Here is a 46497-nt window from a genome sequence, read left to right on the forward strand (position 1 = left end):
GAAGCGGCATCGAACGTCCTTCTGACTCCCGTCAGCGAGCGGGACCACGCGAAAAAGCCTTTGATGTGGTGGGCCCGCCAGGGATCGAACCTAGATCCGCCGGTTATGAGCCGGATGCTCTGCCGTTGAGCTACGGGCCCGCGACGAAATTATAGCACGGCCGGGCGGCGCGCTATCTCCGCGGTCAGCCCTTGAGCCCCGAGAACATGAAGCTCTCGACGAACCGCCGCTGGAACAGAACGAAGAGGACGAGGAGGGGCAGAATCACGATCACGGTGCCGGCGGCGATCAGATTCCACTGCGCCGCCGCTTCCGCGGATTGCGTGAACGACGCGAGGCCGACCGTGACGGTGCGGGCCCGATCGGTGTCCGTGATGATCAACGGCCACAGAAATTCGTTGTAGTGGTAGACGACGCTCACGATCGAAAACGCCACGAGCGTCGGCCGGGCCAGCGGGATGAACACGTGCCACAGCGTCCGAAACGTCGTGCACCCGTCGATCGCCGCGGCGTCCTCGAGGTCGCGAGGGACGCCGCGGAACGTCTGGCGCAGCAAGAACGTGCCGAACGCCGAGGCGAAGTAGGGGATCATGATCGCGAGCCGCGTGTTAAGGAGCCCGAGCGTCTTGATCGTGACGAAGTTCGGAAGGATCAGCGACGACGGCGCGACCATCAGCTGCAGCAGGAAGAGACGGAAGAGCAGATCCCTGCCGGGAAACTCGATCCGCGCGAACGCGTACGCGGCGAGCGTGATCGTGACCAGCTGCGCGCCGAGCACGCCGAACACCACGACCGCGGTATTGTAGTATAGGCGCACGAACGGCGCCGAGTTCCAGGCCTCGCGGAAGTTGGCGAGCGACGGATGCTGCACCCACAGCGAGGCGATCTGGCTGCCGAGGGAGCCGGGCGGCCGAAACGACGTCGAGACCGCCCACAGCAGCGGAAACACCCAAATGAACGCGAGCGCGCCGACGCCGAGCGCCCAAAGGACCGTCGCGACCTGCCGGGCCGATCGCCTGGTCACGCTACACCTCGTAGTGGATCCGCCGCTCGAGCAGCCCGAAGCTCACCGCGGCGATCCCCATCAGGACCGCGAGCAGAAACATCGTCAGCGCGGCGGCCTTCCCGAAGTCGAAGAACATGAAAGCGGTCTGGTAGATGTAGAACAGCAGCACGTTCGTCGTGTTGTCCGGCCCGCCGGCCGTCATGATCCAGATCTGGTCAACCGACTGGAACGCGTTGATGCTGGCGATCACGAGAACGAACAGCGTCGTCGGGCCGAGCAGCGGAAAGGTGATCCGCCGGAAGACCTGCCACGGAGACGCGCCTTCGATCCGCGCCGCTTCGTACAGCTCGGCGGAGATCGTCTGCAGGCCGGCGAGATAGAACAGCATGTAGTAGCCGGCGTTCTTCCAGATCGTGACGAGCATGACGGCCGGCAGCGCCCAGGTCGGGTCCTGCAGCCAGTGGGCGTTCCCGCCGACGATCCGCTTGAGATAGACGTCCATGAGGCCGTAGCCTGGCGTGTAGACGAACAGCCAGATCGCCGCGGCGCCGATGAGTGGCAGCAGCGCCGGATAGAAGAACGCGGTGCGGAACGGCGTGACGAGCAGGTGCGCCCGGTTCAGGAGGAGCGCGAGCGTCAGCGCGAGGGCGACGGTGACCGGGACGGTGCCGGCGAGGAACTCCGCGCTGTTGCGCACGACCTGGTGGAAGATGGGGTCCGCGGCGATCGCAAGGTAGTTGCCGGCGCCGACGAACGCGTGGCTGCGGACGGTGGCGGTGGCGCGGTAGAGGCTCAGTTCCGCCGACGTCAGGATCGGGTAGTAAGTGAAGATGGCAAGAAACGCGAGCGACGGCAGCAGAAAGAGATAGCCCTGCGTCGCGGCACGGCGGCGGCGGCGGCGCGCGGACGCGGACGTCGTGGTGGCCGGGCCCGCCGTTGGAAGCGTCGAGGCGTGGGTTTGCGCCACGGAGACGAGAACGAAACCGGTGGGCCGCCGCCTGTCGGCCCACCGGTAGCCCGCCTAGGGCCTCACGGCCGCCGGCCCGCGCGGGTCACGCTGCATCCGCTAATACTTGGACAGCAGCTGCGTCGCATCGCGCTGCGCGCGGTCGAGCGCCGCCTGCGTGGTCAGCCGGCCCGACTGCGCCGCCTGGATCGCCGTCACCAGCATCGCGCCGATCTGATCCACGTCGTGGATCGTCATCTGCTCGCCGGCGAAGCGCAGCTGGGAGGTGGCGGTGAGCGCCTGCGGCACCTGCCTCAGGTACGCGGCGAACGCCGGCGTAGAGAGCTCCGTCTTGCGGATCGGCACATAGCCCGTCCCGATACTCCAGCGGGCGGCGTTGGCCGGCTGGGTCATCCAGGCGATGAACGTCCACGCCGCCTGCACGTGGTCCGCCGGCGTGTGGTTGAAGATGTAGAAGCTGCCGCCGCCCGTGGGCGCGCGCGTCACGGCCTTGCCGGCCGGCAGGTACCCCGCGCTCCAGTCGAACTTCGCGTTCGTCCGAATGAACGTCATGTTGCCGGTGGTCGAGTAGATCATCGCCGCCTTCTGCTGGATGAAGTCCTGGGGCACTTGGTTCCAGAACGCGACGCTGGTAGGCCCGGTCGGATGGACCTTGTACTTGTTCTGCAGGTCGATGACGAACTGCAGCGCGCCGACCGCCTCCGGCGAGTTGAACTTCACCCATTTTCCGGCCTTCGTATCGAAGAAATTGGCGCCGGCCTCCATCAGCCATCCTTGAAACACCCACGGGGACGTGTCGCCGAGCGGAATCTCGACGCCCCACTGAGTCGTCTGCCCGCTCGAGTCGCGGACCGTCAGCTTCTGCGCGTAGGTCAGCAGTTCGGCCCAGTCCTTCGGCGCGCGGCTCGGGTCGAGCCCCGCCTTCCGGAATAGGTCGCGGTTATAGTAGAAGATCGGCGTGCTGCGCTGCCACGGGATGCTGTAAGTGTGACCGCCCGTCTGCGCGTTGAGGAGCAGCGCGCCGTAGAAGTCGTCGAGCCAGGCTTTGCCGCCGCTCTTGGCGATGAGGTCGTCGAGCGGAATGATCGCGTCCCGGTCGAGCAGCGAGAAGAGCTCGGGGGTGTCGAGCACGGCGACGTCGGGCGGGGTGCCGCCGAGCACCGCGGTCATCGCCTTGGCCATCGTCTCCACGTAGTTGCCGGCGAAGACCGGCTCGACGTGGATGCCGGGATGGGACCCGTTGAAGTCGTTCACCATCGCGGTCATCAGCGCGTTCAACGGTCCGGAGGCCCCGACCGGATAATAGTAGCGAAGCGAGACGGCGCCTTGCGCGCCGGCGCCCTGAACGCCGCCGATCGCCGCCAGCAGCAGTACCGCGAGTAACAGTGCGTAGCGTGTGTAGCGTTTCATCGTGTCTCCCTCCCCTCGCACGATACCCGGGATGGTTCTCCCCGATCGCGGCGGTCCCTTTGGTGCCGGCCGAGCGAAGTGGTTGAAAACGACGACGATCGGCCGGCGGTGGGGGTGGTGCCGCGATCACAGGAAAGGTTCGTATCCCCACGAACAGTAGGGGCGTGCGGCCCCAGCGCGTCGATTCGGTCGAGCCGTCCGGCATTCGCGTGGGGCGCGGCGGCGCGTCCCCCGAGGAGAAGGTCCGGTACGTCCGCCGGATGTTCGGCGCCATTGCCCCGCGGTATGACCGAGCCAACCTATTCATCAGCGCCGGCCTGCATCGGCTGTGGAAGCGGATCACCGTTGGCCTCGCGAACGTGCGGCCGGGAGCCCGCGCCCTCGACGTCTGCTGCGGCACGGGCGATATTGCCCTGATGCTGGCGCAGCGAGTCGGGCCGGACGGCCGCGTGGTCGGCCTCGACTTCACCCCGGAAATGATCGACATCGCCCGCCGGCGGGCGGCGGCTGCGGGGTTCGCGTCCGTCTGCCGCTTCGTTCCCGGCGACACCCAAGCACTGCCGTTTGCCGATGGGACGTTCGATGTGGTGACCGTAGGATTCGGGATCCGGAACGTAGGAGATCCGCCGCGGGCGCTGCGGGAGTGGTGCCGCGTCCTGCGGCCCGGCGGCCTCGTCGCGGTGCTCGAATTCAGCCGGCCGCGCAATCCGGTGATCCGGCGCCTCTACAACGGCTATTCATTCACCCTCATGCCGTGGCTCGGCCGGACGGCGACCCGGCATCCCGACGCCTACCTGTACCTGCCGGCGTCGGTGCGCGCGTGGCCCGATCAAGAGGCGTTCGGCGCGATGCTGCGACGCGCCGGGTTCGAGGGAGTCCGCTACCGCAACTTCGGCTCGGGGATCACGGCGGTTCATCTGGCCATTCGGCCGTCCGCGTCCGCGACGGTCTGAGGGGTGACGTATGGGGGAACATGAGAAGACTGGGGTCTTCCAGGTCGGCGTCCACCAGATGCGGGATGTCGGCGAGGTGCTGCGGTACGTGTTTGACGCGCTCCGGGAGCGTGGATATAACCCGACCGATCAGGTTGTCGGGTACCTCGTCTCCGGCGACCCGACCTACATCACGAGTCACCGGGATGCGCGGACCCTGATCCGGCAGCTGGACCGGGGGCGGCTGCTCGAGGAACTGGTTCGGAGCTATGTGGACACGAAGATGGGGGGAAAGGCCGCTGGCCAGCATTGAGGTTGCGCAAGACACCCGGGTCGAACGGCTCCTGATCGAAGGCGGCCGGGCGCTCCGCGGCCGCCTCCGTGTTGCCGGCGCGAAGAACAGCTCGCTCGCGGTGATCGCGGCCGCCGCGCTGGCCGCGGACGTCTCGACGATCGAAAATGTCCCGCGGTGCCGGGACGTCTTCACGCTGCTCGCCATCTTGAGGGCCCTCGGCATGCGGGCCGAGTTCACCCGCTCCGGACGGCTCGAGGTCGATGCCCGGCGCATCGACACGCACGTCGCGCCCTACGATCTGTGCCGCCAGATGCGCGCGTCGTACTACGCGGCGGGGGTGCTGCTGGCACGGCTGGGACGGGCGGAAGTTCCGCTGCCGGGCGGGGACGACTTCGGGACGCGGCCGGTCGACTTCCACATGCGGGGCTTCGAAGCCCTCGGCGCGCGCATCACGACCCAGCACGGCTACCTCAAGGCCGAGGCGCGCGAGATCGCGCCGGCGACGTTCTACGTGCCCCGGAGCAGTGTAGGGACGACGATCAACGTCATGCTGGCGGCCGCCCGGACGCGCGGCCTCACGACCCTGCAGAACGCGGCCCGCGAGCCGGAGGTCGTCGACACCGCGGTGTTTCTCTCACTGCTCGGCGCGCGTGTGCGCGGCGCGGGGACTCCGACCGTCACCGTCGAGGGGACGCCGGACCTGCGCGGGGCGACCCACGCGATCATCCCCGACCGCATCGAAGCCGGCACCTACGTGATCGCCGCGGCCGCGACGCACGGGGACATCCTCGTGGAGGGCCTGATCTCCGAGCACGTCACCGCGCTGCTGACGAAGCTGTCGGACGCGGGCGCCACGATTGACTCCGACCCCCTCGGCGCGCGGGTCCGCGTGGAGCGGGATCTGCGGCCGATCGAGATCGATACGGCGCCGTATCCGGGGTTTGCGACGGACTACCATCCGCAGTGCGCGGCGATGCTCGCCGGCGTCCTCGGGCAGAGCGCGATCCGGGAGACGGTGTTCGAGAACCGCTTCCAGTACACCCCCGAACTGCGCCGCATGGGCGCGGAACTACGGGTGGACGGTGATACCGTGATCATCAACGGCGTGCCCCGTCTCAGCGGCGCGTCGGTCGAGGCGCTGGACATCCGCGCCGGCGCGGCGGTCGTGATCGCCGGGCTCACCGCGCAGGGGACGACCGAGATCTCGAACATCGAGCACCTCGACCGCGGTTACGAGGGAATGGAAGACAAGCTCCGCAGCCTCGGGGCGGAGGTCCAGCGCGTCAAGATCTAGCGGACTCCGATGCGGGTATACTGTGCGGGGGCGAGTAGCTCAGCGGTAGAGCACCTCGCTTACACCGAGGGGGTCGCGGGTTCGACTCCTGCCTCGCCCACCAGTGACTATGACGTTCTGAATATGAGCGCACCGCCAGGTCTCCGCCGAACGTTGCCGTGATGCCCGTCCGGGGACGCGCTTACTTGGCTTCGGAGGGCGGTCGAATCCTGTTGCCCACCCAAACAAGCAGTGACGCCCAGCCCACGCTGCCCGCGGCCAACAACGCACTCGCCAGGAGCAGCCACGTCACGTTATCGGCGCGGGCACCTCTGGCCAGATAGATTTCAGGAAGGCCCGTCAGTTGGAGCAGATACCCGATACCCTGTGGCCACCCCGCGTCGCGGTACGCCGCATTGCCCACCCAAAGCGCGCCGATGCGTGCCACGCTGAGGAGACACGCGAGCCGCCATACCGTAGACCGTCCGAACCGGGACCGGGGAGCCCGCACGGCGAGACGGGCGAGCGAGGCAGCCGACGCGACAATGATTACGACGAGGAGGAGGCTGATCATACGAGATGCGACCGACGAGAATCTATGGTCCCCCGTCCGGCGGTGGGTTCCGGAACTCCGGGAAGCGGGCGCGTCGTGTGCCGAAACTCGTGACCACGGCGTCGGCGTCCGCGACCCCGGTAAGGAATTTCAAGAGACCGTCTTTTTCCCGTCGCGCGCTCGCAACCCGGTAGCCCGCGTCCGATAGCGCCTGTAGGATGTCGCGGTAAACGGGGCTTAGATACGATTCGAGCCAGGTGTGCGCGCCGAGCGCCGTGCGGGCATCCTCGGACAGGAGCACGACCCACTGCAGCGTCCCCTTCGCGTTGTCGTAGATGTCGACGAGGCTCTTGAGATGGTCGAGGTCGAGGGACACCGATGCCACATCCGCCACGACGCCGTACGCCATCCCGCGCCACCACGCCGGTTTGAAGTATCGGAAGACCACGCCGCGGATTTCCGACTCCAAGTCGTGCCCATCGGCGACCTGCCGGTGTTCGGTCACGACGCCGACGACGCGTTGCATGTTGAGGTTGCGTAACTCCCAGAAGGTCCAGCCGGGCTCGTGGAGATCGATCCGCGGCCGCAGCGCGCGTCGCCCTGTCGCCGCAGCGACGGCAGCGGACAAATCCAGGGTCGATGACATTTCCGCCTCCTTGGCGACTCCGGCCGGGGGTTCGGGGAAACCGGACCCGTGCGCTCTACCGGCGATACAGCCGTTCGCCGACGGCGACGATCAGATTGTCGGCCATCTCGGCTTCCGCGTCCGTGAGTTCGTCCTGGTCCGATGCGCGAACCTGTCGAAGCGCCTCGTAGAGGGCCCCCCAGCCGTCCGTGAACGGCGAGGGCAACGGATAACCGGACAGGATGTGCCGCAGCGCCCGAAGGCATCGCCGGTCGCACCACGCCTCGACGAGACACCGAAGCGCGGCGAAGAGTTCGTCGTTCGTGGAAATCGCCGTCGTCGCGGGCTGCGGTTCCGGCGCGAGCCACGGAAACCGGCTTCTGGCTTCGTGCTCCGCCAGATCGGCTGTCTCAAAGACCGATGACGCGCTATGGAGCCGCCGCCATCCCTCCGCCACCAGCCGCCCCTCGTACACGTTCTGGAACCGCTTCTCGACCCTGAGGTCGTAATGGCCGTCCGCCCGCTCGGCGATGAGCACGCGCCGGGCGCGGTCCGGACTGTAGAGACTCTTCACAATGCGAGACGTGTTGTCGGCTCCACGGGTCGGCTACAGGCCGGCGTTGCCCTCAGTGAACAGCTGCCCGCCTCCGATTCGGCGGACTTGCCACCTCCCCTCCGTGCCGGCGAGACCGTCCGGGGTCCGTATCTTCGCCCGGCCGGCCCCATGCCGAGGCGAGAGGGACGATCGCGGTGACAGTGAAAAAGTAAGGTCATGGCCGCGAAGTCCACGACCGGCCCGGCGCAGCCCCGGCATCCTCTGATTGAGAAAGCCTTTGCGTCCGAGGTTCCGGTTGCGGCGCTCATCGGGTTTCACGTCGAAGAGGCGGGCGACGGGCGCTCGGTTCTCTCGTTCCGGGCCGGTCCGCAGCACGCGAACCCGATGGGGACGCTTCACGGCGGCGTGCTGTGCGACGTAGCGGACGCGGCGATGGGCCTCGCGTTCGCGACGACGCTGGCACCCGACGAGTCGTTCACGACGGTGTCGCTCGACATCAACTTCTTTCGCCCGGTCTGGCAGGCGACGCTGCGGGTCGAGGGCCGAGTGGTCAACCGCGGCAAGAGCTCGGGCTACGTCGAGTGTGACGTCACGGACCGGGACGGCCGGTGGATCGCCAGGGCGCACTCGACCTGCTTCGTCCTGCGGGGGGAGCAAGCGAAAGGGCGATGACGCGGTCCCGGATCCGCGCGTTCATCTTCGACCTCGACGGGACCCTCGCCGAGACCGAGCGCCTGAAGGCGCTTTCGTACGCCGCCGCGGCGCGTGAGCTGCGGCCGGACCTCACCGAAAACCGTGTCGTGGACGCGTTCAGCGAGTTCGTCGGCCAAACGCGGGACGATATGGCGCGTAACCTGACCGTCCGGCTCGGGCTGGAGGAGACGGCGGGTGCGCGGATGACGGAGTTCGGCGTGCGCGAGCCGTGGCAGGTGCTGTCGGCCATGCGCACGCGCCGCTATCGGGAGGTGCTCGCCGACCGCGGGCTGCTGCGCGCGCAGCGATATCCCCACAACATCGCGCTTCTTCACTGGGCGCGCGGGGAAGGGTACCGGACGGCGCTGTGCAGCATGTCGCACCGCGACGAAATCCGGAAGGTCCTCGATGCGCTCGACCTCGCCGGCTGTTTCGATGTGATCGCGAGCGTCGACGACGTCTCGCGCCCGAAGCCGGACCCGGAGATCGACCTGCTCGTCGCGCGCCGGCTCGACCTCGCGCCGGCGGAGTGTCTCGTGATCGAGGACTCGCCGCCGGGCGTGCGGGCCGCGATCGCCGCGAACATGGCCGTGATCGCGGTCACCACGCCGCTGACACGGGAGAAGTTTCGGGACGGCGCGCTGCTGGACCGCCACTGGGTCGTCGGTGATCCCGCGACGCTGATGACGGTGGTGCGGGAGCGCCTCGAGGCGGTCGCGTGATGGCCGGCGATGCCGAACGCCGCCGGCTCGTCGAGGCGCACGCGGGACGCGCGCCGTGGTACAAATGGGGCCCGTATCTGTCGCAGCGGCAGTGGGGCACGGTGCGCGAGGACTACTCCGCCGGCGGCACAGCCTGGGACTATTTCCCGCACGACCACGCCCGTTCGCGCGCCTACCGGTGGGGAGAGGACGGCCTGCTCGGCATCTCCGACGACCGCGGGCGGCTGTGCTTCGCCCCGGTGCTCTGGAACGGCGCCGATCCGATTTTGAAGGAGCGGCTCTTCGGCCTCAACACGTTCGAAGGCAATCACGGCGAGGACGTCAAGGAATACTACTTCTTCCTCGACAACACGCCGACGCACTCGTACATGCGCGCGCTGTACAAGTATCCCCAGCGCGCGTTTCCATACGCGCAGCTGGTCGCCGAAAATCACCGGCGGGGCCGGGACGCGCCGGAGTTCGAGTTGATCGACACCGGCATCTTCGACGAGGGCCGGTATTTCGATGTCACGGTCGAGTATGCGAAGGCGGCGCCGGAGGACATCCTTATCCGAATTACCGCCGCGAACCGCGGGCCGGAGTCGGCGCCCATCCATCTTTTGCCGACGTTGTGGTATCGCAACACCTGGGCGTGGGGATCGGGCGAGGCCGCGCCGGAGATGCGGGCGATCGCGGGGCCGCGCCCGGGGGGGGCCTGGCAAACCGTGCGCGTCCTTCACTCCGTGATCGGCGACTACCGGTTGGCCTGCGCCGGTGATCCCGCGCTCCTGTTCACGGAGAACGAGAGCAACGCGGAACGGCTGTGGGGCGTGCCGAGCCGGACGCGCTACGTCAAAGACGGCATCAACGCCGCCGTCGTCGAGGGGCGAGCGGATGCCGTCAACCCGGAGGCCGCCGGCACCAAGGTCGCGGCCCACTACGTCTTCACGCTCGCGCCCGCCGAGTCGCGGGCCGTGCTGCTGCGCTTGTCGAGAACCGGCTCCGATTTCGACGCGGCCGGCCGGTCCGCCGTCAGACCGTCCGCCGGCGGGGCGCCGCCGTTCGTGGGCGCGGCGGACGTTTTCCTGGCCCGGCAGGCAGAGGCCGACGCGTTTCATCGGGCGCTCGGGCCCGAGGGGGCCTCGGACGACGCCCGCCTGGTGCAGCGTCAGGCGCTCGCCGGCCTGCTCTGGAGCAGGCAGCATTACCGCTACGATGTGCGGCGGTGGCTGGAGGGCGATCCCGCGGGTCCCGTGCCGCCGGCGCAGCGCAGGCGGGGCCGCAACGCCGGCTGGGACCACGTCGATGCCGCCGACGTGATCTCGATGCCCGACACGTGGGAGTATCCGTGGTTCGCGGCGTGGGACTTGGCGTTCCAGTGCGTCCCGCTCGCCCTCGTGGATCCCGAGTTCGCCAAGCGACAGCTGATCCTGATCATGCGCGAATGGTACATGCACCCCAACGGGGAGCTGCCGGCGTACGAATGGGCTTTCGGCGACGTCAACCCGCCGGTGCACGCGTGGGCCGCGTGGCGCGTCTACGCCATCGACCGCGTGGTCCGCGGGAAACCGGACCGGGGTTTCTTGGAGCGCGTCTTCCACAAGCTGCTGCTCAACTTCACCTGGTGGGTGAATCGGAAGGACGCGGAAGGCCGGAACATCTTCCAGGGCGGATTTCTCGGGCTCGACAACATCGGGATCTTCGACCGCAGCCAGCCGTTGCCCACCGGCGGCCACCTCGACCAAGCCGACGGGACCGCGTGGATGGGCATGTTCTGCCTCAACATGCTGATGATCGCGATGGAGCTGGCGCGCGAAGACAACGCCTATGAGGACGTCGCGACGAAGTTCTTCGAACACTTTCTGTTCATCGGCGCCGCCCTCAACAACATCGGCGGCACCGGCATCCCGCTGTGGAACGACCGCGACGAGTTCTACTACGACGTGCTGCACTTGCCCGATGAGACCTACCGGTCGCTCGAGATCCGATCCGCGGTCGGTCTGCTGCCGCTCTTTGCGGTGGAGACGATCGAACCGGCGTTGCTCGCGCGCCTGCCGGAATTCCGGTCGCGCGTCGAATGGGTGCTTGCGAACCGCGCGGATCTCGCCGGCCTGATTTCACGCTGGCACGTGCCCGGAGCGGGGGAACAGCGGCTGCTCGCGCTGGCGCGCGGACACCGGATGAAGCGCGTGCTGCGCCGGGTGCTCGATCCGCAGGAGTTTCTGAGCGACCACGGCGTGCGCATGATGAGCAGGTATCACTTGGAGCATCCGTACATGCTCGACGTCGGCGGCCGGTCGTATCGCGTTGCGTACGAGCCGGCCGAGTCGCGCACGGGCCTGTTCGGCGGAAACTCGAACTGGCGCGGTCCGATCTGGTTCCCGATCAACTTCCTGCTGATCGAGGCGCTGTGCCGGTTTCACACTTACTACGGCGACGATTTTTTGGTGGAGCACCCCACCGGCTCGGGGAGGCTGCGGACGCTGCGGGCGATCGCGGTCGATCTGGGCGGCCGCCTCACGCGGATCTTCCTCCGGGACGAGCGCGGCCGCCGCGCCGTCTTCGGCGGAAACGAGCGCTTTCAGACCGACCCGAACTGGCGCGACTACCTGCCGTTCCACGAGTATTTTCACGGCGACCACGGGGCCGGCCTCGGCGCGAGCCACCAGACCGGGTGGACCGCGCTCGTGGCCACGTTGCTGGCGGACCCGCCCTGGGGCCGTTGATCTCCTTCGGGCGGGCGATCTGCGGCGATCTGCCGTCGGCGCTGCGGCGCGAGTGGCTCGTCACGAACGGGATCGGCGGGTATGCGTCGGGCACGCTCGCGGGGGTCAACACCCGACGGTATCACGGGCTGCTCGTCGCGGCCCTCGCCCCGCCGGTCGGGCGGACGGTGCTGGTGGCGGGGCTCGTGGAGTTCGCCGTCGTGGACGGGCGGCGGCATCCGCTGTCGGCGCACGAGTTCGCCGGCGGGACCGTCGAGCCGGCCGGCCACCTCCACCTCGAGCGGTTCGATCTCGACGGTATGCTGCCGGTCTGGACGTACGCGGTCGACGACGCGTTGATCGAGCGCCGTGTGTGGATGGCCGAGGGCCGCAACACGACGTACGTCCGCTACCGGCTCGCGCGCGGCGGCGGCCCCATCGCGCTCCACATTACGCCGCTCGTCACGCGGCGCGACTTCCACGCGCTGCGGTCGGGCGCGGGCTGGCGCCCCGACGTCGGCGTCGCCGCCTCGGGCATCGCGATCCGCGCCGACGGCGCGCCGCCGTACCGCCTGCTCGCGCCGCGCGGCCGGTTTACGCTCGACGGAATGTGGTGGTGGAACTTTCTGCACCGCGAGGAGACCGCGCGCGGCCTGGACGACCGCGAGGATCTCTACGCGCCGGGGGCGTTCGAACTATCGCTGTCGGAGGGCGAGCCCGCGGTGCTGGTCGCGACCGCGGAAGAAGCGCCCGATCTCGACGCCACGGCGTCGCTCGGCGAGGCCCGCGCGCGGCAGGAGGCGCTCCTGCGCCTGGCGGGCGCCGAGCGCGCGGATCCGGTCGTCCGGCAGTTGACGCTGGCGGCGGACCAGTTCGTCGTCCGGCGCGGGGCCGGCCGCTCGGTGCTCGCGGGCTACCATTGGTTCAACGACTGGGGCCGCGACGCGATGATCGCGCTGCCGGGCCTGACGCTTGCCACCGGACGCCCGGACGACGCCGCGGCGATTCTCCGGACGTTCGTGGCGGCCGTCCGTGACGGCCTCCTTCCGAACCACTTCTCCCACTACGCATCCGGCGAGCCGGCGTACAACACCGCGGACGCGTCGCTCTGGTTCGTGCTGGCGGCGGCCGCGTACCTGGCGGCCGTCCGCGAGCGGGGATCGCCGGAGGACCGGGAGCTGTCCGCCGGCGTGCGACGGGCCGTGGGTGAGGTCGTCGACCGGTACGCGGCCGGCACCCGCTATGGGATCGGGATGGATCCGCGGGACGGTCTGATGCGCATCGGCGAGCCCGGCGTCCAGCTCACGTGGATGGACGCGATGGTGGGCGACACGATCGTCACGCCGCGCACCGGCAAACCGGTCGAGATCAACGCGCTCTGGTACAACGCGCTTCGGGCCGCGGCGCAGTTGTCGGACGGCGGCCGCGACGCCGACCGGTACGAGGCGCTGTCGGCACGCGTGCGGGCCTCGTTTGGCGCCCGGTTCGTGCGGCCGGGCCGCGACTCGCTCGCCGACGTCGTCGACGGGGTGGACGGCGACGACCTGAGCGTGCGGCCGAACCAGATCTTTGCGGTGTCGCTGCCGTTCCCGCTGCTGGAGGGGGAGGCGGCGGCGGCCGTCGTCCGCGCGGTCGGGCGCGCGCTGCTGACCTCGTACGGACTGCGCTCGCTGGCGCCGGACGCGCCGGGGTATCGCGGGACCTACGAAGGCGATGTGCTGCACCGCGATTACGCCTACCACGAGGGCACCGTGTGGGCCTGGCTGCTCGGACCGTACGCCGAAGCCTACCATCGGGTCACGGGGGACGCGGCCGGCGCGCTCGATGTGCTGCGGCCGTTCGAACACCACCTGAGGGACGGGGGACTTGGTACGATATCAGAGATCTTCGACGGCGACCCGCCGCACCGTCCCCGCGGCTGCATCGCGCAGGCCTGGAGCGTGGCCGAGGTGCTGAGGGTATGGCGGAAACTTCGGGAGGCTGCGGGGTGGCGTTCTCGCACGGCGCGGTGACCGAGGTACCGGCGCTGCTTCTCACGCGGCGCACGGTGCGGTTCTACAAACCCGATCCCGTACCGGATGCGATCGTGCGCACGCTGCTCGAAGCGGCGGCCTGCGCGCCGACGGCGCACAACGCGCAGCCGGTGCGGTACGTCGTGATCCGGTCGCCGGAGGCGAAGCGGCGGCTCGCGGACCGGATGGCCCGCCGGTGGCGGCGGGACCTCGAGAAGGGCGGCACGCCGGAAGCATCGATCAAGGTGGAGCTGCGGTTCTCGACCCGGCGCTTCAGCGACGCGCCGCTGCTCATTCTGGCGGGCTACACGATGGCGGAGATGGACGTCTATCCCGACCGTGCGCGGCGGGCGGCCGAAGACACGATGGCGGTGCAGAGCGCGGCGGCGGGCATTCAGAACCTACTGCTCGCGGCGTCCGTGAACGGCCTCGGGGCCTGCTGGTGCTGTGCGCCGCTCTTTTGCGCCGGCATCGTGCGGCGGGCGCTCGATCTCCCGGACGATTTCGTGCCGCAGGCGCTGCTCACGATCGGCTACCCGGCGCATACGCCGCCCGTGCCCCCACGCAAGCCCCTCGACGCGATCGTCGCCTACCGCTGAGTTCCGTGATCACCGTGCTCTGCGGCGGCGTGGGCGGCGTCAAGCTCGTGGACGGCCTCGCGTCCGTGCTGCGCGATCCGGCGGACCTGACTGTGATCGTCAACACCGCGGACGATTTCGAGCATCTCGGCCTGTCCATCTCGCCGGACGTGGACACCGTCTTGTACACGCTCGCCGGTCTCGTCAGCGATGAGCGCGGGTGGGGGATCGAGGGCGAGACGTGGGCGGCGATGGAGATGCTCGGCCGGTACGGCCTGCCGGTGTGGTTCCGGCTCGGCGACCGTGATCTCGCGACCCACATCGCGCGCACGCTGTGGCGGCGCGCCGGGCGCCGTCCGACCGACGTCACGGCCGCGCTGGCGGCGGCGCTCGGGGTGAAGCCGCGGGTGTTGCCGATGACGGACGGCCGGGTCGCGACCTTCGTCCACACGCCCGACGGGCGGCTGCCGTTTCAGGAGTACTTCGTGAAGCGGGGCGCGCGCGACCCCGTGCGCCGCATCGAACTGGAAGGCATCGAGACCGCGGACCCGTCGCCGGAGGTCTTCCGGGCGATTCGCGACTCCGCGCTGATCATCGTCGCGCCGAGCAATCCGCTCGTCAGCGTCGGCCCGATTTTGGCGCTGCGCGGCGCGGCCGGGGCCCTCGCCGCAACCCGCGCGCTCCGTATCGCGGTCACGCCGCTCATCGGCGGCACCGCCGTGAAGGGGCCGACGGTCGAGATGATGCGCGGCGCCGGCATGCGGGCCGACGCGGCCGCGGTCGCCGAACTCTATGCCGCGTTTCTCGACGTCTTCGTCCTCGACGCGCGCGACGAGGGCGCGGCGGACGCGGTCCGGGCGGCGGCGACGCCGGGCCGGCCGTTCGACGTCGAATGCGCCGATACGCTGATGGCCGACCGGGCGGGCAGGCGGCGCCTCGCGCGCGACGTGCTTCGCATCGCCGCTGCGCGCGGGGTGGCAGCGGACACCGTGCCCGCCGACCGCGGCTCGGAGCGATGAGAGCGCGCGCGATTGTCCCTCAGAAGCGTCTGCTCGAGGCGAAGAGCCGGCTCGAAGGCGCGCTCTCGGCGGCGGACCGCGCGGCGCTGAGCCTCGCGGTGTTGTCGCACGTCTGCGCGGCGCTCAAGGCCGCGCCGAGCGTCGAGAGCATCGTCGTTATGACGCCGGATCCCGCGGCGCGGCGGCAGGCCGCGGCCTGGGGCATTCCGGCGATCCCCGACCGGCGGCCGGGCCTCAACGACGCGCTGGAGCAGGCGATGCGCAACGGCGGCGCGCCGCACGCTGTGCTCATCGTAGCTGCGGACCTGCCGCTCCTCGCGCCCGAGGACGTGGAGGCGCTGCTGCGCTCCGCCGGGCCCGGACGCCTTGTGCTCGCGCCCTCGAAGGAAGGGACCGGGACGAACGCCGTGGCGGTGCCGCCCGGAATGGTGTTTCATCCCGCCTATGGCGGGGGCAGCCTTTGGGCGCATCGGCGCGCCGCCCGCGCGGGCGGACACGAGGTCGTTGAGGTCCGGCGGCCCGGCCTCGCGTTCGACCTCGATACCCAGGAGGATCTTCGCGCGCTGCGCTACTGCGATGTTTTCGTGCCGGCGGCCGCCGTGCCGGACGCCGCCCGGTTTGGGTGGCGGTAGCGGTAGCGATCCAACTTGATCAGCTGATGGTAGCTGCCGAACCGCAGGCGGTCCGAGGCGGCCACGTCGAGCGGCTCCGGCGTCTCGGCGTCCCTCCCGTCGAAGACCCGCCGGATTCCGTAGGTCGTCGTGCGCTCGGCCGGGACGCGGCCCGTGTCGCGGATGAGGCGACGGAGCTCGGCCGGGGGAATCAGCTGGCCGAAGCCGGCCCCCGCAGCCGTGGAGATGCTCTCGTTGATGAGCGTGCCGCCGACGTCGTTGGCGCCGGCGGTCAGCAGCAGCTGCGTCACGCGCGGGCCTTCCTTCACCCACGACACCTGCAGGTTGGGAATCGCCCACCCGAGCACGACGCGCGAGACCGCGTGTACCCTGAGGACTTCCATGCCGGTGGGGCCGGGCCGCAGTCCCGGGACGAGGCCCTTCTGCCACATCGGCGCCTCGGTGTGCACGAAGCTCAGCGGCACGAACTCGGTGAAGCCGCCGGACCGCCGCTGCAGGTCGCGCAGCAGCACGAGGTGCCGCGCCTGGTGGCCCGGCGTCTCCGCGTGCCCGAACATGATCGTGGACGTCGTTGGGATGCCGAGCTCGTGGGCCGTCGTGATGACCTCGATCCACTGCGCCGTCCGGATGCGGCCTGGGGCGATCCGGTCGCGCAGTTCGTCGTCGAGAATCTCCGCCGCGGTCCCCGGCAGGCTGCCCACGCCCGCCGCCTTGAGCTCGCGCAGGTACTCGCGGATTGTGCGGCCCGACCGGACCGAGCCGTACAGCACCTCTTCCGGCGAGAACCCGTGGATGTGGATCTCCGGCAGCGCGGCCTTGACCGCGCGGGTGAGGTTGATGTACATGTCGCCGTCCATCTTGGGGGGCAGCCCGGCCTGGATGCAGACCTCGGTCGCCCCGAGGTCCCACGCCTCGCGCGCGCGGCGGACGATCTCTTCCTCGGGGAGGAAGTAGCCTTCTTCCTCCCGGAAGTCGCGGCTGAACGCGCAGAAACCGCAGCCTTTGATGCAGACGTTCGTGAAGTTGATGTTGCGGTTGACGACGTAGGTCACCAGGTTGCCGGTCTGCTCGCGCCGCAGCTGATCGGCGGCCGCGGTGAGCGCGAGCAGGTCGCGCCCGGCGGCGCCGAGCAGCGTCTCCGCTTCCTCCGCGGTGACGTCGCCGCCGGACAGCGCGCGGTCGAGCGGCCGCGCGACGGCGGGCGTGAGGTCGGCGAGCAGGCGCTCGACCGGGCGGCCGGGGTCAGGCCGAAGCGCGTCCAAGCCGGTATCCATGGTGTAGCGGTCCTCCTTCAAGGTATCCGTCGGCGTCCGCGGCGGCGCGCAGCCGGCCGGCAAGAGACGGCGGGATGTAGTCGGGACGGTGCAGGACGTACTCGGGGTACACCGGCAGCCGCGGGCGCAGGGTCAGACCGGCGGCTTCGGTGCGTTCCCGCAGGATCCGAATCTCGGGCCAGGGTGCTTCGGGATTGACGTAGTCGATCGTCAGCGGCGAGATCCCGCCCCAGTCGTTGATGCCTGCCTCGAGGTAGGTCTCGTAGCCGCGCGCCGTGAGGTTGGGCGGCACCTGGATGTTCATCTCGGGGCCCAGCACGAGGCGCGCCGCGGCGGCGGTCCGCGCGACGTCCGCCGTGTTCGGCTCGTCCGCCCCGGCCATCGGCGTCGCCGGCTTCGCCCGGAAGTTCTGCACGATCACTTCCTGAATATGTCCCCAGCGCGCGTGCGACTCGCGGATCGCGAGGAGCGTGTCGGCGCGCTCCGCCGCGGTTTCGCCGATGCCGATCAGCAGGCCGGTCGTGAACGGGATGCGCAGCGCCCCGGCCGCTTCCATCGTTCGCAGGCGCACGCGAGGCCGCTTGCTCGGCGCCCGCTCGTGCGGGCCGCCCGGGCCGCAGAGCCGCTCGCTCGTGTTTTCCAGCATGAGGCCCATCGAGACGCTCACGTCCCGCAGCGGCGTCATCTCGCCCCGGCTCATCGTGCCGGGGTTGAGGTGGGGCCACAGCGCTGTTTCGCGGAGGACCAGCTGCGCCGCCTCGCGCAGGTACGACAGGGTGCTGCGGTGGCCGCGCCGCCGCAGCCACTCGCGCGCCTCGGGAAACCGCTGCTCCGGCCGCTCCCCCAGCGTGAACAGCGCCTCGGCGCAGCCGAGCCGCTCGCCGGCGCGCGCGACGTCGAGCACTTCCTCCGGGGTCATGTACAGATGCGGGTCGGAGGCGGGGTCGGTGCGGAACGTGCAGTAGCCGCACGTGTCGCGGCACAGGCGCGTGAGCGGGATGAAGACTTTGGGCGAGTACGAAACGACCCGGCCTTTGCTCCGCTCGCGCAGCGAGCGGGCCGCGGCGTACAGCGCTTCGAGTTCGTCACCGGCGCAGGTCAACAGGCGCACCGCGTCGTCGCGCGTCGCCGGCCCGCCGGCGAGGATTCGGTCGAGCGTGGGGGCGAGCGGTGGTCTGGCGCCGAGACCGGTCGAGGGTGCCACGAGCCAGAGTTCGCGTCCGGAAAGGCGGAAGTCCTACCGTGCGAAGGCCCGCGGAGTTGCCGCGGGGTGGTGGAGCGCCCGCCGGCGCCACACCGTACCCAGCGCCGCGACGAGCCGGTCCATCTCGGCGTCGTCGTGCAGCGGGGTGGGGGTGATCCGCAGGCGCTCCGTCCCGACCGGGACCGTCGGGTAGTTGATCGGCTGCAGATAGATGCGGTGGCGGATCAACAGTTCGTCGGAGAGGGCCCGGCACAGGGTCGCGTCGCCCACCATGAACGGCACGATGTGGCTCGGCGTGTCTTTGACCGGGAGCCCCGCTGCGGCGAGCAGGCGCTTGAGCCGCGAGGCCCGCTCCTGGTGCCGCGCGCGCTCTTCCGAATGCGTCTTGAGATAGCGCACGCTCGCCAGCGCGCCGGCCGCGATCGCCGGCGGCAACGCGGTCGTGAAGATAAAGCCCGGGGCGAAGCTGCGCACGCAGTCGACGAGCGCCGCCGGGCCGGCGATGTACCCGCCCGTGACGCCGAAACCCTTCGCCAGCGTACCCTGGATCACGGTGAGACGGTGTAGGACGCCGTCCCGCTCCGCGATGCCGCCGCCGCGCGGCCCGTACAGCCCCACCGCGTGGACCTCGTCGAGATAAGTGAGCGCCCCGTGACGGTCGGCGGCGTCGCACAGCGCGTCCAGGGGCGCGATGTCGCCGTCCATCGAATACACCGACTCGAGGCACACGAGTTTCGGCCGGTCCGCCTCGACCGATCCCAGCAGCCGCTCGAGATCCGCCGGGTCGCTGTGCCGGAAGATGTGCTTCTCCGCGCCGCTCCGCTTGATGCCCTCGATCATCGATGCGTGGTTCGAGGCGTCGGAGAAGATGACGCAGCCGGGCAGCAGCCGCGCGATCATGCTGATCGCGCCCTCGTTCGCCGTATAGCCCGAGGTGAACAGGAGCGCCGCGTCCTTGCGGTGCAAATCGGCGAGCTCCCGCTCGAGCAGCACGTGATGGTGGCCGGTGCCCGAGATATTGCGGGTGCCGCCGGCCCCGGCCCCGCACCGGCGGAGCGCGTCGGCCATGGCTTCGAGCACGACCGGGTGCTGGCCCATGCCGAGGTAGTCGTTCGAGCACCACACGGTTACCTCGATCGGCCCGTCCGGCGCGTGCCAGGTGGCGCGCGGGAAGCCGCCGCACCGCCGCTCGAGATCGGCGAAGGCGCGGTACCGGCCGTCCGTTTTGAGCCCGGCGATCGCGCCGGCGAAGAGTGCGTCGTAATTCATCGATCCGATCCCCCTCGATCCGTTTACAGAGAGCATCATACGCCCCGGTGCCGGCCCGGTATACTGGTCGCGTGGACTCCTTTCTCCGCTCCAACCAGGCGATGTGGGACGTCTGGGCCCGCCACCACGTAGTCTCGCCGTTCTACGACGTCGCAGGCTTCAAAGCGGGTGCGCGCCGGAGCCGGGTGGGGCTCGACGCGCTCGAGACCCGGCTCGTCGGCGACGTCACCGGGAAGTCGCTGCTCCACCTGCAGTGCCACTTCGGGCTCGACACCCTGTCGTGGGCCCGGCGCGGCGCCGTCGTAACCGGCGTCGATTTCTCCGGCGAGGCGATCGGCGCGGCGCGAGCGCTGGCGGCGGAAACCGGCATCCCCGCGACGTTCGTCCAGAGCGACGTCTACCAGTCGCCGTCCGCGCTGGACGGGGAGTTCGACATCGTGTTCGCGTCGCACGGGGTGCTGTGCTGGCTGCCGGACCTCGACCGGTGGGCCGGGGTCGCGGCCCACTTTCTGCGGCCTGGAGGCCGACTTTATTTGATCGAGGTGCACCCGTTTCCGCTTATCTTCGATGACCGACAGGCGGACCGGGAGCTGCGCGTCGGTTATCCTTACTTTCATCCTGAAGGGCCGCTGCGGATGGAGCGGCGTGGCTCGTACGCGGTGCCGGACGCTCCCGTCGACAGCGTCATGTACGAGTGGGTGCATCCGCTCAGTGATGTCCTGGGGGCGATCACGCGCGCCGGACTGCGGCTCGACGGGTTCGAGGAGTATCCGTACCTCGGGTGGGCGATGTTCCCGTGGATGGTCGAGCGCCCGGACGGCATGTGGGAGCTGCCGGAAGGAATGTTGCCCCTGCCGCTCATGTTCTCGCTCGCCGCGGTCAAGGCCGGCCCGCCGTGAACGGCGCGGCGCCCGCCGAACATGACGTGATCGTCGTCGGGGCGGGGCCCGCCGGGTCCGCCGCCGCGTACGCGCTCGCGTCCGGCGGCGTCCGGGTACTGCTGCTCGACAAAGCGCTGTTTCCGCGGGAAAAGGTCTGCGGCGACGGCCTCACACCTCGCGCCGTCGCGGCGCTCGACGGCATGAACCTGCTGGACCGTCTGCGTCCGCTCGGCCACGCGGTCGGCGACATCGTGGTCACCGCGCCAGGCGGGGGACGCGTGGCGGCCGCCGTGCCGGGCGGCACGGGCGCGGGCCGTCCGCCGATGCTGGTCGTACCGCGGATTCACCTCGACGACGCGGTTCGAACGCGCGCGGTGGAGGCGGGGGCCTCGTTCGAGGGTGGCGCCGAGGTCGAGGACATCCGTCGTGAGAACGGTCTCGTCGCGGTCCGCGCGTTGCGCGCCGGCCGGCGCGCAACGTACAGCGCGCGTCTTGCGATCGTTGCGACCGGCGCGTCGCTCGTGTTGCCGCAGCGGCTGCGGGCGCTGCGGCGTCCGCCGGTGATGATGCTGGCCGCGCGCTCGTACGTGCCGGCGCCGTCCGCGGACGCCTCCTCGCGGATCGAAATCCGGTTCGCGGGGGTGCCGCTGCCCGGGTACGGATGGATCTTCCCGATTTCCAGTTCGGCCGTGAACGCCGGCGTGGGATTTTACCCGCGCGGCCGGGGCCCGGCGCCTTCGGCGCGCGAGGTCTGCCGGCGGTTCGTGGGGGCGATCGACGCGCGCGCCGGCCGGGACCGCGGCGGACCGTACCCGATCCGCAGCTACCCGCTTCGCGTGGACTTCCCGGCGTCGCGGGTCCACGCGGACGGCGTGCTCTTCGCCGGCGAGGCCGCCGGTCTCGTGAACCCGCTCACCGGCGAGGGGATCGACTACGCGCTCGAGTCGGGGCGCATCGCCGCGGATCACGCCGCGGCGTTTCTTGCGGACCGCGACCGGTCATCCCGCGGATTCGCCGCCGCCGCCTCCGCCTACGAGCGCGCGCTCCGCGACCGGTTCGAGCGTCTCTTTGCCGTCTGCCGGATCCTCCGCGACACGGCCGCGCGGCCCGCGCTGCTCAACCGGCTGGTGGGGATCGCGGGCCGCCGCGACGATCTCACGATGGGGCTCGTGAACCTTGTGCTGGGCAATCGCGAACCGCTCGCCGCGGGATCGATCCGCGCGAGGCTGGGACGCCTGCTGCTGGCGCGGTAGGCTAGGGCAGGTGCAGTATCCGGCGCGCGTTGCCCTCGAAGATCGCGTGTGTGTCCTCGTCGGAAATTTCGAGGTCCCTGAAGATCTGCTGCTGCTCGCGCAGGATCTTTTCGCGGTACTCGCCGGGCGCGGTGGAGTCCGTGCCGAAGAGGATACGCCGCGGCCCGAACGCTCGGAGGAGATCCCGGAAGACCTGATCGAGCCCGGGCGCGCCCGGCGTGTACTCCCGCCAGTTGTTCGTCCCCGACGTGTCCGTCCAGATGTTCTCCGTGTGATACGCGAGGAACAGCGCCTCGCGCAGGAAGCCGGCGCCGCAGTGCGCGATGCCGAAGGTGATCTCCGGGAAGTCGCGCGCGACGCTCGAGAGCGGCAGCGGATTCGCGTAGGTCAGGTCGTAGATCGGCGCGACCGTGATTCCGAAGTGATAGAGGACGGGCAGACCCTGCGCCGCCGCGGCTTCGTAGACCGGATAGACGGCCCGGTCGCTGGCCTGAAAGCGCTGGACCGGCGGATAGAGCTTGAGTCCGCGCAGGCCCCACGCGCCGAAGCGCGCCACGGTCGCGGCCGCATCCGGCGCCGTGGGATCGACGACGCTGCCCCAGGCTTGGAAGCGGTCCGGGGCGAGCCGCACGAACTCGGCGAGCTCTTCGTTGCCCTCGCCGATCGCGATGAACACGCCGGTGCCGATGCCGGCTTTGTCGAACACCGCCTTCCACCTCGCGGCGTGCTCGGCGATGCTCACGCCCTCGAGGCCATCGAACCGGCGCGCGACGCGCCCGGATTGCCCCGCGAAGAACTCGCGCGCCTGCGGCCGCAGCGGCCACGGGCGCGCGCGCAGACGCTGAAACATCGAGGCGGTCGCAAGGTGCAGGTGCGCGTCGGTGATGGGCGTGGCGGACTCCTCCTGTGCTCAGCGCGCCGGGAGCCGCGGATCCGGCGGGGGCTCGCCCGGGTTCGTGCTCGAGAACGTTCGGCGGCGCGCCGTCGCTTTCTTAGTCGCTTCCATCAATATACGTCTACGTCACGGAGCGCGTGCCCGCGCGACTTCTTGGATCGATCTTCACGCTCTCTTCACAGTCCGGGGGCATAATCGACGGTGGCAGCGGGGGCGAATCGCATGAATCATTCGAACGCCCGTCGGCTACTATCGTTGGACGCGTTTCGCGGCGCCGTGATTGCCGGGATGCTCGTCGTCAACAACGTGCCCTGGACGAGCGCGACGCCGCGCCAGTTGATGCACGCCCCGTGGGGCCAGGGTGTCACGTTCACCGACATGATTCTGCCGTGGTTCGTGCTCGCCATGGGCGTCGCGGTACCGCAGAGCCACGCCGCGCGCGGCGCGGCCTGGCTGCGGATCTGGCGGGTCGTCCGGCGCGCGGTGCTGCTGGCCGGCCTCGGCGTCCTGCTCAATTCGCTCGAAGTCCACCGGTTCGTCCTGAACATCGACGTCCTGCAGTTGATCGGACTCGCGTATCTCGTCGCGGCGGCGTTCGGCGGACTGCCGATGCTCGCGCGCCTCGCGGCGGCCGCGGTCCTGCTCGGCGCGCACGCGGCGCTGCTGGCGTTCGTGCCGGCGCCCGGCGCGGCGGCGGGCAGTCTCCTCCAGGGCCACAACATCGTGCAGTACCTCAACGACGCGTATCTCGCCCATTACCACCTTGCGGGCCTGCTGTCCGTCGCGCCCGCGGCCGCGCTCGCGTTGATCGGTGGGGCGGCCGGCGAGATGCTGCGGCGCGGCGTGCTGTCGGGGCGGGAGGACGAGTCGCGGGCGATCCATCCGGCGGCGGCCGCGGCCGCGGTCGGTCTCGGCGGGCTCGCGCTCGCCGGCGCCGGCTGGGCGTGGGGCGGCGTGTTGCCGCTCAGCAAGCCGCTGTGGACGGCGTCGTACGCGCTGCTGGCCGGCGGCTTCGGGCTCGCGCTGCTGGCGGCGTTCTACGCGCTTGCGGACCTCGCGGGCTGGCGCGCCGTCGCCGCGCCGCTCGCGGTCCTCGGCGTGAACGCGATCGTCGCGTACGTGGCGCCGATTCTCTTCAAGGTGCTGGTGCTCGACGCGCTGCACGCGCACACGGCCGCGGGCGCCTTCGTCTCGCTGGAGTCCGCGATCATCGCCTCGCTCGTGGACCGGCTCGGAACCGTGCCGGCGCTCTGGCTCTACACCGGCGCGTACGTGGTCGTGTGGTGGCTTGGGCTGGTGCCCCTGTACCGCGCCCGAATCTTCGTTCGCGTCTAGCGCGTCCGCGCTCCCGTTAGGATAAAATAGAACAAGCATGCGACCGCGAGCGCTCCGGCTCCGCGCGGCCGTTCCGGCCGCGCTTCTCGTCGTCCTGTTCGCGACGTTCCCGCCCCCGCTGCGCGGGGCCACGCCCGCAGTAGACGTTCCGGGCGCGACCGCGGCCGCCCCGCCGCCGTCTGCCGCTCGGAGTCCCGTCGCGTCGCTGCGGCTGATCGTGCGCACGGGCGACCGCGCCCCGGACGGCGGCACCTACACCAAGCTCGCCGACCCGGCGCTCAACGACGCGGGCGACCTTGCCTTCGGCGCCGAGACCACCGCGCAGGAGAGCGCGCAGGCGCTGTTTCTCCGGCACGCCGGGCGCACGACGACGCTCGTGGCAGCCGGACGGCTCGCCGCAACGGGCGGTACCTTCGCCACGTTCAGCGACGTCGTCCTCAACAACAAGGGCACCGCCATCTTCCTCGGCCGGACGACGGCCCGCGATGCCCGTCTGGGAATCTACGCGGTGCGGAACGGCGTGCTCGCGCCGGTCGTGATCACGGGGCAGCCGGCGCCGAGCGGCGGCGTCTTCACAGACTTTGCGAACGCGACGATCAACGACGACGGGGTGATCGCCTTCGTCGGGCGGACCAACGGGACCGGCACGGAAGGCATCTACACGAGCAGCGGCGGGAAAACAACGGCGCGCGTGATGGGCGGCTGGCCTGCGCCGACGGGTGGGCTGTTCCTGTTCTTCCTCGACGGCAGTCCGGCGCTCAACGACCGCGGCCAGATCGCCTTCGTGGCGGCGACCACCGAACACGCGACCCAGGGCGTGTACGTGCTGACCGGCGACCGCGTGGTGCCGGTCGTCACCACCGACGACCTGGCGCCGGTCGGCGCACGCTTTACCGAGTTCGGCTTCGTCAACCTGACCCGCGACGGGACGGTCGGCTTCGTCGGGCGGTCGGCGCGGGGCGCGGTGCACGAGGCGCTCTACGCGACGGGACGCGAGGCGCTCGTGACGCTCGCGCGCGTGGGCGACACGGCCGACGACGGGGTGCCGTTCCCGACCTTCACGAACGTCCTGATGAACAGCGCGGAGGACACCGTGTTTGAACCCGGCATCGTGCGCTTCCCCGACGTATACCCGCACACGATCTATCTCGCCCGCCGCTCCGGGGTTGCCGTGATCGCCCGGGAAGGCGAAGCCGCGCCCGGCGGGGCCAAGTTCACCGCGTTCAGCCAGGCGATCATCAATGACCACCGGCAGGTGGCGTTCGTCGCGGAGACCGACGACGGCCGGCACGGCATCTACCTCATGACGCTTCGATGAGCGCCGAGCCTTCCCCGGGCGCGAGTCCCGTCACCGCTTCGGAGGGCCTCGCCGCGCTGGCGGCGCTCTGGGCCGTGCAGCAGGCCGATCGGCAGCTCGCGGCGCTGCGGGCCGAGCGCGCCGAACTGGACGACGGGACGGCGCTGCGGGAGGAAACCGAGACCGCCCGGGCCGCGGCGCAGGACGCGGCGGACCGGTTGCACGCCGCGCTGGCCACGCAGCGCGATCAGGAGCTGCGGCTGGCGACGACCGAATCGAAGCAGAAGAAGGCCGAAGGCGATCTGTACGGCGGCCGCGTCTCCAATCCGAAAGAGCTGGCCGGCCTGGAAGAAGAGATCGGCGTGCTCGCCAAGGCCCGCGACCATCTGCAGGACAGTATTCTCGGCCTCTTCGACGAGGTCGAGCGGCTCAGAGGCGAGGAGGCGGAACGCGGGGCCGCGGCCCGCGCGCTCGACGAGCGGCTCGCCGCGCACCTGGCGGCCTTCGAGCGGGAGCGCGCTCGGACCGACGCGGGGATCGCCGCGAAGGAAGCGGAGCGGGCCGGCCTCGCGGCGGCGGTCGACGCGCGGCTCCTCAAGAAGTACGAAAGCATCGCAGCCCAGGAGGGCGGCATCGGAATGGTCGCGATCGCGGGGGGATTCTGCGGAGGCTGCCACAACGACGTGCCGGCGCGATTCGTCTCGCGGGTGCGCGCCGGCGACGTGGTCACCTGCGAGCGCTGCCACCGGATTCTGTATCTCGACGGTCCGCAGTGACGGCCGGCCGCCGGCGGTCGGGCGCCCGGGGCGCCGTGGGCTCCCGCCGGGGGGCGGCGGGTCCGCTGTCTACCGTGACGATCTGCATTGACGGCGCGTCGCGCGGCAACCCGGGCGACGCGGCGATCGGCGTGCTGGTGCTGGCGGATCACTCGATGGTGCGGGAGATCGCCGAGCGTATCGGCGTCGCGACCAACAACGTCGCGGAGTACAAGGCGCTGCTCCGGGGACTCGACGAGGCCGCCGCGCTCGGCGCTACCACCGTGCACATCCAGAGCGACAGCGAGCTGCTCGTCCGCCAGGTTCAGGGCAAATACAAGGTCCGTAACGAAGCCCTCATCCCGCTGTACCGCGAAGCGCTGGCCCGCCTGCGCCGCTTCGGCCACGTGCACATCTTCCACGTGCCGCGCACCCGCAACGCGGGCGCGGACGGCCTCGCGAACCGGGCGCTGGATACCCTGGTGCGTCCGTCCTGACCCGCGGTGACTGGCGGTCACCAACGGGCCGGGCGGCTTACCGCGCGACGGCGTGGCAACACGCACGCCCGGGCGCGGGACGCTTTCACCGGTTGAAGGCCCCCTCGCACCCGTGTTACCATTGCCATCGGGAGCAGGCTAGGCGGCCGCGAGCAGCACATCGCTCGAGGAAAGTCCGGGCTCCATAGGGCAGGGTGCTGGGTAACGCCCAGTGGGGGCGACCCCGAGGAGAGTGCCACAGAAACATACCGCCGCCGCGCGAAGCGATTCGCGTGGCGGCAAGGGTGCAAGGGTGCGGTAAGAGCGCACCAGCGGCCGGGCGACCGGCCGGCTCGGCAAACCCCACCCGGAGCAAGGTCACGTAGGGGGAGATGAGGCGGCCCGCCGATCCCCGGGTAGACTGCTGGAGGCGCCGGGCAACCGGCGCCCTAGAGAGATGGCCGCCCTCGACAGAACCCGGCTTATCGGCCTGCTCCCGTTTCCGATGCTTCGTTTCGCCAACGCAGCCGCACGTACCATTCAACACGCCGCTGGACGCGGGAAGGATAGGTGTCCGATGAAAGGACTCCAGTTCGCCGCCGAGTGGTCGCCGAGGCCCGACTATCGCGTGTCCGAATTCGAAGAACGCACCGGTAAGGCCGTGACCGGCTCCAGCGTCTGGCGGCACCCCCAACTGGGTCTCGTCGACGTCGTCGAACCGAGGCTGGGCCCCTGGGACGTGCGGCTGCGGCCGCGCGCGTGCGGCGTCTGCGGCTCCGACGTGCACTTCCTCGAGACCGACAAGGACGGCTACATCCTCTACCCCGGCCTGACGAAGTTTCCGGTCGTGATCGGTCATGAGTTCAGCGGCCAGGTCGTCGAGACCGGCGCCGAGGTGAAGGACCTCCGCGCCGGCGACCTCGTCACGGTCGAGGAGATGATCTGGTGCGGCCACTGCGTTCCATGCCGCAACGGCTGGCCGAACCAGTGCGAAAACCTCGAGGAGATCGGCTTCACGATCAACGGCGCGATGGCGGACCAGCTTGTCGTCGGCGCCAAGTACTGCTGGCCGCTCACCGCGCTCGCGGAGGCGTACGGCGGAGAAGACGCGGCCGCGGAAGCCGGGGCGATGTGCGAGCCGACGAGCGTGGCCTACAACGGCATGTTCGTGCGCGGCGAGGGGTTCAAGCCGGGCGGCGTCGTCGCCGTATTCGGCACGGGGCCGATCGGGTTTGCCGCGATCGCGCTCGCGCGCGCGGCGGGGGCGAGCCGGGTTATCGCGTTTGAAGTGAGCCCGACGCGCCAGGCCCTCGCGCGGAAGGTCGGGGCCGACGAGGTACACAGTCCCGTGGACCTTGATGCGGCCGGCTCGAGCCCGCACGAGGCCATTCTCGCGGCCAGCGGCGGCCGCGGCGCCGACATGATGGTGGAGGCCGCGGGGGCGCCGACGCGGACGGTGCCGGAGATGGAGCAGGCGCTCGCGATCGGCGGGCGGATCGTCATCATCGGCCGGGCGGCGGAGCGCGCGCCCATGTACCTCGAGCACCTGCAGACCCACGCTTCGCAGGTCTTCGGGGCGCAGGGCCACTCCGGCTACGGGACCTTCCAGAACGTGATCCGCTTGATGGCCTCCGGCCGCATCGATCTGCGGCCGATCATCACGAGCCGGTTTCCGCTCGCCGAGGCGCGCGATGCGGTGCTGCGAGCCAGCAAGCGCCAGGACGGCAAAGTGATGGTCCGGATCTGAGGCCCTACCGGCTGCTCGTAACCGACGTCGACGGCACGCTCGTTCCGGAGAACAAGATCGTGCCGGCGGGCGTGATCGAGGCGATCCATCGGGCGCAGGACCGGGGCGTCAAAGTCTGCCTCGCCACCGGGCGCCCTTGGCAGGCGACGGAGCCCTTTGTGGAGGCGGTGCGCGCCGACACACCGGTCATACTCTACAACGGCGGGCTGATCTACGATTTTGCGCACAACCGCGTGCTCTCGCGCACGGCGGTGCCGCAGGCGACGGCCCGGGCGGTGCTGCCGGTACTGCGCCGGTTTTCCAATACCTCGCCGCTGCTGTTTCTCCACGGCGAGGTCTACGCGGAGCGGATCACGCCGCTCACGAGGCTGTACGAACATCGGGACCGGCCGCTCGTGATTCTCGAGATAGACAGCTTCCAGCGCCTGCTCGACGAGTCGCCGGACGAGGATCCGCTCAAGATGCTGGTCATCGGCGAGCCGCCGGACCTCAAAGCGCTCGACGAAGCGCTCGGTACCCTGCCCGTGCCGGTCAACCGCGTATTCTCCCAGAAGGACTATCTCGAGATTCTGCCGCAGGGCAACAACAAGGGGCGCGCGCTGCCGGTGCTGGCCCAGGCGGCCGGTGTGACGCTCGCCGAGACCGTCGCAGTCGGCGACGCGCACAACGATCTCGCGATGATCCAGGCCGCCGGGCTCGGCGTCGCGGTGGAGACGAGCCCGCCGGACGTCGTCGCCGCGGCCGCGTGGACGTGCCCGCCGCCGGAGCAGGAAGGCCTGCGCGTCGTGATCGACCGGCTGCTCTTCAACGAAGGGTAGGGTCGCGGATGAGCCGAGGCATCGCCGTTTTCGCCGGTATTCAGGCCGACGCCATCCGGGCGATCGCCCGCGAGGCCGAGGCGGCCGGCTACGGGTCGTTCTGGGTCAACCATCCGCCGGCGGCCGACGGGCTCGCGGCCCTCGGCCGGGCGGTCCGCGAGACGCGCCGCGCGGAGTTGGGCGTCGGCGTGATCCCGCTGCAGAGCCGCGCGCCCGCGAGCATCATCGAGGGCGTGCGCGCGAACGCGCTGCCGCTCGACCGGCTGGTGCTCGGGGTCGGGAGCGCCAATCCCGGCGCGCTGCCCCGGATGCGGGACGGGGTCGCGGCGCTGCGGGGTGCGCTCTCGTGCCGGATCTACGCCGGGGCCCTCGGCCCGAAGATGTGCCGCCTCACGGGCGAGCTGTTCGACGGCGTGCTGCTCAACTGGCTGACCCCGGCGTATGCGCGCCGGTCCGCGGAGTGGGTGCGCGCCGGGGCCGCCGAGGCGGGGCGCCGGGCGCCTCGCCTCGCGGCCTACGTGCGGGTGGCGATCGGCCGGGCCGCGCGCGAGCGCCTTGCCGGCGAGGCGAAGCGGTACGGGGCGATCCCGGCGTACGCGGACAACTTCGCGCGGATGGGGGTCGCGCCGATCGAAACCTGCATCGCGGTGGACGACCCCGCCGCGGTGCCGTCCGCCCTCGCGGCCTGGAATGGCGCTGTCGACGACGTCGTTATCCGGGTGATTCCCGCCTCCGACACCGCGGAGGACCACCTCGTGGTGGTGCGCGCGGCGAAGCCGAACTAATCCGGGCGGCCGTCCCGTTGGGGGACCGATGCCTGAACTTCCGTTCGTCACCACGGTCGTAGAAAACCTCGCGCCGCTCGTTCGGGGGCGGACCGTCGACGAGGTGGTCGTCCGCGGCGTGTCGGTGCTGAAGACGTTCGATCCATCGATCGCCGATCTGCGCGGCCGCCGGGTGCTCGGCGTGCGCCGGCGAGGCAAGTTGCTCGTGCTCGACTTCACCGGCGATCTCGTCCTCGTGATCCATCTCCGGCGCAACGGACGGCTCAAGGCGGTCCCGCGCGGGACGGGCCGCACCGCCCGGGACCTCGCGTTCGTGCTGGTGCTCGACCGCGGGCCCGACATCCAGATGATCGAGATCGGCTCTAAGAAGGCCGCGTCGGTCTGGCTGTATTCCGCCGGGCGCCTCGCCGAGGCGGAGCCCCTGCTCGGCCTCGGCATCGAGCCGCTCTCTCCCGAGTTCACGGCGGACGCGCTCGCGCGGGCGCTGCGGGGCGCGCGGATGCGGCTGAAAGCCTTCCTCGTCACCCAGCGGTACGTCGTCGGCATTGGCAACACGTACGCGGACGAGATCCTGTGGGAGGCGCGTCTCTCGCCGCAGGCGATGACGACGTCGCTCGACGAGGGCGAGATCGGGAGGCTGCACGACGCGATCGCCTCGACACTCCGGCGCGGGATAGAGGTCCACCGCGGCGCGGCCGCGGGCGGCCTGCCGATGAAGGAGCCCCTCGAAGGGCTCGCCGTCCACCGTAAAGGCGGCGAGCCGTGCCCGCGCTGCGGCGCCCGGGTCGCCGTCATCTACTACGAGGACCGGGAGACCTACTACTGTCCCGTCTGTCAGGCAGCAGGGAAAGTCTACGCCGACCGGCGGAGATCGAGATTACTTCGTTAACGGGGAGGCGGTGCGTGTGCGATACAAGTACCTGATCGTCGGCGGCGGGATGACCGCGGACGCGGCGATCGACGGCATACGGCAGATCGATCCGTCGGGCTCCATCGCGATCGTCGGATCCGAGCCGCACCCCCCCTACGATCGCCCGCCGCTCACCAAAGCGCTCTGGAAGGGACGCCCGCTCGACAGCGTCTGGCGCAAGACCAACAGGGCCGGCGCGGACCTGAAACTCGGCCGGACGATCACCGGTCTCGACCTGCGCCGGAAGCAGGCGGCGGACGATCAGGGAACGGTTTACGAGTGGGACAAGCTCCTGTTCGCGACCGGCGGCACGCCCCGGCGGCTCGACGCCCCTGACGGTGATCGCGTCCTCTACTACCGGACGCTCGACGACTATACGCGGCTCCGCGCGCTCACCGAGCGGGGGGAGCGGTTTGCCGTCATCGGGGCCGGGTTCATCGGGTCGGAGATCGCGGCCGCGCTCGCGATGAACAACAAGCGCGTCACCCTGCTCTTTCCCGGCGAGGGCATCGGAGGGCGCGTCTATCCGCGGGAGCTGTCGCAATTCCTGAACGGCTACTACCGGGACAAAGGCGTCGACCTGCAGCCGGGACAGCGCGTCGCGGCGATCGAAGCGGCGGGAGACAAGACCCGCGTGCGCACGCTGGGCGGGATGGACGTGACCGTCGACGGCGTCGTCGCCGGGCTCGGTATCGAGCCGAACATCGGGTTGGCGCGGTCGGCCGGGCTGGAGACCACCGATGGCGTGGCCGTGGACGAGATGCTCCGGGCCGGCCACCCGGACGTGTACGCCGCGGGCGATGTCGCGCTCTTCTACAACCCGGCGCTCGGCCGGCGCATCCGCGTCGAGCACGAAGACAACGCGAACACGATGGGCAAGGCGGCGGGGCGAAACATGGCCGGCGAAGCGGAGCCGTACCATCATCTGCCGTTCTTCTATTCCGACCTGTTCGACCTCGGATACGAGGCGGTGGGGGATCTCGATTCTCGCTTCGAGACGGTGGTCGACTGGAAGAAGCCGCACCAGGAAGGCGTCGTGTACTACCTGGGGGACGGCCGGGTTCGTGGAGTGCTCCTGTGGAACACCTGGAACCAGGTCGACGCGGCGCGGCGCCTGATCGCCGAACGCGGTCCGTTCCGGCCGGCCGATCTCAAGGGCCGGCTGCCGGAGACCGCATGAGCGGTGCCCCGCCGGGCGGCACGCAGTCGAGCGCCGCCCGGTCGGCGGTCGGGCGCGACGTGGTCGTCGACCGCCTCCTCACCGCGTGGCGCGGTGAGATCCAGGCCCGCATGGCCTATGAGCTGCTGGCCGCGCGCGAACGAGATCCGAACCGCGCGAAGATTCTGCGACGAATGGCCGATGCGGAGCGCGGGCACCGCGCGCGCCTGGAAGCGCGGCTGACTGAACTCGGCGCCGCCGTGCCCGATCCCGCGTCGGTTCGCCTGCCGTTGTGGACGCGCCTTCAGATCGCGCTCGCGCCGACCGAGAAAGTGCTCGCCTGGCGCGAATCGCTCGAGAACGACGAGGTCGCGGACACCTACGGCCGTCCCACGGGCGACGCGACGACCGATCGGCTCTTCCAAGAGATCCGCAAGGACGAACGCTCGCACTCGCTCGCCGACGATGAAATGCGCTCGGGCGCCGCGGCCGGGTCGGAGACGCCGGAAGGGCGTCTCAGGCGGATCCTCGGCCGCGAGCGCTGGCATCAGTCGGGCTCCAGCTGGATCTCGGGCGCGGTGTACGGGGCGAACGACGGGCTCGGCGCGGTGTTCGGGATCGTCGCCGGCGTGTCCGGCGCGACCGGCGGCTCGAGCCTCGTGCTCACGGCCGGCCTGGCCGGCGCGGTCGCGTCGGCGATCTCGATGGCCGTCGGCGCGTTCCTCGCCGAACGGTCGGCTTCAGAGGTCGCCGCGGCCAACATCGCCGGCGAGCGGCGCGAGATCGAGGAGAATCCCGAAGAGGAGCGCGAGGAGCTCTCGCTTTTCTACCAGCTGAAGGGGCTTCCGGAAAAAGAAGCCGGCGAGCTCGCCGCGCGGATCGGTGGGACGCCGGAGTCGATGCTGCGCACGATGGTGACCGAAGAACTCGGCGGCGCCGGCGAAGACGGCAACCCGGTGCAGGCCGGGATCGCCGCGGGGCTGAGCACGGGGCTCGGCGCGTTCATCCCGGTGCTGCCGTTTTTCTGGCTCCAGGGCACCTCGGCCGTGCTGTGGGCCGCGCTGATTTCGCTTGTCGCGCACTTCCTCGTCGGGGCGGCCAAGTCGCTCTTTACGCTGCGCAGCTGGTGGTCCTCGGGCCTCGAGATGACGGCGGCGGGGTTGATCGTCGGCGGCGCGACCTACGTGCTGGGCGTGATTTTCAAAGTCGCAACCTAGCCCCGATTCGTACCACGGTGAGCGGGCGTCTGCTCGCGTACACGCTCGTGACGGCGCCGCGCACGCGTCCCGCGTCGCTGCTCGCGGTTCTGCACGGATTCTTCGGCGCGGGCCGGAACTGGCGGACCGTTGCGCGCGGTCTCGTCGACGCGCGGCCGGAGTGGGGCGCCGTGCTCGTCGATCTGCGGCTGCACGGCGCGTCGCAGGGGTTCGCGCCGCCGCACACGCTGGACGCCTGCGCGGGCGACGTGGAGGCCCTCGCCTCGGCGCTGGACCTGCCGGTGCGCGCGGTGCTGGGGCATTCCTTCGGCGGCAAGGCCGCGCTCGCATACCTCGCCCGCGCGGCGCGCGCGCAGACGCCGCTCCGCCAGGTCTGGGTGGTCGACGCCGACCCGTCGGCGGGGGCGCCGGCGGGAAGCGCATGGGCGATGCTGCGCGCGGTCAGTGCGCTGCCGCCCGTGTTCCGCACCCGCGAGGAATGCACCGCGGCGATCGAGCGCTCTGGGTTCGACCGGCGGACCGCGGAGTGGATGACGGCGAATCTCGAGCGCACGCAAGACGGGTATCGCTGGCGGCTCGATTTCCCGGCGCTCGAGATGCTGCTGCGCGATTTCTTCCGCGCGGACCTTTGGCCCGTCGTCGAAGCCGTGCCGGCGGATGCGCGGCTGGTGGTGGTGAAGGCCGTGGGCTCGAGCGTCATCCCGGAGGCGTCGGTGTCGCGGCTCGAGGCGATCGGACGCGCCGGCGGCCGCGTCGTGGTCGAGCGGGTCGCGGGCGGCCACTGGCTCAACGCCGACAATCCCGAGACGATGACGGCGCTGCTGGCGGCGCGTCTCCCCGCGGACGCGCGGACCCCGCCGGCCGGCGCCTCGGGGTAGGGGGCGGCGCGATGTCACCGGGAGCCGGACTGTGCATCGCCCTCGTCTCCGGCACGTTCTTCTTTGAGCTGATCCTATTCGTCGTGGTCTTTCTGCTGATTCGGCTGCGGCATCCGTGGGGCGGCCGCGTGACGGCGCGGCTCATCGCCACCGCGTCGATCCTGTTCTTGGCGAGCTTCGCGTTCCTCGGCGTGCTCGCGCTCGGCTACGGGTGCGGATAGACGCACGGACGTGACGCGGCGGCTCCCTCGGCGCGCCGGTTTCCAGGGAACGCTGCGCTCGTCCCGAAGTCTCGCGGCGCGGTGAAATCTTCCATTCGGGGGTCGACAGTGGCGAAGTGGACGATCCCGCCGAAGGGCGGGCACATGGACAAGCGCACCGGGATCTATCTCCAGAACATGACCGGCCATGAGGTCGACGAACGGCTGAAAAAGAACGACGTCCTGATCGTTCCGCTCGGCGCGACGGAGACGCACGGCGCGCACGCGCCGCTCGGCGAGGACGTCTTTCTGGTCTGCCGGATGGCGGAGGAGGTGGCGGCGCGCACGGGCTGCACCGTCGCACAGCCGGTGTGGTACGGTTCGCACCCGTACCATCACCTCGGGATGCCGGGTACGGTCGTCATCCCCGAGGAGACCTTCGCCGGCTACGTGCGGGCGATGATCGCCGGGTTCTGGAACATGGGGTTCCGCAAGCAGATCCTGTTGAACGGGCACGGTCAGGAGTACGTCATCCCGACGGCGATGCACCAGTTCGCGAAGAAGTACCGGGTGCCGAGCCTGCTGCTTCTCGTGAACTGGTACCATCCGATCCGCGACCATTTCAAGCTGACCGCGGAAGGCGGACAGTACGAGACGCCGTTTATTCACGCGGACGAAGTCGAGACCTCGTGGTCGCTCGCGCTCTTCCCCGAGCTGATCGACATGAAGTACGCGCCGGACAATACGGTGCAGGGCTTCCTGCCCGGCGACCACGTCGACAAGGCCGGCAACCTCCTCAATCGGCCGATCAACTGGTACAGTCAGGTCGGCGCCGGGCCGATCGAAGTCAAGGCGTATATCGAGGGCGTCGTCGGCCGGAGCAGCATCGCGCGCGCCGAGAAGGCGTACGCGGGCGTGGAGCAGCTGCTCGACTACCTGGAGCGGCTCGTCACCGACGTGCACCGCACATTCCCGCCGGGCAAGCTTCCGCCGATCGAGATGATGACCGAGCGGGATCCCCACGAACTCGACGCGGTGCTCCGCGGTCCCCGCAACGGCGGCAAGAGCATCTACAGCCTCGGCTATCCGCCGTGAGGCTGGCGTACACGATCTCGGTCTCGCCGACCCGGTTCGCCGCGGTCGCCGCGGCCGATATTCAGGAAACGATCCCCGCGCTCGCCGGGCTCGGATTCGACGGCGTCGAGATGGCCGTGCGCGACCCGGGCCGGATGGACCTGGAAGGGCTGGCGGCCGCGGCGGAGCGGTCGGGGGTCGCGGTGCCGGCGATCGGGACCGGGCAGGCGTACGTGGAGGAAGGTCTGAGCCTGACCGCGCCGGACGAACAGGTGCGGGCGCGGGCGGTGGCGCGCCTTCTCGCGCAGATTTCAGTGGCGCGGCGGCTCGGCGCGCTGCTGATCGTCGGGTTGATCCACGGGCCGGTCCCGCCGGCGACGGACCGCCCCGTCGCGGAAGAGCGCCTCCTGACGGGGCTCGGAACGGTCGCCCGGGCGGCGCGGACGGCGGACGTGCGGATGGTCATCGAGCCGATCAACCGCTACGAGACGAACTGGCTGAACACGGTGGACGAGGTGCTGGACCTCATCGGCCGTCTCGGCGAGGACAACGTCGGTGTGCTGCCGGACACGTTCCACATGAATATCGAAGAGAGCGATGTGCCCGCGGCCCTCCGCCGCGCCGGCGCGCGTCTCTTCCACGTCCACGTCGCCGACAGCAACCGGCGCGCCCCGGGGTGGGGGCATCTGGATTTCGAGCCCGTCGTTCGGACGTTAGGCGAGATGGGGTACCCGGGTTTTCTGTCGGCCGAGATCCTGCCGACGCCCGGCGTGCTCGACGCCGCCCGGCGGACGATCGCGACGCTGCGTCCTCTCGTGCCGCGGCAGGCCCTGTCCGCGTGATGCAGGAACCGTGGAACCGCGAACAGCGTTTGGAGATCGTGCACTCCGCGACGGACGCGTGGGCGATGCGCTGAGTCCGGTTCGAGAGGAGGAGAGAACGCAATGGCCACGCCACGAATCTACGTGACCCGGTTGCTGCCGGGTCCGGGCCAGGAGTTGCTGCGTCGCGCGCAGGTCGAGGTGCGGAGCTGGGACCGTGAAGACGTTCCGGTGCCCCGCGACGCACTGCTGCGCGAGGTCGTCGACGCCGACGGGATCGTGTGCTGCCTGACGGAGAAGATGGACGCGGAAGTCTTCGATCGGATGACGCGGTGCCGCGTCGTCTCGCAGATCGCCGTCGGATTCGACAACATCGACGTCGCGGCCGCGACGCGCAAGGGCATTCTTGTCACGAACACCCCGGGGGTGTTGACCGAGACGACCGCCGACATGGGGTGGGCACTGCTCATGGCGGCCGCGCGGCGCGTCGCGGAGGGCGACAAGTTTACGCGGTCGGGGCAGTGGAAGACCTGGGAGATCATGGGGTTCACAGGCCAGGACGTGCACGGGGCGACGCTGGGGATCGTGGGCATGGGCCGGATCGGGCAGACGGTCGCGCGGCGGGCGATGGGGTTCGACATGCCGATACTGTACAGCGACGTGCGCCGGGCGCCCGAGTCGCAGGAGCGCGCGCTTGGCGCCCATCATGTCCCGCTCGACGACCTGCTGCGCGAGGCGGACTTCGTCGTCATCACGGCAGCCCTGACCCCGGAGACCCGTCACCTGATCGGCGAGCGGGAACTGGGGCTGATGAAGCCGACCGCGATTCTCGTCAACATCGCCCGCGGTCCGATCGTCGACCAGCGGGCCTTGTATCGCGCGCTGGTCGACAGGAAGATCTGGGGGGCCGGGATCGACGTCTTCGAGGTCGAGCCGGTGCCGGCGGACGAGCCGCTCTTGAAGCTCGACAACGTGGTGATGCCGCCCCACCTCGCCAGCGCCAGCGTCGCCACCCGGCTCAAGATGGTGACGCTCGCGGTCGAGAGCTGTCTCGCCGCTCTGCGCGGCGACGTGCCGGCGAACACCGTGAACCGCGAGGCGCTCGACCGGAGCTGATGGCCGCCCCCTGCGTCTATCTGACCCGTCCGCTGCCGGAGCCGGCGACGCGCCTGCTGCGCGAGGCGCCGATAGAGCTCCGTAGCTGGCACCGCCACGACGCGCCGGTCCCACGCGACGTGCTGCTCCGCGAGGTCGTCGACGCCGAGGGCGTCGTCTTCGTCGTCACGGAGAAGATGGATGCGGAAGTGATCGACCGGATGAACCGCGGCCGGGTGGTCTCCCACGTCGGCGTTGGCTACGACAACGTCGACGTGGCGGCTGCGACGCGCAAGGGCATCTTCGTCACGAACACCCCCGGGGTGTTGACCGAGACGACCGCCGACATGGGGTGGGCGCTGCTCATGGCGGCCGCGCGGCGCGTCGTGGAAGGTGACAAGTTCACGCGGTCCGGTCACTGGAAGACCTGGGAGTTCATGGCCTTCACCGGGCAGGACGTGCACGGCGCGACGCTCGGGATCGTGGGCATGGGCCGGATCGGCTACGCGATCGCGCAGCGGGCGACCGGTTTCCGAATGCCCGTGCTGTACACCAACCGCAACCGCTTGGCGGAGGAGCAGGAGCGCGCCGTGAACGCCCGCCACGTGCCGCTCGACGAACTGCTCGCGCGGTCCGACTTCGTGATCATCTCCGCGGCCCTGACGCCGGAGACACGGCATCTCATCGGCGAGCGCGAGCTCGGCCTGATGAAGCGTACCGCCGTGCTCGTCAACATCGCGCGCGGACCGATCGTCGACCAGCGGGCGCTCTACCGCGCGCTGGTCGACAACAAGATCTGGGCCGCGGGCCTCGACGTCTACGAACAGGAGCCCGTGCCGGCGGGCGAACCGCTGCTCAAACTGGATAGCGTCGTGCTGCCGCCGCATCTCGGAAGCGCGAGTATGGCGACGCGTGTCAAGATGGCCACGATGGCTGTCGAGAACTGCCTCGCCGGCGCGCGCGGCGAGATCCCGCCGAACGCGGTGAACCCGGAGGCGCAGGAGCGCCGGTAGGCGGGCGGAGGCCGTGGTGACCAACGGCATGAAGGCTATGCTGCGGTCCGGGCGGCCGGCACTCGGTCTGTCGGTGATGATTCCGTCGCCGCAGGTGGTCGAGATGGCCGGACGCCTGGGCTTCGATTGGGTGCTGATCGACTGCGAGCACGGCTCGATCGGACGCGAGACCGTCGAGTTGATGGCGATGGCTGCGCAGGCCGGCGGGACGACCCCGATCGCGCGTCCCGCGTCCAACAGCCCGGAAGCAATTCTCCAAGTGCTGGAGGCGGGCGCGCTCGGAGTCCAGGTGCCGCACATCGGCACGGCGGACGAGGCGCGCGCGGCCGTGGCCGCCGTCAAATATCACCCTCTGGGTTCGCGCGGGCTTGCGGCCGGCACGCGGCCGGCCGGCTACGGCTTCGGGGAGCCGGCCGCGGAGTACGTGGAAGCCTCCAACCGCGAAACGCTCGTCTGCGTGCAGATCGAGGATACCCGTGGGCTCGCCAACCTGCCCGAGATTCTCGCCGTGCCCGGGGTCGACGTTTTCTTCATCGGGCCGTCCGATCTTGCCCAGGCGATGGGATTTCCCGGCCGCAGCGACGCGCCCGAGGTGCGCGCGGCGATCGACGGCGCCTTCCGGACGATTCTCGCCGCCGGGAAGGTGGCGGGATCCACGGGCTCACCCGAGGTGATCCCGGGCCTCATCCGTCGCGGCATCCGGTACACCTACACCCACCTTGCGCGCCTCCTGGGGCAGGCGGGCCGGTCATTCTTGGATCAGGCGCGCGAGGCGGCCCCGCGGTAGGAGTCCGGCGCACCGCCGGGCTATAATGACCGTACGGGATTTCGGAGGGCGTCGATGAGCATGCGCTGTCCGCAGTGCGGCCGTCCCAACATCGTGAGCCACGTCACGATTCGTTGGGCGCACGCGCGCGGCTCGCTCATCCCCGAGCGCGGATACTACTGCGTTGCCTGCGGCAACGCGTTCGATGAGCCCCGGCCTCAGCGGGGGTCGTTTGTGTTCCGGTCGGTGCAGGTGCCGTCGGTTACCCCGGCGATCCGGCGGCTTCAGGAAAGCGCGGACATCGTGGTCGTCCGGCACCGCACCGGGATGCGCGAGGTCTTGTACTGATCCTCGTGCTTGCCGTGCTGGCCGGCCTGGCGGCCGGCCGGCTTCGCGGCGGCCGCCTCGTCAACGTCACGCGCCTCAACCCTCGATGGCTGCCTATGCTGGTGCTGGGCGTGGCCGCCGTGGCGGCCGCGCGCGGCGCCGTTCTGCCCGTCGCCGCGGCGCGCGCGTGCGTGGTCGGCGGCTATCTGTTCGCGCTGGCCGCGCTTCTGGTCAATTTGAAAATCCCGTGGCTCTGGCTCGCGCTCACCGGGGGCGCGCTCAACGCTGTCGTGATCGCCGCGAACGGCGGCCGGATGCCGGTGTCCGCGGCGGTTCTGCGCGTGGTGTCGCGGTCTCTCGTGCTCGGCGGGGCGACGGGGCCGTTCTACGTCCTCGCCGGCCCGGGCACGGCTCTTGCGCCGCTCGGCGACACGCTGCCGCTCGTCGTAGGCGGTGCGGGCGTCGTCCTTAGTCCCGGTGACATCCTGCTCGCCGCCGGGATTGCGACGACGCTGCAAGCCGCGATGGTGGTTCGGGCGGAGGCGCCGCAGCCGGGAGTGTCGTCGCCTGGTGATCCTTCCCGCGGCAACGGCGACCGGCCCGGATAACGAAACGCGGCGGAATATGCCGCGGCGGAGCGCATAGCCGAACACCAGTGCGGTAATCTAATCGTGGGGACGATCGCGCGAGCGCGCGGTCTTTTTTCTTGTTTGTAGACGTCTAGATGCAGGAGTATGGGGGCATGTGGAGAATCGTGGGGGTCTGTAGGGAATGGTGGGGAGTGGGTATCCCACGGCACGCGCGACGAGGCGGGGAGCGATTGCGGTCGGCGGCGGATGCTCAGGGGCGAAGCGCAGTACGCGCTGGACGACAAAGGGCGGGTGGTGATTCCGCCCAAATTTCGGGCGATCATGGGAGACCGCATCATCGTCACCCGGTGGACCGACCCGTGCCTCTTTGCGTTTTCCGCGCCGGAATGGCAGTCGCTTGAAGAGAAGCTGCGGACCCTGCCGCTCGGCCAGCACGAAGCGCGGCGCTACGTGCTCTCCGCGGCCGAGGATTGTGAACTGGACCGGCAGGGCCGAATCTTTCTCGCGCCCCATCTGCGCGACCATGCCGGCATCACGCGGTCGGTAACGATCATTGGGGTGGGGGGACACCTGGAGCTCTGGAGCACTCCCACCTGGCGCAGGAGGCTCCAGAAGGTTCGGAAGGCGCCGGAGGAACTGGCGCAGCAGCTCCAAGCGCTGACGCTGTAGGCGGTGGGTCGTGCTGGCGACGGTGGCCGTGTGGATGGGTGTATCGGAATCCTCGCACGCGACGGTGCACGTCCCGGTGCTGGTGGACGAGGTGCTCACGCACCTCGCGCCGCGGCCCGGCGCGGTCATCGTTGATGCGACCCTCGGCGAGGGCGGGCACGCCGAGGCAATACTGCGGAAGATCGCGCCCGCCGGACGGCTCATCGGGCTCGACCGCGACGGCGAAGCGCTGGCGCGCGCGGAAGAACGGCTGCGCCCGTTCGGACAAAACGTGACATTGGCCCAGGCGAACTTCGGCGATCTGGACGAGGCGTTGGACGTGCTCGGCGTGGCGGCGGTGGACGGGGTGCTGCTAGACGTCGGGGTCTCGACGCGCCAGCTCACGGAGGCGGAGCGCGGCTTCAGCTTCGACCGCGTCGGGCCGCTCGACATGCGCATGGACCGCGAAGAGTCCCGGACGGCCGCCGACCTCGTGAACACGCTGTCCGAGCGCGACCTCGCCGATCTCATCTACCGGTACGGCGAAGAGCGCGCGTCGCGCAAGATCGCCCGGCAGATCGTGGCACGCCGTCCGCTCCGCACGACGCGCGATCTCGCGCGCGCGGTCGAGGCGGCGGTGGGGGCCGGCCGCGGACGGCTCCATCCGGCCACGCGCACGTTTCAGGCGCTGCGGATCGCCACCAACCGCGAGATCGACTCGCTCGAGCGCGCGCTCCCGCAGGCGGTGCGACGCCTCCGTCCGGGCGGACGTCTCTGCGTCATCGCGTTCCACTCGCTCGAAGACCGCGTGGTCAAGACGACGCTCGCCCGGTTCGCGCGCGGCTGCACCTGCCCGCCGGGCCTGCCGGAGTGCCGCTGCGGCGGCGAGCGGCTCGTGCGGATCTTGACGAAAAAGCCGGTCACACCGTCGGCGGCCGAGGTGGCCCGCAACCCCCGCGCGCGCAGCGCGCGGCTGCGGGCGGCCGAGCGGCTAATCGACGACGGCGCATCCCGCCGCCTAGTCCCGTCCCGGGGCGACAGCGGCGTGGCGCGGCCGCGGCGGAGCGGCATCTAGTGTTGGCGCTCGAACGGCAACATCGTGTTTATCCGGTGCTTCTGCCGGAATCTTGGGCCGAAGGGGGGGAGGCGACCCGGCGTCGGCGGAGACGTTATCCGGTAGTTTCGGCACTCACGATCGCAGCACTCGCGGTACTCCCGTTCATCGCATACGTCGCAGCCGTATCCAACGCCGCACACATCGGCTACCAGATACTACACCTGTCGCAGGACATCGCCGCCCTAGAGATGGACCACGAACGTCTCCAGGCCACCGCCTCCTCCCTGAGGGCCCCGGACCGCATCGAGCGATTGGCCGTGACGCGCCTCGGCCTCCGCTCCCCCGGCGCGCACCAGATCGCCGCGATCCGGCTGCCGCGCATCGCCGTCCGTGCCGACGACCGCCGGTCCGGGCTGTGGCAGCGGTTCGGCGCGTACTTCCACCGCAGCGAGGCGCAGGCCGCACCGGCGCCGCGATGAGCCGTAATCGGCGGGTCCGCGCGCGCCGTCTCGCGCGCCTCCGTCCGATCACGGGGTAGGTGACGACGCGACGTGCGCCGTTCCCCACGGCCGCGCCGGCGCCGCCGCACATCGGACGGATCGCAGTTTCCTCGACCGCGCCGCGCCGCCGCGCCGTCGCCGGGTGACGGCGGCCCGGGCGTGCCGCGGGGGCGCCTCGCGGCGCTCGCCGTCGTCTGGATCGTCGCGTTTGCCCTCCTCGCGATGCGCATGGTCGACCTTCAGGTGGTGCGCGGAGGCGCGCTCGGCCGTCTCGCCATGCGCCAGCAGCTCGAGTCGCTGCGGCTTCCGGGCCGCCGCGGGCTGATCGTCGACCGCGCGGGCCGCCCCCTTGCGATCAACGTCGAAGTCGACTCGGTCTACGCGGTGCCCAGGGCCATCGACGATCCCGACGTCTTCGCGCGCGCGGTCGGCCCCGCGCTGGGCCTCCCGCCGCAGGAGGTCCGCGCCCGCCTCACGCGCGGCGGGCCGTATTTCGCCTGGCTCGCGCGGCGGCAGCCCGCGGCGGTGGCGGACCGCCTCCGCGCGCTGAATCTCGGTGACGCGGTCGGAATCGTCGCGGAGGCGAAGCGCGCATACCCGGCGGGCACGCTCGCGGCGAATGTGCTCGGGTTCACCGGCACGGACGACGCCGGGCTCGCCGGTCTCGAACTGCAGTACGACCCGCTGATGCGCGGCACCGGCGGGATGGGGGTGGCCGATCGCGACGCGATCGGCCGTGAGCTCGTCCAGACGCAGCGCATCGTGACCCCGCCGCGCGACGGCGCCACGCTGGTGCTGACGATCGACGAAGTGATCCAGCACATCGCGGAGCGCGAGCTCGCCCGCGCCGTCCAGCAGGCGCACGCCCGCGCCGGTCTTGCGATCGTGATGGATCCCGAGACGGGCGCGCTCCTCGCGCTGGCGGCGGTGCCGTCGTTCGATCCGAACCGCTACCAGAATGCGCCGCCGGCGCTCTGGAAAAGCCCCGCGGTCGCCGACGTGTACGAGCCCGGCTCGACGTTCAAGTTGATCCTCGCCGCGGCCGCGCTCGACAGCCGCGCCGTGACCCTCGACGACCGCTGGACCGATCCCGGCAAGATCCGCATAAACGGCGCGACGATTCACGACGCGGAGCCGAACGAGCACTTCGCGTCGCTCGGGCTCGCCGACATCATCAAGTACTCCAGCAACGTCGGCGCCGCGCAGGTCGCGACCCGGCTCGGCAAGGACGCGATGTACCGCTACATCCGGCAGTTCGGGTTCGGCCGGCCGACCGGCGTCGATCTGCCGGGCGAGGTCGCGGGGCTCGTGCGGCCGATCGCGCAGTGGTTCGGGCCGACCCTTCAGAACATCGCCTTCGGGCAGGGCATCTCCGTGACGCCGATCCAGCTGCTGGTCGCGGCGTCGTCGTTCGGTACAGACGGGCTCGCGGTGCGGCCGCACGCGGTCGCCGTCGTCCGCGATGCGTCGGGGCGGGTCATCGCCACGCCCGGCGACGGCACCCGCCACCGGGTCATCGACGCGGACGTGGCCGGACAGGTGCTCGCGATGATGCGGGAGGTGGTCCGCGCCGGCACGGGCGTGAAGGCCCAGGTCGACGGGTACGCGGTCGCCGGCAAGACCGGCACCGCGCAACGGCCCGGGCCGCGCGGCGGCTACGAGCCGGGCGCCTACGTGGCCTCGTTCGTGGGCCTCGTTCCGGTGCCCTCACCGAAGTTGGCGATCCTGGTCGTCGTCGACCGGCCCCGCGGCGTCTACTTCGGCGGGGACGTCGCCGCGCCGGTCTTCCACGAGATCGCGCGCCAGGCGCTGTGGTACCTGCGCGTGCCGCCGGAGGACACGCCGCAGGCGGCGATGACTCCACCCGCGGGGGCGGGCCCGGCGCCATCCCGTTGACCCGCGCGGCGGCGCGGGCGCTAATTTGGGCATTTTGATGATATGCTCAGCGCGGAGGAGTACCGGATGCGTGTGAGAGACCTGGTGGCCGCGCTGGCCGCGCAGGATGCCGGGACGGCGAACGGCGCCGCCGTCTCCGTCGTGGGGGACCCGGGCCGGGAGTTCACCGGGCTCTCGAACGACTCGCGGAGCGTGCGGTCCGGCGACCTGTTCGCGGCGATCCGGGGCTTCGCCCAGGACGGGCACCGCTACGCGGCGGACGCCGTGCGGCGCGGCGCGGCCGTCCTGCTCGTCGACCACCCCCTCACCGATCTGGCCGTCACCCAAGTCGTGGCGCGGGATACCCGGCGCGCCTTCGCGGCGGCCGCGGCCGCGTTCTACCGCCACCCCTCACGCGAGATGCGGCTGTGCGGCATCACCGGCACGAACGGCAAGACGACGACGACGTTTCTCATCGACGCGATCCTTCGCGCGGTCGGCCGGCGCAGCGCCGTGATCGGCACGCTTGGAGTCCAGACGGACGGCGCCGCCGTGGAGTTTCACGCGACGACGCCGACGACGCCCGAAGCCTCCGATCTGCAGCGGCTCCTGCGCGAGATGGCGGACCGCGGTGTGCAGGACGTGACGATGGAGGTGACGTCGCACGCCCTCGAGCTCGACCGGGTCGCCGGCTGCAGGTTCGTCACCGCGGTGTTCACGAACCTCACGCAGGACCACCTCGACCTGCACGGTACCCTCGCGGCGTACCGGGACGCGAAGGCGCGGCTGTTCGCGATGGTGGACCCCGACGGCGTCGGCATCGTGAACGCCGACGATCCGTACGCCGCCGCGATGGCCGAGGCGAGCCGCGCGCCGGTGTGGACGTACGGCGTCGGCGGCTCCGCGCGCATTCGCGCGGAAGGGGTGACGCTCACCCCGCGCGGCACCACGATGACCGTCGTCTGGCCGGACGGGCGCATGTCGCTCGCGCTGCCGCTGCCCGGGCGCTTCAACGTCAGCAACGCGCTCGCGGCGTTCGCGGTCGGTCTCAGCCGGGGCGTGCCGGCGGACGCGATGCGCGGGGTCCTCGCGACCACGGCGGGCGTACCGGGCCGGTTCGAGCCCGTCGACGAGGGCCAGCCGTTCGCGGTGATCGTGGACTACGCGCATACTCCGGACAGTCTCGAGCAGGTCCTGCGGCTCTCCGCGGAGATCGCGCAGGGCCGGCGGATCGTCGTCTTCGGCTGCGGCGGCGACCGCGACCGCACGAAGCGGCCGATCATGGGCCGCATCGGCACGACGCTCGCCGACTACGCGTTCTTCACTTCCGACAATCCGCGCAGCGAAGATCCGGACGCGATCCTGCGCGAGATCGAGGCGGGCGTGCCGGACGCGCGCAACTACGCGAGCCACGCGGACCGCCGCGTGGCGATCGAGCACGCGATCGCGATGGCGCGGCCCGGCGACGTCGTCGTCATCGCCGGCAAGGGACACGAGACTTACCAGATCGTCGGCGACCGGGTGATCGACTTCGACGACCGCGCGGTCGCCCGAGAGGTGCTCCGGGCGCGTTTCGCCGGGAAGACCCCGTGAGCGCGATCGCGATCTCGGCGGCCGAAGCCGCGCGGCTCGCTCGCGGGACGGTCGTGCGCGGCGACCCTGCGACGCGGGTGTGCGGCGCGGCGATCGACAGCCGGGACGTCGAGCCCGAGATGCTGTTTGTCGCGCTGCGCGGTGAGCACACGGACGGCCACCGCTTCATCGACGACGCGTTTCGCGCCCGCGCCGCCGCGGCGCTGGTGGCCGGCGACGTCGCGTCGGCGCCGGAGTGGGCGGTGCTGATCCGCACGGACGACACGCTGCGGGGTCTGCAGCGGCTCGGCCGCGGCCTGCGGGACCGCCGTCCGCTGCGCGTCGTGGCCATCACGGGAAGCGTCGGCAAGACCTCGACCAAGGAGATGACCGCCCTCGTCCTCGCGGAGCGCTTCGAGACGGCGCGGTCCCCGGAGAACTGGAACACCGAGATCGGCGTGCCCTTGGTGCTCGCCAACCTGCCGGAGACCGCGTCGGTCGTGGTGCTCGAGTTCGCGATGCGCGGGCCGGGACAGATCCGCGAGCTGGTCGAGATCGCGCGGCCGGGAATCGGCGTCGTGACCGTGATCGGCGAATCGCACATGGATTTCTTCGAGACCCGCGAGCAACTCGCCGCGGCGAAGGGCGAGCTGATCGAAGGCCTGCCCGCCGACGGCGTCGCGGTGCTGAACGCCGACGACCCGCTGGCGATGAACCTCGCCCGGCGGGGCCCCGCGCGCGTCATGACGTTCGGGTTCGGTGACGCGGACGTCGCGGCGCGCGAGATCCGGACGCGGCCCGGCGAGGGCAGCACGTTCGTGCTGCGCGCCGGCGGGGAGGAAGCCTCCG

At 70.6% G+C, this 46497-nt stretch carries 45 protein-coding genes, 2 tRNA genes, 1 other RNA gene and 1 pseudogene; 39 read left to right on the forward strand and 10 right to left on the reverse strand.

Annotation, left to right across the window (positions count from 1 at the left end):
• Nucleotides 1-66: 66 nt before the first annotated feature.
• The 4 genes from VFL28_12955 to VFL28_12970 form a co-directional block, all read right to left on the reverse strand.
• Nucleotides 67-140 (reverse strand) — tRNA-Ile (locus VFL28_12955).
• A gap of 44 nt (nucleotides 141-184) precedes the next feature.
• Nucleotides 185-1024 (reverse strand): carbohydrate ABC transporter permease, encoded by an 840-nt coding sequence (locus VFL28_12960; GenBank protein HET7265573.1) that lies wholly within the window; start codon nucleotides 1022-1024, stop codon nucleotides 185-187.
• Nucleotide 1025: 1 nt separating this feature from the next.
• Nucleotides 1026-1973, reverse strand: a complete 948-nt coding sequence (locus VFL28_12965) for a sugar ABC transporter permease (protein HET7265574.1) — start codon at nucleotides 1971-1973, stop codon at nucleotides 1026-1028.
• 99 nt (nucleotides 1974-2072) lie between these two features.
• The gene (locus VFL28_12970) at nucleotides 2073-3383 is read right to left on the reverse strand and encodes an ABC transporter substrate-binding protein (GenBank protein ID HET7265575.1); all 1311 of its coding nucleotides are present in this window, start codon (nucleotides 3381-3383) and stop codon (nucleotides 2073-2075) included.
• Between the two features lie 164 nt (nucleotides 3384-3547).
• On the opposite strand from VFL28_12970, the gene ubiE reads away from it, so the two are divergent.
• The 4 genes from ubiE (at nucleotide 3548) to VFL28_12990 (ending at nucleotide 6007) form a co-directional block, all read left to right on the forward strand.
• The gene (gene ubiE, locus VFL28_12975; protein ID HET7265576.1) at nucleotides 3548-4336 is read left to right on the forward strand and encodes a bifunctional demethylmenaquinone methyltransferase/2-methoxy-6-polyprenyl-1,4-benzoquinol methylase UbiE; all 789 of its coding nucleotides are present in this window, start codon (nucleotides 3548-3550) and stop codon (nucleotides 4334-4336) included.
• A 10-nt stretch (nucleotides 4337-4346) separates the two neighbouring features.
• On the forward strand, nucleotides 4347-4628 hold the full coding sequence (locus tag VFL28_12980; protein HET7265577.1) for an IreB family regulatory phosphoprotein: 282 nt from the start codon (nucleotides 4347-4349) through the stop codon (nucleotides 4626-4628).
• Entirely contained in the window at nucleotides 4585-5904 is a 1320-nt protein-coding gene (gene murA / locus VFL28_12985; GenBank protein HET7265578.1) for a UDP-N-acetylglucosamine 1-carboxyvinyltransferase, read from the forward strand. Before VFL28_12980 ends, murA begins: the two co-directional genes overlap by 44 nt.
• Before the next feature lie 28 nt (nucleotides 5905-5932).
• A tRNA-Val gene (locus VFL28_12990) sits at nucleotides 5933-6007 on the forward strand.
• Nucleotides 6008-6479: 472 nt separating this feature from the next.
• On the opposite strand, the gene VFL28_12995 is transcribed toward VFL28_12990, so the two are convergent.
• Entirely contained in the window at nucleotides 6480-7082 is a 603-nt protein-coding gene (locus VFL28_12995) for a hypothetical protein (protein ID HET7265579.1), read from the reverse strand.
• Between the two features lie 55 nt (nucleotides 7083-7137).
• The gene (locus VFL28_13000) at nucleotides 7138-7635 is read right to left on the reverse strand and encodes a hypothetical protein (GenBank protein ID HET7265580.1); all 498 of its coding nucleotides are present in this window, start codon (nucleotides 7633-7635) and stop codon (nucleotides 7138-7140) included.
• Between the two features lie 198 nt (nucleotides 7636-7833).
• On the opposite strand from VFL28_13000, the gene VFL28_13005 reads away from it, so the two are divergent.
• From VFL28_13005 to cofC, 7 genes are read left to right on the forward strand one after another with little or no spacing between them, the layout of a single operon-like run.
• Nucleotides 7834-8289: a PaaI family thioesterase gene (locus VFL28_13005; protein HET7265581.1), complete on the forward strand. Its 456-nt coding sequence runs from the start codon at nucleotides 7834-7836 to the stop codon at nucleotides 8287-8289.
• Nucleotides 8286-9032 carry an HAD family phosphatase gene (locus VFL28_13010; GenBank protein ID HET7265582.1) on the forward strand — a complete coding sequence of 249 codons (747 nt, stop codon included), beginning with the start codon at nucleotides 8286-8288 and terminating at the stop codon, nucleotides 9030-9032. Before VFL28_13005 ends, VFL28_13010 begins: the two co-directional genes overlap by 4 nt.
• Entirely contained in the window at nucleotides 9032-11737 is a 2706-nt protein-coding gene (locus tag VFL28_13015; GenBank protein ID HET7265583.1) for a glucosidase, read from the forward strand. Before VFL28_13010 ends, VFL28_13015 begins: the two co-directional genes overlap by 1 nt.
• Nucleotides 11734-13728: an amylo-alpha-1,6-glucosidase gene (locus VFL28_13020; GenBank protein HET7265584.1), complete on the forward strand. Its 1995-nt coding sequence runs from the start codon at nucleotides 11734-11736 to the stop codon at nucleotides 13726-13728. Before VFL28_13015 ends, VFL28_13020 begins: the two co-directional genes overlap by 4 nt.
• Nucleotides 13704-14327 (forward strand): nitroreductase family protein, encoded by a 624-nt coding sequence (locus VFL28_13025; protein HET7265585.1) that lies wholly within the window; start codon nucleotides 13704-13706, stop codon nucleotides 14325-14327. Before VFL28_13020 ends, VFL28_13025 begins: the two co-directional genes overlap by 25 nt.
• Nucleotides 14328-14332: 5 nt before the next feature.
• Nucleotides 14333-15325, forward strand: coding sequence for a 2-phospho-L-lactate transferase (cofD, locus tag VFL28_13030; GenBank protein HET7265586.1), 993 nt, complete (start codon nucleotides 14333-14335; stop codon nucleotides 15323-15325).
• Nucleotides 15322-15957, forward strand: a complete 636-nt coding sequence (cofC, locus tag VFL28_13035; protein ID HET7265587.1) for a 2-phospho-L-lactate guanylyltransferase — start codon at nucleotides 15322-15324, stop codon at nucleotides 15955-15957. The genes cofD and cofC overlap by 4 nt, the downstream gene beginning before the upstream one ends.
• On the opposite strand, the gene cofH is transcribed toward cofC, so the two are convergent.
• The 3 genes from cofH to hemA are packed head-to-tail and all read right to left on the reverse strand — an operon-like array spanning nucleotide 15894 to nucleotide 19704.
• Nucleotides 15894-17231 (reverse strand): 5-amino-6-(D-ribitylamino)uracil--L-tyrosine 4-hydroxyphenyl transferase CofH, encoded by a 1338-nt coding sequence (gene cofH / locus VFL28_13040; protein HET7265588.1) that lies wholly within the window; start codon nucleotides 17229-17231, stop codon nucleotides 15894-15896. The two genes, cofC and cofH, sit on opposite strands and share 64 nt — an antisense overlap.
• Nucleotides 17200-18435: a 7,8-didemethyl-8-hydroxy-5-deazariboflavin synthase CofG gene (gene cofG / locus VFL28_13045; protein HET7265589.1), complete on the reverse strand. Its 1236-nt coding sequence runs from the start codon at nucleotides 18433-18435 to the stop codon at nucleotides 17200-17202. Before cofG ends, cofH begins: the two co-directional genes overlap by 32 nt.
• A 33-nt stretch (nucleotides 18436-18468) precedes the next feature.
• Nucleotides 18469-19704 (reverse strand): 5-aminolevulinate synthase, encoded by a 1236-nt coding sequence (gene hemA / locus VFL28_13050; protein HET7265590.1) that lies wholly within the window; start codon nucleotides 19702-19704, stop codon nucleotides 18469-18471.
• A 71-nt stretch (nucleotides 19705-19775) separates the two neighbouring features.
• Here hemA and VFL28_13055 point away from each other — a divergent pair, with 71 nt between their 5' ends.
• Nucleotides 19776-20603, forward strand: a complete 828-nt coding sequence (locus tag VFL28_13055) for a class I SAM-dependent methyltransferase (protein HET7265591.1) — start codon at nucleotides 19776-19778, stop codon at nucleotides 20601-20603.
• The gene (locus VFL28_13060; protein HET7265592.1) at nucleotides 20600-21838 is read left to right on the forward strand and encodes a geranylgeranyl reductase family protein; all 1239 of its coding nucleotides are present in this window, start codon (nucleotides 20600-20602) and stop codon (nucleotides 21836-21838) included. The genes VFL28_13055 and VFL28_13060 overlap by 4 nt, the downstream gene beginning before the upstream one ends.
• 1 nt (nucleotide 21839) lies before the next feature.
• On the opposite strand, the gene VFL28_13065 is transcribed toward VFL28_13060, so the two are convergent.
• Nucleotides 21840-22724: an amidohydrolase family protein gene (locus VFL28_13065; protein HET7265593.1), complete on the reverse strand. Its 885-nt coding sequence runs from the start codon at nucleotides 22722-22724 to the stop codon at nucleotides 21840-21842.
• A gap of 264 nt (nucleotides 22725-22988) precedes the next feature.
• Here VFL28_13065 and VFL28_13070 point away from each other — a divergent pair, with 264 nt between their 5' ends.
• The 26 genes and pseudogenes from VFL28_13070 to murF all read left to right on the forward strand — a co-directional run.
• A complete protein-coding gene (locus tag VFL28_13070; GenBank protein HET7265594.1) occupies nucleotides 22989-24068 on the forward strand; it encodes a heparan-alpha-glucosaminide N-acetyltransferase domain-containing protein in 1080 nt (359 codons plus the stop codon).
• Between the two features lie 37 nt (nucleotides 24069-24105).
• Nucleotides 24106-25386, forward strand: a complete 1281-nt coding sequence (locus VFL28_13075; protein HET7265595.1) for a choice-of-anchor tandem repeat NxxGxxAF-containing protein — start codon at nucleotides 24106-24108, stop codon at nucleotides 25384-25386.
• A complete protein-coding gene (locus tag VFL28_13080) occupies nucleotides 25383-26141 on the forward strand; it encodes a C4-type zinc ribbon domain-containing protein (GenBank protein ID HET7265596.1) in 759 nt (252 codons plus the stop codon). Before VFL28_13075 ends, VFL28_13080 begins: the two co-directional genes overlap by 4 nt.
• Nucleotides 26138-26617, forward strand: a complete 480-nt coding sequence (locus VFL28_13085) for a ribonuclease HI family protein (protein ID HET7265597.1) — start codon at nucleotides 26138-26140, stop codon at nucleotides 26615-26617. Before VFL28_13080 ends, VFL28_13085 begins: the two co-directional genes overlap by 4 nt.
• Nucleotides 26618-26747: 130 nt before the next feature.
• An RNA gene (gene rnpB, locus VFL28_13090) (RNase P RNA component class A) lies at nucleotides 26748-27097 on the forward strand.
• Between the two features lie 76 nt (nucleotides 27098-27173).
• On the forward strand, nucleotides 27174-28343 hold the full coding sequence (gene iolM / locus VFL28_13095) for a scyllo-inosose 3-dehydrogenase (protein ID HET7265598.1): 1170 nt from the start codon (nucleotides 27174-27176) through the stop codon (nucleotides 28341-28343).
• Between the two features lie 11 nt (nucleotides 28344-28354).
• Nucleotides 28355-29161, forward strand: a complete 807-nt coding sequence (locus VFL28_13100; GenBank protein HET7265599.1) for a Cof-type HAD-IIB family hydrolase — start codon at nucleotides 28355-28357, stop codon at nucleotides 29159-29161.
• A gap of 8 nt (nucleotides 29162-29169) precedes the next feature.
• Complete coding sequence (locus tag VFL28_13105; protein ID HET7265600.1) at nucleotides 29170-29946, forward strand: LLM class flavin-dependent oxidoreductase; 777 nt, start codon at nucleotides 29170-29172, stop codon at nucleotides 29944-29946.
• Between the two features lie 28 nt (nucleotides 29947-29974).
• A complete protein-coding gene (locus tag VFL28_13110; protein ID HET7265601.1) occupies nucleotides 29975-30835 on the forward strand; it encodes a DNA-formamidopyrimidine glycosylase family protein in 861 nt (286 codons plus the stop codon).
• A gap of 10 nt (nucleotides 30836-30845) precedes the next feature.
• Nucleotides 30846-32036 carry an FAD/NAD(P)-binding oxidoreductase gene (locus VFL28_13115; GenBank protein HET7265602.1) on the forward strand — a complete coding sequence of 397 codons (1191 nt, stop codon included), beginning with the start codon at nucleotides 30846-30848 and terminating at the stop codon, nucleotides 32034-32036.
• Nucleotides 32033-33232, forward strand: coding sequence for a VIT1/CCC1 transporter family protein (locus VFL28_13120; protein HET7265603.1), 1200 nt, complete (start codon nucleotides 32033-32035; stop codon nucleotides 33230-33232). Before VFL28_13115 ends, VFL28_13120 begins: the two co-directional genes overlap by 4 nt.
• A 17-nt stretch (nucleotides 33233-33249) precedes the next feature.
• The gene (locus VFL28_13125; protein ID HET7265604.1) at nucleotides 33250-34110 is read left to right on the forward strand and encodes an alpha/beta hydrolase; all 861 of its coding nucleotides are present in this window, start codon (nucleotides 33250-33252) and stop codon (nucleotides 34108-34110) included.
• 11 nt (nucleotides 34111-34121) lie between these two features.
• Nucleotides 34122-34331: a hypothetical protein gene (locus VFL28_13130; protein ID HET7265605.1), complete on the forward strand. Its 210-nt coding sequence runs from the start codon at nucleotides 34122-34124 to the stop codon at nucleotides 34329-34331.
• Nucleotides 34332-34439: 108 nt separating this feature from the next.
• Nucleotides 34440-35405 (forward strand): 3-dehydro-scyllo-inosose hydrolase, encoded by a 966-nt coding sequence (gene iolN, locus VFL28_13135; protein HET7265606.1) that lies wholly within the window; start codon nucleotides 34440-34442, stop codon nucleotides 35403-35405.
• Nucleotides 35402-36226 (forward strand): sugar phosphate isomerase/epimerase family protein, encoded by an 825-nt coding sequence (locus tag VFL28_13140; GenBank protein ID HET7265607.1) that lies wholly within the window; start codon nucleotides 35402-35404, stop codon nucleotides 36224-36226. The genes iolN and VFL28_13140 overlap by 4 nt, the downstream gene beginning before the upstream one ends.
• A gap of 102 nt (nucleotides 36227-36328) precedes the next feature.
• On the forward strand, nucleotides 36329-37321 hold the full coding sequence (locus tag VFL28_13145) for a D-glycerate dehydrogenase (GenBank protein ID HET7265608.1): 993 nt from the start codon (nucleotides 36329-36331) through the stop codon (nucleotides 37319-37321).
• Entirely contained in the window at nucleotides 37321-38313 is a 993-nt protein-coding gene (locus VFL28_13150; protein ID HET7265609.1) for a D-glycerate dehydrogenase, read from the forward strand. Before VFL28_13145 ends, VFL28_13150 begins: the two co-directional genes overlap by 1 nt.
• A gap of 16 nt (nucleotides 38314-38329) precedes the next feature.
• A complete protein-coding gene (locus VFL28_13155) occupies nucleotides 38330-39100 on the forward strand; it encodes an aldolase/citrate lyase family protein (GenBank protein HET7265610.1) in 771 nt (256 codons plus the stop codon).
• 54 nt (nucleotides 39101-39154) lie between these two features.
• Nucleotides 39155-39427 carry a hypothetical protein gene (locus VFL28_13160; GenBank protein HET7265611.1) on the forward strand — a complete coding sequence of 91 codons (273 nt, stop codon included), beginning with the start codon at nucleotides 39155-39157 and terminating at the stop codon, nucleotides 39425-39427.
• Nucleotides 39428-39432: 5 nt separating this feature from the next.
• The gene (locus tag VFL28_13165) at nucleotides 39433-40014 is read left to right on the forward strand and encodes a DUF5317 family protein (GenBank protein HET7265612.1); all 582 of its coding nucleotides are present in this window, start codon (nucleotides 39433-39435) and stop codon (nucleotides 40012-40014) included.
• Between the two features lie 228 nt (nucleotides 40015-40242).
• Nucleotides 40243-40665, forward strand: a complete 423-nt coding sequence (mraZ, locus tag VFL28_13170; protein ID HET7265613.1) for a division/cell wall cluster transcriptional repressor MraZ — start codon at nucleotides 40243-40245, stop codon at nucleotides 40663-40665.
• A 34-nt stretch (nucleotides 40666-40699) separates the two neighbouring features.
• Nucleotides 40700-41638: pseudogene (gene rsmH / locus VFL28_13175) on the forward strand (16S rRNA (cytosine(1402)-N(4))-methyltransferase RsmH).
• 83 nt (nucleotides 41639-41721) lie between these two features.
• The gene (locus tag VFL28_13180) at nucleotides 41722-42180 is read left to right on the forward strand and encodes a hypothetical protein (protein HET7265614.1); all 459 of its coding nucleotides are present in this window, start codon (nucleotides 41722-41724) and stop codon (nucleotides 42178-42180) included.
• A gap of 180 nt (nucleotides 42181-42360) precedes the next feature.
• A complete protein-coding gene (locus tag VFL28_13185; GenBank protein HET7265615.1) occupies nucleotides 42361-44097 on the forward strand; it encodes a penicillin-binding transpeptidase domain-containing protein in 1737 nt (578 codons plus the stop codon).
• Nucleotides 44098-44163: 66 nt separating this feature from the next.
• Complete coding sequence (locus tag VFL28_13190) at nucleotides 44164-45669, forward strand: UDP-N-acetylmuramoyl-L-alanyl-D-glutamate--2,6-diaminopimelate ligase (protein HET7265616.1); 1506 nt, start codon at nucleotides 44164-44166, stop codon at nucleotides 45667-45669.
• Nucleotides 45666-46497, forward strand: an 832-nt coding sequence (gene murF, locus VFL28_13195) for a UDP-N-acetylmuramoyl-tripeptide--D-alanyl-D-alanine ligase (GenBank protein HET7265617.1), incomplete at its 3' end; no start/stop codon positions are given. The genes VFL28_13190 and murF, both read left to right, overlap by 4 nt.

The organism is bacterium (assembly GCA_035691305.1).
Classification (GTDB): domain Bacteria; phylum Sysuimicrobiota; class Sysuimicrobiia; order Sysuimicrobiales; family Segetimicrobiaceae; genus DASSJF01.

Excerpts from the sequence above, each read along its gene's own strand:
- VFL28_12970 (HET7265575.1), bottom strand. The coding sequence starts at position 3,383 with ATGAAACGCTACACACGCTACGCACTGTTACTCGCGGTACTGCTGCTG.
- VFL28_12980 (HET7265577.1), top strand. The coding sequence starts at position 4,347 with ATGGGGGAACATGAGAAGACTGGGGTCTTCCAGGTCGGCGTCCACCAG.
- murA (HET7265578.1), top strand. The coding sequence starts at position 4,585 with ATGTGGACACGAAGATGGGGGGAAAGGCCGCTGGCCAGCATTGAGGTT.
- VFL28_12995 (HET7265579.1), bottom strand. The coding sequence starts at position 7,082 with ATGTCATCGACCCTGGATTTGTCCGCTGCCGTCGCTGCGGCGACAGGG.
- VFL28_13005 (HET7265581.1), top strand. The coding sequence starts at position 7,834 with ATGGCCGCGAAGTCCACGACCGGCCCGGCGCAGCCCCGGCATCCTCTG.
- VFL28_13010 (HET7265582.1), top strand. The coding sequence starts at position 8,286 with ATGACGCGGTCCCGGATCCGCGCGTTCATCTTCGACCTCGACGGGACC.
- VFL28_13015 (HET7265583.1), top strand. The coding sequence starts at position 9,032 with ATGGCCGGCGATGCCGAACGCCGCCGGCTCGTCGAGGCGCACGCGGGA.
- cofC (HET7265587.1), top strand. The coding sequence starts at position 15,322 with ATGAGAGCGCGCGCGATTGTCCCTCAGAAGCGTCTGCTCGAGGCGAAG.
- cofH (HET7265588.1), bottom strand. The coding sequence starts at position 17,231 with ATGGATACCGGCTTGGACGCGCTTCGGCCTGACCCCGGCCGCCCGGTC.
- hemA (HET7265590.1), bottom strand. The coding sequence starts at position 19,704 with ATGAATTACGACGCACTCTTCGCCGGCGCGATCGCCGGGCTCAAAACG.
- VFL28_13075 (HET7265595.1), top strand. The coding sequence starts at position 24,106 with ATGCGACCGCGAGCGCTCCGGCTCCGCGCGGCCGTTCCGGCCGCGCTT.
- VFL28_13080 (HET7265596.1), top strand. The coding sequence starts at position 25,383 with ATGAGCGCCGAGCCTTCCCCGGGCGCGAGTCCCGTCACCGCTTCGGAG.
- iolM (HET7265598.1), top strand. The coding sequence starts at position 27,174 with ATGAAAGGACTCCAGTTCGCCGCCGAGTGGTCGCCGAGGCCCGACTAT.
- VFL28_13105 (HET7265600.1), top strand. The coding sequence starts at position 29,170 with ATGAGCCGAGGCATCGCCGTTTTCGCCGGTATTCAGGCCGACGCCATC.
- VFL28_13110 (HET7265601.1), top strand. The coding sequence starts at position 29,975 with ATGCCTGAACTTCCGTTCGTCACCACGGTCGTAGAAAACCTCGCGCCG.
- VFL28_13120 (HET7265603.1), top strand. The coding sequence starts at position 32,033 with ATGAGCGGTGCCCCGCCGGGCGGCACGCAGTCGAGCGCCGCCCGGTCG.
- VFL28_13130 (HET7265605.1), top strand. The coding sequence starts at position 34,122 with ATGTCACCGGGAGCCGGACTGTGCATCGCCCTCGTCTCCGGCACGTTC.
- VFL28_13145 (HET7265608.1), top strand. The coding sequence starts at position 36,329 with ATGGCCACGCCACGAATCTACGTGACCCGGTTGCTGCCGGGTCCGGGC.
- VFL28_13150 (HET7265609.1), top strand. The coding sequence starts at position 37,321 with ATGGCCGCCCCCTGCGTCTATCTGACCCGTCCGCTGCCGGAGCCGGCG.
- VFL28_13160 (HET7265611.1), top strand. The coding sequence starts at position 39,155 with ATGAGCATGCGCTGTCCGCAGTGCGGCCGTCCCAACATCGTGAGCCAC.
- mraZ (HET7265613.1), top strand. The coding sequence starts at position 40,243 with ATGCTCAGGGGCGAAGCGCAGTACGCGCTGGACGACAAAGGGCGGGTG.
- VFL28_13190 (HET7265616.1), top strand. The coding sequence starts at position 44,164 with ATGCGTGTGAGAGACCTGGTGGCCGCGCTGGCCGCGCAGGATGCCGGG.